Origin of the sequence: Virgibacillus sp. Bac332, from assembly GCF_003667785.1 — a bacterium.
Lineage (GTDB): Bacteria > Bacillota > Bacilli > Bacillales > Amphibacillaceae > Virgibacillus > Virgibacillus salarius.
Genome location: NZ_CP033046.1, coordinates 2248115 through 2305785 on the forward strand (window position 1 = coordinate 2248115; position 57671 = coordinate 2305785).

Sequence of the window (57671 nt, forward strand, 5' to 3'; positions counted from 1 at the left end):
AGTAAAGGCTATAAAGGAACAAACTGAAAAACTACTACATGGTCAAACAACAATCTTGTATAACTCTATGTTGGATCGTTTAACAAATGATCTACAGAAAATTATACCGGAAAAACTAAACTGTTTCTTCTTTTCAAATAGTGGAAGTGAAGCAGTAGAAGGTGCCATTAAATTAGCACGTCACGCTACTAAAAAACCAAATATTATCTGCTTTCAGGGGGGATATCATGGGCGTTCAATAGGAGCATTATCTTTAACAACAGCTAAATCTGTATATCGATCGGGATATCAGCCTCTTATGTCTGGTGTATTTGTTAGTCCGCATCCATACTCTAGACAATACAGAGAGGAAGACAATGAAGAAAGAACAAGATATTGTTTAGCCGAACTTGAGCATTTATTAAACACTCAAACTTCGCCAGATGAAACAGCGGCTATGATTATTGAGCCGATATTAGGAGAAGGTGGGTATGTAATGCCACCAGAGAGCTTTATTAACGGTATTAGGGATATTTGTAATAAGAACAATATAGTATTAATTTTTGATGAAATTCAAACGGGCTTTGGAAGAACAGGCGAATACTTTGCGTTTAAACATTTCAATATAGTACCAGATATTCTTGTGATTGCTAAAGGTATTGCATCAGGTCTTCCGCTAAGTGGGATAGCAGCCAATAAGGAAATAATGGATAAATGGATTCCAGGTTCACATGGTGGCACTTATGGACCTAATCCTATCTCTATGGCAGCAGCTATTGAGACGATCAACGTGTTAGAAGACGAAGAGTTAGTAAGTAATGCTAAGGAAATGGGAGACTTCTTGTTAGCAGAATTACAAGCATTAAAAAAGGAATATCCTATCATCGTTGATGTCCGTGGTAAAGGATTGATGATTGGATGTGAATTCGTTGATGACAATGGAAATCCTGGTACGGTAATAGCCGAAAAGGTAAGGCAAAATTGTCTTTCACGAGGATTAATATTACTAACCTGTGGTCCTTATAATCAAGTAATCAGATGGATACCTCCACTTACAATAAAAAAGACTGAACTCGAAAAAGCGTTAACTATTTTTACTTTAGCAATAAAAGATAGTTTAGGGAAATAGATGAAAATGAACTACGATGTGATTATTGTTGGAGGCGGAGTAATCGGGGCCAGTATTGCTTACTTTCTTACTAAATCAAAAAAATTTAATGTCTTGCTATGTGAAAAAGGAAAACCGCCAGGGGATGGGGCAACAAGTATATCTGGTGGATTACTAAGAGTACACCATACGAACAATGCTAATCAATATCTTTCTTTTAGAAGCTTACAATTGTATAAGGAGCTTACAGCAGCCAAACAAATGGATTTTGGTTATCATCCAATAGGTTTCTCATTAATGGTAGGTCCTCAATATGTTGAAAATTTAAAGATCAATGTTCAAAATATGGTCAATTTAGGATTACCGATTAAAGTTTATTCACCAAATGAATACAATTTAGAAGAACGGTTTATAAATGTCGAGAATATAGGTGCTGTCTCCTATGAACCTCTTGGTGGATATGGTAATCCAGCAAAAACTAGCTTAGCATTTATTAATGAAGGTCTAAAGCAAGGGCTTCATTTAATGGAAGGTACAGAGGTTCAAGATATCGTAGTAAATAAAAATAAAGTTGTTGGTGTTCAAACAAATTTATCTCAGATATTCGCTAAACGTGTGATAATCGCATCCAATTACTGGGGGGGAAAGCTAACCAAAAATCTTGGTATTGACTTACCTATCTATACCAAGCGCTTAGGAGTTGTTTTTGCACATACTGATACAGATAAAGTCTTATCACATTCCTATATAGATGATACTTCAGACACGTATATGCGCCCATTCCCTGACGGCCGAATTCTAATAGGAATAAAATCCTCTGAGTGTGATATTAGCGATATTCATTTTAAGAGGAAAATTCAAAATGAAGAAGCACTCGAAGCAATTGATAGAGCTTCTAAAAGGTTCCCTATTCTGCAGAAGGCCAAAGTTTTGGGTGGACGTATTGGTTTTGATAGCTATACTCCCGATCAATATCCTCTTATTGGTCCTACTGAATATGAAGGGCTGTATTTATCCGTTGGTTTTGGTGGAGGGGGATATAAAATAGCTCCTGCAGTAGGTGAAGCTATAGCTAAAGAAATTTTATATAACACAAAAACAAATGAGCTAAAGTATTACAGGATAAATCGATTTGAGAATGAAAAAAAGTACACCTATTTCCAAACAGAAAGCATGTATAAATATATGTAATTTATAAAGAAGGGGGAAGTTTTATATGGAATCGAGGAATAGTCATCCTTATTATATGTATGAAGAAATTATGTTACAGCCTGAATATTTAAAGAAACTGTTTTTATCATTAAAATTTCAAAATCACGGAAGTTTATTAGATACTTTAAAAAAGAGTAAGAGAATTTTTCTGATAGGATGCGGAACATCCTATCATGTAGCCTTGTCTAGTTTTAGCATAAGTCAAATAATGTTTAAAGAGAAAAATAAATTTAGATCTGTACCTGCGTTTGAATTAATGTCTCCTAATTACTCCCTTAATGAAGAGGATGTAGTAATCGCCTTTTCTCATTCGGGAGATACAAAAGCTACATTCGATTGTATTTTTTTAGCTAATAAAAATAACTGCAAGACGGTAGTAGTTACAGGTGATACAGCAAGTAGATGTGCAGATATATCAGATTTTGTACTGACTTATGGCTATAAAGACGATAAATCTCTTGCACATACAATCACCTATACCTTAAGTACTTTTTTAATGCTCATACTGATGGGGAAGCTAGCAAGAGAAATGGGAGATCTTGCAATTAATGACATAGTTAATTCAGTAGCTATTCAATTACCTTCTCTATTTACTAATGTATTGAATCGCAAAAATGAAATGAAGGAATTAGCAGATGACTTAAAAAGTGATTTCTTTGTGGTATGTGGGAATGAAAATACAATCGGAGTTGCTCATGAAACTACATTAAAGTTCGGTGAGGTTCACTATACTCCAACAACTAGTATGGATGTGGAACAGCTATTCCATGGACCGTTAGTTATGTGTAATAAAGATACAGCAATTATTGTAATCGCTAGTAACCCGAATATGAAAGAAAGGGTGTCTGATCTGTTTAAAGCTAGTAAATTAATTGGCAGTACATCGCTACTATTTACTTCTGAAAAAAATGATATAACTAATGCGGATTATGTATTTAATTTACCGAGCTGTCATGAATTATTAGTGCCATTACTATATGTTTTACCAATGCAGTTACTTAGTTATTATCTTGCAGTTGGGAAAAAGCTAAACCCTGATCATATTCGTAGAGATCAACTAGCATACAAAAAGGCGCGTGAAGCTTATGAGTGAAAAAGCAGTAGTTAAATCTGTTGATCCAATAAAAACATTAGATGACATGTTACCCAAAACTTCCAATAACAAAAATAAGCTTTTTAGAATAGGCATAAGTGCGAATTTAAGCGGTCATACCAGAGAATTGTATACAGGTGTAGCAATTGCTGTTAATGAATATCTCAAGAAGAAAGATAGGCTTTATGATATTGAGGTACTTTGGGAGAAAAGTTCTTTTGATAAAGATTCTACACTTAAGGCTGCAAATCAACTCGTAAATAGAGGGGCTGAAGCAGTAATTGGTCACTTAAGCGCAAACCAATCGCTTGTAGCTGCGACTATTTACTCTGATATAGACATTCCTTTCTTAGCCCCAGGTACTTCACATCCATTGCTTACGGAACAAGGCTTTGATAATATTCTTAGAGTTTGTGGAAGAGATGAAGAGATGGCTTATGAAATGGTTCATCTAGCAGATAAATTAACAGCTAATACTAGTTTAAAAATAGTATACCAAGAAAATAGTTACGGAAATCAACTATCAAAATTACTAAGAAAATCAATTTTAGAGAAAGGACTAAGCTTGAAAACGTCGATATTAATTAATGACAATATTGTATCAGAAATAGATGATAGAGATACTTTATTGTTTGCAGGTACGTACGAAGGTGCATTGTTATTAACTGAGAAATTAGCGAAAGCAAATTTTACAGGTACGGTTATATTTGGTGATGATATATTTGTAGCTGATTTTCCATATCTGACTAGTAAACATGATGGATTAAAACTCTTTACTATTTCTACTAAGAAGGACCTTTACGGAATTAATTATAAGAATTTTGAAAATAAATATAAAGAAATCGCATCTTTAAAGCCAGCTGCTTACTCCGTCACAAGCTATATTGCAACTAAGATTCTATTAAATAACATATCACTATTAAAGAAACACGGTTGTAAACGCTTCATAAATAGCCTTAAAGATGGAGTTGTAGTTGAAGGATTAGAAGAAGTTTCATTTTCGCCAAAAGGAGACTTGCTAGAATTTGAGTGGGATGTTTATGAAATGAAAGCTGGAGATTTTATAAAATTAAACGGGAGTGATCGATAATGCCATATTTATTTTCTTTTGGATTAACTTGTAACCTGGAGACAGCAAAGAAGGACTTAGGCAAATGGAATAGCTATTCTAAAGCAATATTAAAGGAGCATATATACACATTTACAGGATTCCATCCAGATTTTAATGGGGGGACCTCAACGGTAATACAAAAAGATGGAGGGGAAGTATTAGGAATAGCTTTCGAAATCAATGAAAATCAAATTAGTCTTCTTAGAAAAAATGATTATGGTTATATGTTGAAAGAAGTAGAAATTTATCTTGCTGATAAAAAAGTAAAAGCCTATATAATGGTGCCAAAAATTATCGAAGAACGAAGAGAGCCATCGCTAAGCTACTATGAAGGTGTAAAGGCTTCTTTAAATCAACATTATCCAAAGGAAATTGTTGATCGTTATCTAGAAAGAGCGTTAAAAAGAACAAAGAAAAAAGGAGTAAATATCCAAAGGCACCATCGTGATGACTATAAATATGAGTACGGCTCTTTATTAAGAAGAATATATCCGTGGGACAAAACCCGAAAATCACCATTTGGTTCAGGAATTATAATTGTACAACCTGGTGAGACAACAGAGCCTCACAATCATGATGAAGAAGAATCTTTTATTATTTTAGAAGGTGAAGGGGTTATTAATGTAGATGGGGAAACGGAAAAGGTATATCAAGAAGATGTTATTTATTTCGAGCCTTTTTCTGTCCATTCGCTTCATAATACTGGAGGTAAACCTCTAAAATTCTTAGCTGTTTGGTGGGGAGCTGTTGGAATTGAACAATATCAGTTAGAAAATAATCATTGGAAACATTAAAATGAGGAGGTTTTATGATGAGTGAAATATATGTTACGGCAACACCACCGACACCTAATGGCGACCTTCATATCGGGCATTTAGCTGGCCCCTATCTTGCGGCGGATGTTTACACCCGCTTCAAAAAAATAACAGGTAATAACGTTGCGTATATTACTTATGGTGATGATCACCAGAGCTATGTAGCGACAACAGCTAATAATAAGAAAATCGATCCAGAAGAAATGGTAGAGAAGAATAATAATATTGTTAGATCTACATTAAAATCGGCAAACATCGATGTGGATTTATACAAGAATCCATTGGGTAATAACAAACATATTAATTATGTATTAACATTTTTCCTAGAATTATATAATAAAGGGAAATTAAAAAAGAAAACGAAAGATATATTATACTGCGACAAATGTAAGTTGAATTTATATGAGTCATTTGTAAAAGGAAAGTGTCCCTATTGTAAAAGTGATTCATCTGGTAATTTATGCGAAGCTTGTGGTCAAATTAACGACCCTATTAATTTGGAGCAGCCCTTCTGCACAATTTGTAAATCTATTCCAACAATTAAACAATATACGGGTCTATTTTTCCCTATTAACGATTATAAAGATAAGTTGAATCATTTTTATTCATCAAGAACAACTTGGAGACCTCAGCTAATAGAATTTTGTAAACAGATAATAGCAAAAGATATTCCGGACTATCCAGTAACCTATCCTTCGAATTGGGGAATACCCGTTCCAATCGAGGGATTTAAAGACCAAGTAATAAATGTATGGTTTGAAATGTACCCTGGGATATTAGAAAGTATTGATTCACATTATCTACATCAATATGGTATTCGCAGAGAGAACAAACATAAACAGACGCTTGTACAATTCCTCGGATTTGATAACAGTTTTTTTAATTCCGTACTACATGTTGCAAGCGCATTTGCTATCGAAAAGGATGAGTTATTACCTGAGCACATCATTACGAATTACTTTTATTTACTAGATAAAGAGAAGTTCTCTACAAGTAAAGGACATGCAATATGGGGAGGAGAACTCTTAAAGGATGTTCCATCAGATAATCTTAGGTTTTATTTATCCTTAACTAATCCGGAGCATATGCAAACTAACTTTTCTTTCGATGATTTTTTACAGACTAATGATAAATTCACTAAAAAATGGGAAGACACAATAAATAGATATATAGAAATGATTAATCATGATTTTAAGGGAATCATACCCAAAAACGCTGCAATACATTATCAAAGCTCTAGCTTAATACAAAGAACAAAAAAGAATCTAGAAAAATTCTATGATTTGGAACAATTTAGTCTACGAAAAGCTTCCTTTGAATTAGAGGACTATATGAGTTCAATTATTGATTATTTAGAGGAAAAGGTTTTACCAATGAAAGCAAAAGACGATTTTTTATACACGCAACAGGTAGCTAATGTCACTTATCTATTAAAGGCTTTATCTGTTTTTTCTTATCCAATTATGCCGACCTTCTCCAAAAAATTAATGAGAAATTTAGGCGCAAGTAGTTCGAATTTGTTATGGGATACAATTTATGACATCAGTACTTGTGACGAAGTTGGAAATGAAAAAGAATTTTTTTACGCATTGAATATTAAAACCAGGAGAGGATCATGAAAAAGATAAAAGTTCTTAAATTTGGTGGTAATTCTTTGAAAACCATGGAAGACCGAAGAAATATTGCTGAAGTTATTACGAAAGAACAAGAGAAAGGATATAAATTAATTCTAGTTGTATCTGCAATTGGGCGATTAGGTGATCCATATGCAACGGATACTTTACTAAGATATATTAAACAGAATGAGTTATCACCAAGAGAAACAGCATTAATTTCTTCTTGTGGGGAAATCATATCAAGCATCGTACTGAGCTCGTATTTAAATTATCGGGGTTTAAAATCATCCGCATTGACAGGTGCGAATGCTGGAATAGTGACATCTAACGACTATTTAGATGCGGAAATCATATCTATAGACAAAAGAAACATGGAAGAACTAATTAATCAGGGAATTATTCCTATAATAGCTGGCTTCCAGGGGTACACTTATACTGGTGACACAACATTACTAAGCAGGGGAGGGAGCGATGTCACGGCTGCGGCGATAGCTCAAACCTTCCAAGCTTGCCAATTAGATATTTATACAGATGTGCCTGGGATAATGACTACAGATCCCAAAATAATAAATTCTGCTCAAACCCTAAAAACACTTAACTATGACCAGGCCTTGAAAATAGCTGCAAGTGGTGGAAAGGTTATCCATCCGGAAGCAATTAAATGGGCTAAAAAAAGCAACATACCAATTAAAATCAAAAAATTATCGAGTTCTCAAGGAACTGTAATTGCTGGAACAATAACGAATAGAAGCTTACCACCAGGTAGTATAATTTGCTTAACAACAAATGTCATGGATGATAAAAGAGGAAAAGTAACCATCATTGGTCACAGCTTAAACAAAAATAAAGATCTTCATAGATATATCCTATATTATAATATGAATATTCATTCATTCTCTTTCTTTTCTGATAAGATCGAGCTAATCATACCCATTCAGATCGTCAACAAATATGTCGAAGTATTTCATAAAAATTTCATAGAAAGTATTAAATGATGAGGAACTGTCCCAAAAGATAAATTTCTATTTAAAGGAACTGGAATATCCTATCTTTCAACGACAACAGTTTAGCCTCTGAGCAAATAAATCACTGTTGCACGAATTTACGATGGTTCTTCCATTTGGGGTCTTGGTTATTCCGGTTTCTTGTATCTGAATGAACCTTTTGGGGCAGTATTTTTTGTTAATTCTATTGTACAGTAGAAACACTTTAATATACTAATCTCCATAGAAAAAACGTTGCGTAAGATTCATATCCTTCCCAAGCAGAAGCTATTTGTTTAATCTCATCTATCGAAGGTTTCCTATCTAATGACCCAGCTAACTTTAATGCATTATGAAGTCCAACATCATTTATAGGAAATGCATTGGGATATCGCACACACCTTAGTAATACATAGTTTGCAGTCCATGGACCAATTCCTTTTATTGCAGTTAGTTGCTTTACTGCTAAATTTATGTCAGATAGTTGAACTAATTTTTCTCTTGATATCTGGTTATTGGCAATCAGCCGTGCTATACCACGGATATATTCACATTTTCTTCGAGACATACCAATCTTAAACAATTCATCCATACTTAATGAAGCTATTAGACGAGGGGAAGGAAATAGCCAATAGTCCTCTCCATTATGAATTAGTCTTTTTCCATAATTTTTAATAAATCTATCTTTTAGTGTAGAAGCGAAGCTCAAATTTATTTGCTGCCCTAAAATGGCCCAGACAAAGGCTTCAAAAATGTCCGGTATTCCTATATTTCTTAATCCATAAAATTTTGATATAGGCATTTTAAGATATTCATCCTGTTTTGCAATGGTATAAAATGGTTCTAAATGAATATCTAAATCGAACCAATCTCGGATGTAAAGCATTATTTGTCGCTCAAACTGTTTCGTGTAAGATTGACTGACATCTTCAGTTTCTATAACCAGTCTATTGTTATTACTGACATATATCTTTATAAAAAAAAGATTGCCATCTAAAACGATAAAGCGTGTTATGCTTTCTTGATCGGTACGGAATAAACCATCCTCTGTACTTTTTAAATAATCCAAGTTAATCCTAAAAGAGAAGTCTTCAGGAAGAGATAGAAGTTGTTTATAAACTGTCACGCTAAAACTCCTTTATCTATATTTTCTTATAACGATAGCATAATTGTCTGTAACTGTACTTTTGATTTCTTGCTTTTACATTCAAAATTACTTGTATAAAAATAATGAATAGCATACACTTTGTTTTACATTAATAATGAAAGGAAAAAACTGTAATGTGTCGAGTCTATTGGAGTTATTGGTATTTAAAAAATGCAAAAGGAATCATCGCTAGTACAGATCATGGAATAGCTTATGTTGGATCCCCGTATGAAACAGGTACAGATTTCCAAGATTGGGCTACCAAAGTTTTCAATCATTCTACATTGATAAATGATGAGGATAAATTGAGGAATTACAAATTACAATTAAAGGATTTTTTTACTGGTCGAAGAAAAGAATTTACTGTAAATTTTGATCTACGCGGTAGCCTATTTCAACAGCAGGTTTGGGAAATTTTAAAATGTATACCATTTGGTGAAACAGTGAGTTATTCAGATGTTGCCAGAAGATTAGGCAAACCCAACTCATACAGAGCTGTAGCTTCCGCGATTGCTACAAATCCAATATTAATTATGATACCTTGTCATCGTGTTGTAAGAAAAAATGGTAAAAGCACTGGTTATAGAGGAGGGTTAACGTTTAAGTATGAGTTGCTACAATTAGAAAAAGACATACTAAATAATAATCCATCTTAAATCATTTTTTAACGTACTTCCGAATTTTTCTATGTAACTATTATTTAATTTGGAGTGTGGAACATGACTACTAAAAAAACAATTAATCTTTATCAAGGAATAAGTTTATATATAGCTGCAATATTGGGATCTGGTGTATTATTTGTCTCAGGAATAACCGCTTCTATAGCAGGGCCTGCTTCTTTACTATCTTGGATTATTGTTATTATATTTAGTTTTCCATTAGCATATAGTTTTGCAAGTTTAGCTAGAGATTTCCCTGATGCTGGGGGGACAGCAACGTTTGTTCGAAAGTCATTTGGTTATCATTTAGGGAACATCGTCGGTTGGTTCTATTTTGTAACTGCCGCAATTGGTCAGTCTATCGTTGCATTAACTGGGGCTTTTTACTTAAGTAAGGCATTCAACTTCACCCCTTTAGGTGAGGTATATGCAGCGATACTAATTTTATTAATTGCAGGCTGCTTTAATTATTTTGGTCTGGAAGTAAGCGGAAAGGCTGCATTAATCATTAGCTCATGTCTATTGTTATTACTACTGACTACAATCATTGTAGCTTTACCAAGTGTAACTCTTAATAATTTCCAACCTTTCTTTACGGATGGATGGTATGCCATTGGCACTGCTATTACTGTTATTTTCTGGGCCTTCTTTGGCTGGGAGGCAATCTGCAACTTATCCTCTCATTTCAAACAACCTGATAAAAATATTGTAAAAAGCTCTGTAATTAGCGCATTGATTATAGGTTGTTTATTTTTACTACTTAGTTTTGTTACTATTGGCACAAATACATATGGTAGTGTTGAAAGCGATTTTTCGCCAATTGCTGTTATTATACAAGATAATCTAGGGATAGGGGCACAAGTATTAACTGCAGTACTTGCCTATTTAATATGTATTGGTACATCAAACGCATTTATCGCTAGTTTGGCGCAGCTAGGGTATTCCTTGAGCAGAGATAAAGCATTCCCAACCGTATTATCAAAGATACATCGTTCTGGTGTTCCACGACGCATGGTTATATTTGCAGTTGGGTTTGCAGTTATAGGCGTAATAATCACAGTTATATTTTCAGCAACATTTGATGATCTGCTTTTTATACCGACGTCACTTGGTTTAATCGTATATGCTTTAACAATGATTTCAGGTGTTAAACTTTTTAAGAAGTGGAGCAAGCCTTGGATTTGCTCACTTGTTTCATTTGTATTTATTTTATGTGTCATTCCTTTTTTTGAAGTATATCTGTTGGTACCTTTATTTGTATCGATAGCTTATTGTCTATATATGCTTACTAAAAGCTTTTATAGGAGTCAATAAGCTATAAATGAAATCTTTAATATATGTTAATAGAGCCAGTTAAAAAGAGATCCATAGACTAGGAGCATAACCTCCTTTTTACAAGGTAATCCTGCATAGGGTCTAGGGAGATGGTGAACTATAAAAACAGGGCATCGTATTAAGGAAAGTTGTATCAAAAATAATTTTGATGCAAGGATTACCGATTGACCGAAAAAGGATACAAAAGCGATAGTCATAGTAAGTAATTTTAGTTCGTTTTGCCATCTATCCCATAAATGTGGTTTACTTTGGTCAACAAATGAATAAGAATGTTTGTATGGCGTGGAATGAAGACTATATAATTTTTTTAAAGTTATTACATCTAACTTTAAAAGTTAAAATGTATTTATAAAATCATAAACGGTTTTGCTTATCTCCTTAAAATTAGACCAGTGTAAATAATGATGTCCTCTTAATACAACGAGCTTTTTAGTTGATAAATGGTTTATCTGCTTTTGATAAAAAGCTTCCATTGTTTTACCATTTGTCGTTATCCTATCACTGTATTTAGTAAATATTAGAACGGGTGTATCTGTAGGAAAAGACATATTAACTGTTTTATCAATATTATGATTTATTTCATTAACTTCAGCAATTATATTTTTGTTGCCTAAATTCCATGCCGATAAGATTTTAGTCTTTTCTAAGTTTTCAAGAGAATAAGTTCCATTTTCTGCTTCAGGAAGGTACTTCGCTGAATTCAAATATACTGCTAACCTAGTGGCTCCAGTCGATGCTAAAACACTTATATATCGAGGTATAGTAGGAATAGATTCATTAAAGTAATCTACTACTTGAGGCAAAGTGCAATCATTACATATTATTGCCTTAATTTCGTCGGGGTATTTATTGGCATAGTACAAGCTATAAATACCAGATATTGAATGAGGCATCAAAATATATGGACCTTTAATATTAGCTTTATACAGTGCGGTCCTTATTTCCTCTACAATGTTCTCAACAGTTCGCTTCTTATTAGTAGTTTCACTCCAACCGTACCCAAATGTCTCTACAACTACTATTCTATTATTCTTTGCCATTTCTTTTATTAAAGGTTCATAATCCAATGCTGGTGCAGCTGTACCAGCACCACTTAATAAAACAATCGTTTTTTCACCCTCTCCCTTAACATACACATGCATTTTATCACCGTTCACTTCAACTAATTGACCTAATGGCGGATATCGGTGTTGCTCAAGCTCCATCACAATCTGGTTTAATATTATCCAAAATAATAAGATCACAGCAATAATAAGAAAACTATTTCTAATGAACATCCAAAAGCTAATCTTTTTAATTGTCATTACTTATCCTTCCTTTTACATCATTAGCTTTCTCGTCTGACTACTTTATAATTTTATAGATTTTTTCTTAAATAATGCTTATAAATGGTAAAAAAATTTTAATCACTATATAGTAATTTCCCCAAAAAAATATAATTAGAAAGATATGTATAATTAGAGCAAAAGTTTTAGAGTGTATATAAATTTGAAATAAGAGTTCATTTGTACTAAAGGATGTATTATTTATGTGATAATAGCCCATAAAATGTCAAGGATGGCTAGTACATATGGCCTTTCTTTCGAATAAATTAGCATACAAGGTTGCTTACGATTGAGATATGGAGGAACTAATTATGTTTGAGGAGACGATGAGGAAAAATTCTTTAAGTAGATAAATTTACAGTACGAACAGAAGGAAAAATATTTAGAGTATATTCAGTTTATTCCATCCAGTATACCTTATATTTTCATAAAAAATTATTCTATAAATCGAACTGGTAAACTGTAAATACTTATCAATTTATTAAACGAATTATGATTGAAATAGTATATTTTACTAAACTAATTACAATTTATGAGTTTAAATGGTAACAATAACAATTAATGGTAATAAATCTCTATCCAATATTTTAAATTTACAAAAAAATAATTCTTTTTGCTCAGTTAATAATAATCGATAATTTGTATAATTGAAATATATGTAAAATATGACTAAAGTATCTTGTTTTTAGTCGAAAGAAGTAAAAAAGACTAGAAATTGCTAGTTAAAGTAACTGAAAAAATAAATTAAATGATACGATTTCTGATAAGTATGGTGACACAATTTTAGTGGATTGTATAAGGGAATATTTTTTTATAAGACTTTAGACACTATTAAAAATTTACTCAATTAATTTATATCTATTTAAAAATAGATATAATTACCTTGTTAGAAAAATTACATGAATTCTAGTGATATAAATTATTCGGGGTTCAAAGGTAAAACGGAGGGGGAGTAATTTGTCGACTTTAATTAATGTTATTAGAAATAAGGAATCAGAAACAGAAAAGGGTATCAGTTTCGTTAAAAAAAACGGAATTGAAAAGTTCGTGTCATATCATGATTTATTGGATAAAAGCATTAAAATTTTAGGCTATATACAGAGTAAAGGGATTAGCTACAAAGATGAACTTGTATTCCAGTTAAATGATAATGAAGATTTTGTTCATTCTTTTTGGGCAGGATTATTGGGAGGAATAATTCCTGTGCCACTTAGTACAGGCAAGAATGATGAACATAAATTAAAATTTTTTAAAGTATGGAATCAATTAAATAACCCATATCTAATTTGTGACCTTGAGCACTATGAAGTACTAGAAAAATATGCAAAGAATAATGATATTGATCTATCAGCACTTAAAAATAGAGTGATAGATATTCGAGATGTTTATCATTATGAGGAAGATGGACAAATTTATGAAAGTAATCAAGATGATATAGCTTTTTTACAGTTTTCCTCAGGATCGACTGGTGAACCAAAAGGAGTTATGTTAAAACATTATAATTTACTCGCTAATATGGAAGGGATTATTAATGGTACACGCATGACAAGCGAGGATAGCTTAATTACGTGGTTACCTATGTCCCATGATATGGGGTTAATTGGATGTCATTTAATACCTACATTATTAAACATTAATCAAGTCAATATTAATACAAATGATTTTATTAGAAGACCTAGAATGTGGTTAGAAAAAGCAAGTCAGCATAAATCAACACTGCTATTCTCTCCCAACTTTGGTTATAGGTACACATTAAAATACGCAAAAAGAGTCTCAGAAGATGTCGATTTATCCAATGTTAGAATTATCATTAATGGAGCCGAGCCAATCTCAGCAGATCTAATCCAGGAATTCTTCTCTAAGATGCGTAAATATGGTATGAAAGATACTGTAATGTGTCCTGCATATGGGCTTGCAGAGGCATGTCTTGGGGTTTCAGCAGCTTATCCAGAGGATGGCAACGTGATAACGTGGTGTATCGATAGAAGAGCAATTAAGATTGGGGAAGAAGTAGTTTACCTGCAAAACGATACTAGTAACTTTGCTGCAACGTTTGTTGATGTAGGTTACCCTCTGACAAATACAAGTATCCGAATAACTGATAATCGTCAAACTGTATTAGACGAGGATATGCTAGGAGCTGTCGAGATAAAGGGAAAAAATGTAACCAGCGGCTATTACAACATGGAAGCAAAAACAAACGAAGCATTATCTGCAGATGGCTGGTTGAATACAGGTGATATAGGATTTATAAAAAATGGACGATTAGTAATAGTGGGTCGCTACAAAGATGTGTTGTTTGTTAATGGTCAGAATTACTTTGCTAATGACTTAGAAAGAGTTATTCGTGAAGTCGCAGGAATCCCACTTAGTGAAGCTGAAGTAGCTGTTGGTGGTGCAAGAAATTTTAAAGAGCAAACAGAGCATATTGTAGCATTTATTAAATTTAAAAAGTCAGACGAGGAATTTATAGAAATAGAGAAAAATATAAAAAGAGAATTAAATTATCGATTAGGTGTCCAAATTTCCCATGTTATTCCATTAAAACAAATTCCGAAGACAACCAGCGGTAAAGTCCAAAGATTTAATCTGGTAAGGCGGTTTGAAGAAGGGAAGTTCCAATCTATAATAAAGCAAATCGATGAACATAAAAAGAAAGGTGAGCGTAATAGCGAGGATATTGATCAAATAGAAAATGGCATCGTCTCTATATGTAAGATGTACATAAGCGAAGTTGAAATTGGACTTGAAGATAACTTTTTTGAAATGGGTATCAGTTCACTGCAGTTAACTCAAGTAGCTTCAGAGCTACAGCAAAAATATGGAGACCATATTAAAGTTGCAGATTTCTATGCAAATCAAACCATTAAAGAACTAGCTGATTTTATTAAAAATGGAAAGAAACAAGTGAATGAGAAAAACAGCTCTAGGAAAAATATGAATCAGGCTGGTGATGATATTGCTATTATAGGTATTTCTTTAAAAGCATCTGGAGCAGAAGAGCAAGATGAATATTGGGAATACATTCGGAATGGGGGGGAAGGAGTACGGGATTTTCCTGAAAATAGAAAAGAAGATCTTACCGATTACTTATTATCAGTTGGGTATTCAGAAAATAAGATGGAATATCATCGTGGGGCTTACTTAAATAATATTGATACGTTCGATTATAAATATTTTAATATTCTGCCGGTTGAAGGTGTTGCAATGTCTCCGGTGCAAAGAATGTTTCTAGAATCTACAGTTAAAGTAGTTGAGGATGCTGGATATCATGCCGGAACATTGAAGGGGTCTAATACTGGAGTGTATGTAGGATATATGGGAGATATGGAAGGATTTAAGTATCAACAAATATTACAAGCATCGAAAGACATTCAAACACCTACAGGCTATCTTTCTTCTAATATAGCGGGAAGAGTGTCATATATGATGAATCTAAAAGGACCTAGTTTGATTGTTGATACTGCTTGCTCTTCTTCTTTAGTCGCATTAAATATTGCATGTAATGACATAAAAAGTGGGAATTGTGAGCAGGCAATAGTTGGTGGAATTAGGATTAAGACCATTCCCCTTAAGGACGGCCTGCGAGCTGGATTTGAGTCAGAAGATTATCGAACCAAACCATTTGACTCAGAGGGTAATGGAACTGGGGAAGGCGAAGGAGTTATTTCCATTATGGTAAAGCCACTACAAAGAGCAATTCATGATCAAGATCATATTTATGCTGTTTTAAAGGGGATGGCAGTAAATAGCGATGGTACTACTCTAGGTTTAGCAGCTCCAAATCCTGCTGCTCAAAAAGAAGTAATTATGAAAGCATTACGAAATGCAAAGGTTGAACCAAGCTCGATAACTTATGTCGAAGCACAAGGAACAGGAACGGATATTGGTGATTCAATCGAGTTTGAAGCCTTATCTAGTGCTTATAGTAGCGGGCATGGTGAAAGCCGGTTTTGTTCATTAGGTTCTGTTAGAGGAAATATTGGGCATTTATATGAAGCCTCAGGACTTTCAAGCTTAGTAAAATGTTGTCTTATGTTGAAAAATAAAAAATTACCTCCACTTGCTAACTTTAAAAAACCAAATACAAACATAAATTTAAACGATTCACCGTTTTATATTACGATTACTGAAACTGACTGGTTACCTCGCAATGGAGTGAGAAGATGTGGAATCCATAATTTTGGATTGTCTGGAACCAATTCACATGTAATTTTAGAAGAATACCGAGGTCACGAAGAACAAAGCCTAGAATCAAATGAAAGCCATATTTTCACGCTATCAGCCAAGAATAATACAACACTAAATCAGTTAGTCGAAAAATATATTAAATTTATGGAAAATAATAAGCACTTAAAACTTTCAAATGTATGCTATACATCTAATATAGGTAGAGAACATTTTGAATATAGAATAGCTATTGTCGCTGATTCATTGGACGATTTAATAAAAAAATTGAACCATTTTGAATGTAAAACAGATTTAGCTAATCATATTTATTTTGGAGTTCATAAACGGGTGAAAGAAGCTACTAAAACGACAAAAATTGATGAATTAACTAAAGAGAATATAATTGCTTTACGTGATAGTGGAAATAATATTGTGGCTAACACAACTATAGATAATCGAACAGGTAACTTATCTAGAATTGCCCAACTATATATTAGGGGAGCAGCGGAACTTCATTGGGAGCAGTTATATAGTTCGCAACAGACGAAGAAGGTTAGTCTGCCAACTTATGTATTTCAAAAATTGAAATGTTGGCCAAGTTTCTAAAGGGGGTATAAGAGTGGGTAGTTCTATGAATAAAATCCTGAATAGATTATTAGAAATAGTATCGGAAGTAACCAAGGTTGATAATCAAGAACTACAACCGGATGAGAATATTATTGAAATGGGATTCGATTCCATTATTTTTACTAGGGTAAATAGCCATATTAAACAACAATTTGGTATAGAAATCCCATTTTCTAGAATTTTTAATGACTTATCTGATTTAAATAAAATTGCTGCTTATATAAATGAAAAATCTAATATAGTAAACGAAGTAGAGACATCCTATTTACAAGCAACGGTAACAACTGAAGAAAATGCTAGCAACGAAGAATTAGAAGAAGAGTTAAACAGAACTGCTTCAGTACTTGAATCAAAGGAAATTATGCGTTATTACTCTACGTTTCCTTATGACTATATAGAAAAAAAGCTAAAAGTGAATTTAGAACAGTTTGGTATCGTAAATTGTCATGACATTAGAGTATTCATTTTGGATGATACAATGCAGTTGTTACCAAAAGGTACTATTGGAAATATCTTTATTGGCCCAAATAAGATTGAAATTTACAACACTAGTATTCTTGGTGAATTGACAGAAGAAGGAGAAATTCTAGTTCGAGGAGAGGGAAAAGATGATGCAAATAAAATTTATCCAATCTCTTCTGAACAGAAAAGAATGTATACACTACATAAAGTGGATGAGAATAGTTTAAATTACAATATTGCGAGTGTTGTCAAAATAGAAGGGGATTTGGATGTTGAAAAATTGGAAAATTCGCTTAATGTCATCATAAAAAGGCATGAATCATTACGCACGTACTTCGCTGAGGTCAATGGAGAAGTCGTACAAAGAATAGTCGATAAGATGCACATTTCCATTCCATATTCTATTCTGGAGGAAGATGTCGATCTATACGAATTAATAAATCGTGAGAGGGAGTGTTTTATAAAACCATTCGATTTAAATAGCTTGCCCTTAATTAGGATAAAACTAATTAAGGTGAAGACAAATTTCCATGTGATGTTATTAGATACTCATCATATTATCGCTGATGGTACAAGCTCTGCAATTTTCTTACATGAATTAATGACTCATTATAGTGGACAGGAACTAGATGATTTAACGCTACAATATAAGGATTATATCCTACAAAAAGAAAAAGGTAATAAAGATGTTGATAAGAGGAAACAAGAAACGTATTGGAAAAATGTGTTTGCTGATGGTATTCCAACTCTGGATATTCATAGTGACTATTCAAGACCGTACTTACAAACATTTAATGGAGATAATGTAAGCTTCATATTAAGCCATCATTTGAGTGAGAAGATTGATAGTTTCTGTAGAGTGAACCATGTTACTCCGTACATGTTCTTTTTTACATGTATTAATATTCTATTAGCGAAGTATTCCGGACAACAAGATATTGTAATTGGATCTACATTAGATAGAAGAAAAGATTTACAAACAGCAAACTTAATAGGGATGTTCGTCAATACAATTCCTATTAGAAATTATATTGATACAGAAGAAGCGTTTGTTGATGTACTGGATAAGGTGAAAACGAATGTACTTCAAGCAACGGACCATGCTGATTATCCTTTCGAAGAATTAGTAGATCTGCTCGATACTAGGAGAGATAAAAGCAGAAATCCTATCTTTGATGTACTCTATACATTTCAAAATAACCTGATTAGAGAACTAAATAGTCCCAGTATTAACATTAGAAGTGATGAAATCAAGACGAAAAGCTCAAAAGTTGATTTGTTTTTCGAGGTTAATCAAGAAAAAGAATATGCAATTAACATTGAATACAATACAGACATTTATAGTGAACAAACTATAAAAAGAATGGCTAAACACTTTAGCAGATTGACTGAAAACGTATTAGACAATACTAATAATCAGATTAGTGATATACCCATTATCACTCCAGAAGAGCGAGATTTAATTTTAAACAACTTTAATAATGTAAGTGTGTTGTATCCAAAGGAAAAAACTGTCCATCAGTTATTTGAAGAACAAGTAGAGAAATATCCGAATCATATTGCTGTTAAAGACAATAAGGAAGAACTAACTTACCGTGATTTGAATGTGAAGGCTAATCAACTGGCTAGGAAGTTACGAAATCTTGGTGTTCAAGCAGATTCAATCATAGCACTTATGGTTGATAAATCAATTGAACTTATCATTGGTATATTAGGAATTTTAAAAGCAGGTGGAGCATACTTACCAATTGATCCTAAGTTGCCTAAGGAAAGAAAAGAATATATGCTAACAGATTCTCAGACTAAACTAGTTGTTACAAATACATATATGTATGAAGGGATGGATGATGTTTCAGTTGTTAATTTATCGGATACGAGCATTTTCCAAGAAGGGGATGCTAGGAATTTAAAATATATAAACTACCCAAGTGATCTTGCCTATATTATTTATACTTCTGGCACTACCGGTAATCCTAAAGGAGTTATGATCGAACATAAAAATGTTGTAAGGTTGATGAAGAACGATGACTATCAATTTGATTTTTCAGAAAAGGACGTTTGGACCTTATTTCATTCACAGTCGTTTGACTTTTCCGTTTGGGAAATTTTTGGAGCCTTACTATATGGAGGAAAGCTGATTATTGTTTCTGATGAAGTTGCCATGGATACAACTAGGTTCCGGACATTATTAGAAAATGAAAAAGTTACCGTATTAAATCAAACACCAATAGCTTTCTATAACTTAATGAAAATTGAAATGGAAGAAACGAGGTCACAATTATCGTTAAGGTATATTATTTTCGGGGGAGAAGCGCTTAAACCAATAATGTTGAAAGACTGGATGGAGAAATATAAAACAGTAAAACTAATCAATATGTATGGAATTACGGAAACAACTGTTCACGTGACGTTTAAAGAATTAAAGGAAGAAGATCTTCAAAGTGGGATTAGCAATATAGGTAAGGCTATTCATACATTAATGACAGTTATTGTGGATGAAAATTTAAGGCTCCAACCAATTGGTGTTCCAGGAGAATTATGTGTCATTGGAGATGGTGTCGCAAGGGGATATCTAAATCAAGAAAAGTTAACGAGTATAAAATTTGTCGACAATTCTTATGTGGAGGAAAGTAAATTATATCATTCAGGTGATTTGGTAAGATTGCTTCCAAGTGGAGAGATGGAGTACTTAGGGAGAATGGATAACCAAGTTAAAATTAGAGGATATCGAATTGAGCTAGGTGAGATAGAGTATCGACTGATCAGCCACCCTGACATTAAAGAAGCTGTCGTGGTAGCACAAGAAGGTGAACCAGGTCAAAAATATTTATGTGCCTATATCGTGGCCAAGTGTTCTATGGATAAATCAGAAATAAAAGCTTATTTGAAGGAAAGCTTGCCAGACTATATGATTCCTGCTTACTTTATGGAGCTCATGAAGATTCCATTAACCAATAATGGTAAAGTGAACCGGAAGGCGTTACCTAAGCCAGATGTAATGGGGCTTATTTCGGAGGCGTATGAAGCCCCAAAAACTCCAACACAGAAAATACTGACTTCTATTTGGCAAAATGTGTTGGGAGTAGAATCCATTGGTATCCATGATAGCTTCTTTGACTTAGGTGGCCATTCATTAAAAGCAACAACTGTCATGAGTGAGGTACATAAGGTATTAGAGGTGTCAGTTCCATTAAAAGAACTTTTTAACAGACCAACGATTCAAGAGTTAAGCGACTACATTGATATCAAAGGGGTTGCTAATCCATACAAACAAATAGAGCCATGTGTAGAAAAGGAATACTATCAAACATCCTCTGCTCAAAAACGAATGTATTCGGTGCAACAATTGGAAAAAGAAAGTACCGCTTATAATATGCCTGGCGTCTTTATGCTAGAAGGAGAAATAGATATTGAACAAATGGAAGAAACGCTTCATCAATTAATAGCCAGACATGAAGTACTACGTACCTATTTTGTAACAGTCGATGGTGAGATTGTCCAAAAAATTAAGCCAACACTAGCGTTCCATCTTCCTGTACGGACAGTAGATGAAACTGATATTACTAGCTTATCTCAGAAATTGATTCGTCCATTCGTCTTAGAGGAAGCACCGTTATTCCGAGCGGAAATTTTAAAAGCTCACAGAACATATTATTTACTAATTGATATGCATCATATTATTTCCGATGGTGTATCCGTAGAAATTTTTATGAATGAATTTAAAAAATTGTATAACGGTGAGTCGATGGAACCATTGCGCATTCAATACAAAGATTATGCCGAATGGCAATATAAATATTTAAAAAATGATCATATGAAGGAGGAAGCTCGTTATTGGCAAGAACAATTTCAAGATAAGGTGCCAATGCTCCAGCAGCTATATGACTATGAACGGCCAGCCTTTCAAAGCTTTGAAGGAGATAGCTTAGCATTTACCATCAAGGAGGGAACAACAAAGAAGTTACAAGTATTGGTGAAGCAAGAAGATGTGACTCTTCAGATGATCTTACTGTCTGCCTTTAACATTCTATTAGCCAAATATAGTGGACAAGAGGATATCGTTGTCGGAGTACCAATTGCAGGAAGGCCGCATGCGGATCTGCAGAATATCATGGGGGTGTTTGTAAATACGTTAGCAATGCGAAATCAGCCAACAAATGATAAGACATTTAGTGAATTTCTAAAGGAAGTAAAACAAAACTCCTTACTTGCATATGATAATCAAAATTATCCGCTTGAAGAATTAATTGATGAGTTAAATATTAAACGAATAAAAGGCAGAAATCCATTATTCGATGTTCTTTTTGATATGACCAATCTCGATTTGAGTAAAGCTATCCAGATTAACAATTTATCACTTAAGCCCAAATTATTAACTAATAATATAGCAAAAATGGATTTATCTTTAGTTGCGTTAGAAAAAAAGCAACATATTGAAATGAGTATTGAATATTCCTCTCAACTATTTAAGAAAGAAACCGTTGCTAGAATAGCCGAGGATTTCCAGCGGATTATTGAGATCATTTCAACACAAGTAAATATTCAACTTGGAAATATTGAAATTCGTAGCGAAGAGGAGAGGCAATCCATTTTACAGGAAGATGAATTATTAAATGAGCTTAAAGATCAAGAATTCTCCTTTTAAAAATACACTTATGTCTACCTAAACTAATGGTTATAATCTTAAGTTCAATTAACTTTGATGAAGAACGGAGGGTATTCAATGTCTAGTGATCTCGACCGTTTGATGGAAAAAGAAGAACAATCAAAAAAATACTGGGAAACGATGAACCTTACTGATGAATGGAAGGCAGACTTTGCTCGGGATTTTGTTCATGTAAATAACTATCAAAAGTCTCAAATTTCATTTTCCTTAGATGATGCTATTACGGAAAAAGCGTTGGCAATTACCAAGCACAATGATTTTCCTCTATTTTCCATCTTTATGGCGTGCTTGCAAATAGAGCTTTATAAATATAATGGTAAAACTAAAAACATAATAGGAATTCCAATATTTGTCTCTCATAAAGAAAATCGTAGTGGAATAAATAATAAAGTGTTACCTTTCTTCACTAACTTTAACAGTAATGCAATCATTAAAAACCTGATTTTGCAGAATCGGAATAAGTTAATAGAAACATATCAACATAGCCACATTAACTTGGAAAATCTATTAAGAAACTCGAATATCAGTAATAGTGTGATGGAATTAACTCCAATCAGCTTAACTATGAATACCCTTCATCTAGATGAACACATCCAATACATACATAACTCCAACAACAATGAAATCACAATTAGCATTGAAAAGACGGGTAAAGGAATAGTGTTATCATTTGTCTATAATGCTACCCTTTTTACGAGCGAGACGATTCATCAATTTGGGAAGAGATTTTTAATTATCTTAACTGAGATGATGGTAGATTTAGCTAAGGAAGTCAAAGACGTTGAAATGATAACTAGTGAGGAAAAACATCAGATCTTAAAACAATTTAACCTTACTAAAACGAAATATCCTGCTGATAAAACTATACAAGTAATGTTTGAAGAAGAAGCTCAAAAGAATCCTAACAAAATAGCAGTGGTATATAAGCAGCAAAGCTTAACCTATCAGGAATTGAATGAAAAATCTAATCAAATGGCATGGCTATTGCAAGAGAGAGGGGTAAAAGTAAATTCAGTAGCTGCTATTATGGGCGAAAGATCAATTGAAATGATTATTGGAATACTAGGAATTTTGAAATCCGGTGGCGCGTATTTACCAATTGATCCTTCCTATCCAAAAGAAAGGATCAACTTCATGCTACAAGATGCAGAAGTGGATGTATTATTAATCCGGAATACGATAACACAGGAGTTAGAAGTAAATATTCCAGAGATAAATGTAAATGATCCTTCCATAGAAATGAAACCTAAAACAAATTTAGAAACAATCAGCCATATGGAAGATTTCGCATATATCATCTATACGTCCGGTTCTACAGGAAACCCTAAAGGAGTACCGATAAAACACAAAAGTGTTATCAATCTATGCACTTGGTTTGGCGATACCTATAATTTGAGAGAACGTCGACACGTCATGCATAATACAAGTATTTCTTTTGATGTTTCCGTTGAAGAAGTTTTTGGGGCTTTGCTAAATGGAGGAACGGTATACATTACCACTTATGAAGAATCGACAAATAGATATAAATTTAGACAATTTATCCAGAAACATGACATAAACATTGTCCAGTTAGTCCCGACTACTATACAGGAATTTATTGTAGGTGATCCTAAATTAGAAAGTGTTGATGTGCTTATTTCTGGTGGAGAAGCATTACCAAACACTCTAAAAAATGAAGTGATTGATCTTGGGTATGATATTTATAATTGTTACGGCCCTACAGAAACAACCGTTGATGCATTGACAACTTTGTGCGGGAAAGACAAATCAAATGTTATCGGGAAGCCCATAGCAAATACACAAGTGTATATTACGAATCGTGACGGTCAACTTCAACCAATTGGATTACCAGGAGAGTTATGCATAAGTGGTGAAGGATTATCAATTGGTTATCTAAACCGGTCTGAGTTGACTGAGGAAAAGTTTGTCGTGAATCTTTTTGAAACTAAATCAAAAATGTATAAAACAGGAGACTTAGTAAAATGGCTCCCTGATGGATCAATTGAATTTATTGAAAGACTAGATGATCAAGTGAAAATTAGGGGATTTAGAATAGAGCTAGGTGAAATTGAAAATAAGCTATCCGAACAACCATATATTCTTCAATCTGTAGTCTTAGCATGGGAAAATGATAATCAAGGAAAATATCTATGCGCGTATTTATTAGGTGAAGAATCAATAGATATAGCTGCCCTAAGAAATAACTTAAAAAAAGAACTACCTCATTATATGGTGCCTACTTACTTTATTCAGGTTGAAAGCATTCCGCTTACACCAAACGGCAAAGTGGACAGAAAAATATTGCCTGAGCCTGATACACTGGATTTATCAATACAAGAATATGTTGCACCTTCCAACGTGAAGGAAAAACGATTAGTGGAAGTATGTAGTGAAATATTAGGAGTTAAAAAAATAGGAATTCATGAAGACTTTTTTGATCTTGGTGGAGACTCTATCAAGGCAATAAGACTAATATCAAAATTGCAAAAATTTGGTTTTACACTAGAAGTGAAGGACATATTTGACAATAGTAATTTGAAAGCAATTAGCCTTAAGATGACGGAAGAACAAGTGGTAGTGGACCAAAAAACGGTCTCTGGTGATGTATTACTAACACCTATTCAACGTATGTTTTTTGAAAAGGACATAACAGATGTTCATCATTGGAATCAAGCTATTATGTTATATGGTAGAGACGGTTTTCGAGTAGAGTGGATTGAGAAAATTTTTGATAAAATAACTTGCCATCATGATGCCTTACGAATGGTCTACCGTAAACATAACGGAAAAGTGAAGCAGATTAATAGAGATATAGAGTCGAACCTCTTCTCAATAGATGTTCATGATTTACGAAAGTATGATCACTATGAGGGACTAATCTCGTTGAAGTGTAATGAACTTCAAAGTAGTATCGATTTAGAAAATGGCCCTCTCGTCAAGTTAGGTATATTTCAAACAAAGGAAGGGGATTATCTTTTAATAGCTATCCATCATTTAGTAATAGATGGGGTTTCATGGAGAATTCTCTTAGAAGACTTTACCGAAGGGTATAATCTTTTACTAAAAGGTAAAAAGGTTGACTTTCAACCGAAATCCAATTCGTATCAAGAGTGGGCAGATTTTTTACAAGAGAAACTTGAATATTTTCAGCAGGAGCTTCCATATTGGAATAAAATGGAACAACAGCATATAAAACCTCTCCCTACTGATTTCGAATCTCAGGAATTTGAGAATAAGCAAAAAAATGCGAGAGAAGTGCATGTTGAATTAAATCAATCGTATACGGAAGATTTATTAAAGCGTTCGAACCAAGCCTATAATACAGAAATAAATGATTTGCTATTAGCAGCTCTTACTCGTACCATTTATCAATGGACAAATGAGAAGAATATTCTTATTAATTTAGAAGGTCATGGAAGAGACGCTTTCGAAGGAAATATAGACATAAATAGAACGATAGGATGGTTTACAGCACAATATCCTTTATTATTAAAAATGGAAGACAAATCCACCTCGTCTTTAATCAAACATACAAAAGAATCCTTAAGAAAAGTTCCTAATAAAGGAATAGGCTATGGTATCTTAAAATATCTTTCACCATCAAAGCCTTGGAATAATCGAGAACCAGAAATTAGCTTCAATTATTTGGGACAATTTGACGAGCAATTAAATGATGAACTTTTTGAAATTTCCTCTTTATATTCAGGGGAAAACGTGAGTCCAAATAGTGATAGAATAAATGAAATCGACATAAATGGAATGATAACTAATCAGAAATTAAGTCTTTCTGTTTCCTATAATAGCTTGAGGTATCGTAGAGAAACAATAAGAAAATTTCTCGAAAGATTTAAGGAAAATCTAATCGAAATAATTCGCCATTGTTTGGAGAAAGACGTGATGGAATATACGGTATCCGATTATTCCGATGAAGATTTGACAACAGATGAATTAAAAAATTTAAAAGAAGCATATGAGGGAGCAAATAAAACTCAAATTACGAACATATACCCTCTTTCCCCAATGCAGGAAGGTATGCTATTTCATTCATTAGTAAAGAGTGAGTCATCTGCATATTTTGATCAAACCATTTTTACTGCTAAAGGCATAGTAGATATGGAACTTGTTCAAAAAAGCTTTCAAATACTCATTAATAAATACGATATTTTAAGAACGGTTATAGCCTATAAAGATGTGGAGAAACCACGTCAAGTCGTTTTAAAAGAAAGAAAGCCAAAGGTGTACTTCCATGATCTATCGAGTATGGATAATAAACAGTTAGATGACCGTATCGAAAAAATAATACTTGAGGATCGAAAGCAAGGTTTCAATCTAAGTAAAGATGTTCTTATGAGACTATTCATTTTGAAACAGGGTAATAAAGAATATAAAGTGATCTGGAGCTCTCATCATATTCTGATGGATGGATGGAGCACATGGATATTACTAAAGGACTTCTTTGATATTTATTCTATGTTAAAAAATAACAACATTTTAGAAATGGATAATCCAAAGCAATATGGTCATTACATTGATTGGCTGCAAAAACAAAATCGTAATCATGCTAAGCAATATTGGTACCAATATCTAGAGGGGTATGAAACCAATGTTAAAATACCATCGATTCGAACTCATCACTATGAATACATGGTGGAAGATTTGGATTTTGTTCTAAATAAAGACATAACAAAAGCGTTAACTAATATTGCTAAAAGCTCTAAAACAACCTTAAATACGATTATACAGGTAGTTTGGGGAATATTGCTGCAACAATACAATCAAACAAATGACGTTGTCTTTGGTTCTGTTGTATCAGGAAGAAATTATGATATAGAAAGCTTAGAAGAAATGGTAGGGTTATTTATTAATATGATTCCTGTCCGAATCACAAGTAATCCTAAACAAATATTTATTGACTTATTGAAGGAAACCCAAAATAAGGCATTGGAGTCTAGTAAATATGATTATTATCCACTAGCGGATATTCAATCGCTAACTGATATAAAGAGTGATCTAATTACTAGTAAAATAACTTTCCAAAATTATTATATTGATGAAGCATTAGTGAACTTTGATTTTGTTTCTGAATTAGGATTTACTGTTGAAGATATACATGGGTATGAACAAACGAATTATGATTTCAATATAAAAGTTATACCAAGTGAAGATACAAAAATAACTTTTTCATATAACAAAAATGTACATGATTCAGAAACGGTTATAAATCTTAAGAACCATTTCATCGAAATCATTCAATCCGTGATTCAAAACCAGGAAATCCCTGTATCCCAAATCAGTATGACAACTGATAAGGAACGGAAAGAGATTCTCCATGACTTTAATGACACATCGGTAACGTATCCAAAGGATAAGACAATATCTCGATTATGGGAGGAACAAGTAGAAAAACATCCCCACCATATCGCAGTGGAATACGAAGGCAAGCAGTTAACGTATCAAGCCTTAAATGAAAAGGCGAATCAACTCGCAAGGACCTTACGCCAAAATGGCATCACAGCCAATGCGATTGTCGGTATTATGATCGATGGTTCGCTAGAAATGATGGTCGGCATGATAGGCATTCTCAAGGCAGGCGGCGCCTACTTACCTATCGATCCAACACATCCAATCGATCGAATCAATTATATGATAGAAGATGCCAAACTGGACGTACTCGTGACGACTTCATCCTATGCAAATAAAACGGCTTTTGCAGGAATGATTGTCAATCTTGCAGACTCAAGCGCTTATCAAGCTGATTCTACCAATCTGGATATAAACCATGAATCTCGTGATCTAGCCTATGTTATGTATACATCTGGAACGACTGGAAAAGCAAAAGGTGTCATGGTAAGTCATGCGAATCTCATTAATTACACAGTTGCGATGATCCAAAAAATTAACCTTACATCGACAGATGAAACGGCTTTATTATCCTCCTATGCGTTTGATTTAGGCTATACAACCATTTATACGGCATTACTGAGCGGGATTACGTTACACATCGCTTCTGAGAGCACCTATAAGGATCCAAACAAATTAGTATCATTCATTGGGAAGCATTGTACGTATGTTAAAATGACCCCTTCGCTGTTTTCTGTGATGATGCAATCCGATGAATTAGATACCTTCCTGCAAACAGGAAAACTTCGTTTACTAATCCTAGGTGGAGAACCATTAAATCGGAACGATTTAACACATTTTTTTGCCAAGGATACAGAAAATAAGATTTGTTTTATGAATCACTATGGACCAACCGAAACCACGATCGGTTGTATGGCAACGGAAATCGATCGACAAGAAATAATAGAGCATGGAGTCATGAATATAATCGGAAAACCATTAGCAAATGTCAAAGCCTATATGTTGGACCCACAACAAAACCTTTGCCCAATCGGAGTAAAAGGGGAGCTGTATGTGAGTGGAGTGGGAGTAGCACAAGGATATTTGCATAATCGAGAATTAACCGAAGCGAAGTTTCTTGATAATCCTTTTGAGCCAGGAGAGCGGATGTATCGTACTGGAGATCTTGCCCGATTCTTGCCAGATGGGAGAATTGAATTTTTAGGACGAATCGATAACCAAGTGAAAATCCGAGGCTATCGTGCTGAGCTAGGCGAAATTGAGCATCAATTGCGAAAGCAACCACAGGTATCAGAAGCCACAGTATTCGTTAAAGATGAGGCAGACGAAAAATTATTAGTAGCCTATTTCGTAGGGGAACAGGAGCTCGACATCGCTTCTATTCGAGATGGAATGAAGGAAGGACTACCGCATTATATGATTCCAACTTATTTCGTCCAAGTAGAGAAGATGCCATTGACGAGGAATGGGAAACTGAATAAATATGCGTTACCAGAACCAGCTGAACAGCATCTTGTCACGAATGATTATGTAGCCCCACGAACCAGTACAGAACGAACTCTCGCAGCAATTTGGTCAGAGGTATTAGGCATAGACAAAGTCGGAATCCATGATAACTTTTTTGATTTAGGTGGACACTCATTAAAAGCGACAGCTTTAATTAGTAAAATTCATAAACAGTTTAAAGTAGAAATATCATTACGAGAGTTTTTGGAGAGTCCTACCATTAATCTTCTTAGTACATACATTGGAAATGGGAATAGAAGTGTATATGAATTAATCGAACCATATGAGGAAAGTGATTTTTATGAAACCTCTTCTGCCCAAAAAAGGATGTATATGCTACAACAATATGAAACAGGCACGTTGTACAACATGCCATTGATTTGTGAAATAGAAGGTAGTATCGACCCGGAAAAAATACAAAAGAGTCTTCAGCAGTTAGTATCTAGACATGATTCATTACGAACTTTCTTTGATACAGTCGAAGGTGAAATTGTTCAAAAAGTACTACCAAAAGCTAATTTTAAACTTGAAAGAAGATTTGTTGCGGAAACAGTAGTAAACAACTTATTAAAGGATTTTGTGAAAACCTTTCATTTAAGTAAAGCTCCTCTGTTTAGAGCAGAGCTAGTAGTGAGTAATAATAAGAATTATTTATTGACGGATATGCATCATATTATCAGTGATGGAATTTCTCTTCAGATATTAATCAATGAATTTATGGCACTATATAATGGAGAACGGTTGAATTCTCTAAAATTACAATATAAGGACTTTGCAGTTTGGCAGAATAAATTCTGGGACTCCATAGAGATGAAGCGGCAAGAGGAGTACTGGCTAGAACAATTTAATGGTGAAATTCCAATATTAAATCTACCATACGATTTTGAAAGACCACCTATTCAAAGTTTTGAAGGGAAAACCCTAACTTATTACATGGATGAAAAGCTAGCTCTAGCTGTTCGGAAGATGGCTAAAGATACAGGTAGTACGATGAATATGGTTCTACTAGCTGCATTTCATCTTTTATTAGCTAAGTATAGTGGACAGGATGACATTGTCATTGGTACTCCAATAGCAGGAAGACCACATGATGATTTAGAGAACATGATAGGAATGTTTGTCAATACGTTAGCATTAAGAAATAAGGCTTCTGGAAATATAAGCTTTGAACAATTCTTAAATGCAGTAAAGCAAAATGCGCTTCAAAGCTATGAGAATCAAAGTTATCAGTTTGAAGAATTAATTAAAAAGGTGCAGGTGGACAGAGATACTAGTAGACATTCAATCTTTGATGTCATGTTTAGTATGAATTATGCAGGATTTGATAAAGAGTTTATTTCAGAAGACTTTGTATTAACGCCTATTCACGTAGAAAGTAATATCTCAAAATTCGATTTAACGTTAACTGTCTATGATAATGAAACGATGCTTAAATATACCATGGAGTATTGTACTAAATTATTTAAAAAAGAAACTATTGATAGAATGGCATCACATTACAAAGAAATTCTAACTAAAGTTTGCACGCAACCAACGACAATATTATCTGAGATTAACATTCTAACGGAATATGAACAACATCAGCTCCTGCAGGAGTTTAACCAAACAAACGCGGATTATCCGAAAGATAAATCACTTCATACATTATTTGAGGAGCAGGCTGAGAAGAATCCTCATCATATTGCGGTTGTATGTGCGGACCAGAAGTTAACTTATCAGGAATTAAATAAAAAGGCGAACCAACTGGCAAGAGTTTTACGACAACAAGGGGTTCAGAATGAAGCCATTGTAGGTCTTATCATGGATCGGTCCATCGATATGATCATTGGAATCATGGGAATACTAAAGGCAGGAGGAGCCTATCTACCAATCGACCCAACCCATCCAACCGATCGTATTCAAACGATTCTATCCGACGCAAAGGTGTCCTTAGTTGTCACATCAAGTGGTCAAGCTCGTTCACTTTCTCTAGCTGTACAGGCTATCGATATTACGGTGGAAGATTTCTATCAAGGTCTATCCACAAATCTAGATCTTGCTATCGACTGTCATCAATTGGCGTATGTAATTTATACATCTGGTTCCACTGGAACTCCAAAAGGAGTGATGGTTGAGCATCAACAGGTGACTAACTTCATCAATGGTGTTATGCACGAAACCAATCTAGGAAGCTATGAACGGATTCTCTGTTTAACCACGGTATCTTTCGATATCTTTGGTTTAGAAACGTTTGTACCGCTAACGCAAGGATTAACGGTTGTGATGGCCAAGGAGGAAGAGACGAGAGAAGGCGAAAAGCTAGCGAAGGTAATGACGAAACATCAGGTTGATGTCATGCAGAGTACGCCGACGCGGGTCAAGATGTTGCTGGAGAATGATTCCTTTACGGACGCACTAATAGGAATAAAAGCGCTTCTTGTAGGTGGTGAAGAACTTTCGAAATCATTATGGGAGGAGTTGCAGGGATATCCTTTTACCGTATTTAACATGTATGGACCAACGGAAACGACAATCTGGTCAACTGTTAAGAAGCTGGAATCAACCGACCGTATTACAATCGGAAAGCCAATTCAAAACACCGAGCTGTATCTTATGGATTCAAATAGGAAGTTAGTGCCAATAGGAGTGCATGGTGAGCTTTGTATCGGTGGAGATGGTGTAGCACGAGGATACTTTAATCGCGAGGCATTAACGAAGGAACGATTTATCGACCATCCATTTAAACCGGGGGAACGCTTATATAGAACTGGGGATTTAGCGAGGTGGCTTCCCAATGGAGAATTGGAGTATTTAGGAAGAATGGACAACCAAGTTAAGGTTCGAGGCTATCGAATCGAACTTGGAGAGATTGAGAGTCGACTGATTAGTCACCCTGCCATTAAGGAAGCTGTCGTGGTGGCAAGAGAAGATGAAATGAATCAAAAATACCTATGTGCTTATATCGTGGCGAAGGATTTCGTGGATAAAGCAGAAGTGAGAACATATGTCAAGGAAGGTTTACCAGATTATATGGTTCCTGCATACTACATGGAACTGCAGACGATTCCATTAACGCATAATGGAAAGGTAAACCGGAAGGCGTTACCGAAGCCCGAAATGCAGTACATTACGAATGCATATGAAGCACCGCAAACTACTACACAGAAGAAGCTGGTAATCATTTGGCAACATGTCCTGAGAGTGGATACGATAGGTATCCATGACAATTTCTTTGATTTAGGTGGTCATTCGTTAAAAGCAACGATGGTTATGGGGGAGATACACAAAGCGTTAGAGATTTCCGTTCCATTAAAAGAAATCTTTAATAGACCGACAATTCAAGAGTTAAGTGACTACATTGAAACGGAAGGGCTGATCAACCCATATGAACAGATAGAGCCATGTGAAGAAAAGGAATACTATCAGACATCTTCTGCGCAAAAACGGATGTACACGGTACAGCAATTGGATCAAGAAAGTACGGCTTATAACATGCCCGCTATTTTTGAATTAGAGGGAGAAGTCAACAGGGAACGTATGGAAGCAACGTTTAGGCAATTAATCGAAAGGCATGAGGTACTACGTACCTCTTACAAAATGGTAGAAGGCGAGATAGCTCAGAAGATTATGTCCCATTTGGATTTCCATCTTCGTGTACGGACAGTGGATGAAACGGATAAGACGGTACTGGTCCAGAATTTTATACGCCCGTTTTCCTTAGAGGAGGCACCGTTATTCCGAGCGGAAATCATGAAAAGCCAAGGAACTAATTACCTACTTATTGATATGCATCATATTATCTCAGATGGTGTCTCGATGAGTATCTTGGTTCAGGAATTCGCGAAGCTCTATAATGGCGACAAATTGGACCCACTCCGTATTCAATACAAGGATTATGCGGAATGGGAACAACACTATTTACAATCTGGACAAATGAAGAAGCAAGCACGATATTGGAAGGAACAATTCCAGGATGAGGTGCCAGTCCTTCAATTGCCATATGATTTTGAACGTCCAGCGTTTCAACGATTCGAAGGAGATAGCATTTCGTTCACGATAGACGAAGCAACAACGAAACAGCTACAGGAACTAGCGAAACAAGAAGATGTAACGATGCATATGGTTTTATTGTCTGCCTTTACCATTCAACTAGCGAGATATAGTGGTCAAGAAGACATTGTTGTCGGGGTACCGATTGCCGGAAGGCCACATGCCGATCTTCAAAATATCATGGGGATGTTCGTTAATACGTTAGCGATGCGACATCGACCAAATAAGCATAAAACATTTAGTGAATTTTTGAAGGAAGTGAAAGAAAACTCATTGCAAGCTTATGACAATCAGAACTATCAGCTTGAAGAGTTAATAAAAGAAATCGATGTAAAACGAAATCCTGGTCGAAATCCTTTGTTCGATGTGCTGTTTGACATGACTAATATTGATATTAGTACAGATAGAATTGACTTGGATCACCTCCAGATAAAGCAAAAAGCGATAAGCAACACGATCTCTAAATTTGATTTATCATTAAAAGTCCTAGAGATAAGCAATACTATTCAAATGAGTTTTGAATATTCTATTGCACTGTTTAAAAAAGAATTCATGGAAAGAGCAATCAAAGATTTCAAAGTAATCCTTGAAGCGGTGTTGAATAGTGGAAATAGTAAAATAGAACACATCAATGTATTGAATCATGAGGAGAAGAGAAACATCGAAGAAATAGATAATGAAGTAAAAAAACTGAGAAGTACGACATTTACATTTTAGCAAGATACAAAATGATCTATCCATATTCGTACTCGTCTGTTTAGTTCGAATATGGATAAGTGGAAGGATGTGAGCTGTATGCTAAAAAGTGATGATGCTGTACACGTGAATGAACGATTAGAAAGATCAAATGAATATTGGAAGAGCCTAAACCTATTGGATATCGAACCAGGGACAATTCCACATGATTATTTTTCAAAAGCCAACTATCAAAAAAACGAACATACCATTACAATGGACAAAGCATTAATCAACAAAATAAATGGTATCACTAACGAAAATGATTTACTGCTGTATCTAGTTATGCTGACAGGGCTGAATATTCAATTATTTAAATATAATGGCAATGAAGAAAGCATAATTGGGATTCCAACATATATAGGAGAAGTAAAAGATAGTAAATCCATAAAAAATAGGCTGTTGCCACTGGTTAACTGTGTTGCAAATGAATCTTCTAATAAGCAACTACTTAAAGATACACAAGAAAGGTTATTTCAGGCATATGACAATCAGTATGCGGATCTAGAAATGCTACTAAAAAAAATGCAAAGCGGTATCAGTGTAATGGATATAACTCCGATTAGTATCAGTATGGATGCTTTGCATGGACAAGAGTCTATTGACTATATAATCAATTCCGATACAAACCAACTCTCTATATGTATTAATAAAATAGACTCCAAAGAATATTCTATAAGCTTTTATTATAATGCACAGCTTTATGATGAAAAATCTATCAGGTTATTCGGAGAACGATATATTAGAGTTCTTAATAGTATTGCAAATAATTTAGATCAATGTGTACAGGACATATCTCTTTTATCTGAAAGGGAAGAGTATCAGTTACTCTATGGATTTAATCATACACAGACACATTTTCCAAAAGATAAAACAGTGCCGGAGCTATTTGAAAATCAAGTCAAAAAAAATCCTTTTAACATTGCAGTACAATATAAAAACAATTCATTAACCTATCAAGAATTGAATGAAAATGCTAATCAACTAGCTAGATTTTTACGAAACAATGGTGTAAAAGCCGAATCAATTGTTGCAATTATGCTCCCACCTTCTATTGAGCTAATTATTGCTATTTTAGGTGTTTTAAAAGCAGGAGGAGCTTACTTACCTATAGATATAACCCTTCCAAAAAGTAGAAAAGAATACATGTTGAAGAATTCTAATACAGTAACTATTATTTCTACTGACCATCTGATGGAAGAAATCCATACAACTGTTGACTTCATGGATTTGCCTAAGTGGAGTTTTGATAGTAATAGTAAAGATAACTTGGAAATTACCGTTACTCCGAATAACTTAGCATATGTAATTTATACATCTGGAACTACTGGAAACCCTAAGGGGGTAATGATTGAACATAACTCTTTAATTAATTATATAAGCTATTGTCAACAAAAATATCTTACAAATGGTGCTGGAGACTTTCCATTGTTTACGTCCATTTCATTCGATTTAACCATCACATCGATCTACGTTCCTTTATTATCAGGTAATAAGGTTCACGTTTATCATAACGATGATCCATATGCATTTACGAAGATAGTAGAAGATAAGGTAGATATGATGAAATTAACGCCTGCACACTTAAGTGTAATTAACGATCTAGATATAGACCACATTGGTATTACAGCATTTGTGGTTGGTGGTGAAGAATTATCCTATCAATTGGCTGATCGTATTTTTCAAAAGTTTAATGGAAAGGTAGAAATTATTAATGAATATGGTCCAACAGAAGCAACAGTGGGATGCATTGAATATAGATATATAAGAAAAAGTAGAAAAGAAAAGTCTCTTCCTATCGGATACCCTATTCAAAATACGAGTGTATATATATTAGATGGGGATCTTAAGCCTGTACCAATCGGTATATCAGGTGATTTATGGATTGCTGGTGAAGGTGTAGCTCGTGGTTATTTAAATAGACCGGACTTAACTTCTAAAAAATTCGTCAAATCTCCTTTTCGATCAAATGAAAGAATGTACAAAACTGGGGATATTGCCCGTTGGCGAAATGACGGCATTATTGAATTTTATGGTAGAAAGGATAATCAAGTAAAAATTAGAGGTTATCGTATTGAAATTGGTGAAATTGAAAATAATTTAATTAGTCATCCAGAGATTAACGAAGTAGTCGTATTGGTTAAAGAAGATGAAGAAAATCAGAAATCACTTGTCGGTTATTATGTTGGTAGAAGTCAGCTTGACACGCAAGATATACGAGATTATTTAGAAGAGCTACTGCCATATTACATGATACCATCCTATCTGTTTCAGATAGAGCGTATGCCTTTAACAAGAAATGGAAAAGTAGATAGAAAGGCATTACGTGAACTAAATTTGCATATTGAAAGTGAATATGTAGCACCGCAAACGGAAGCGGAAGAAATATTTGTAAGGATATGGTCTGATGTATTAGGAATAGAAAAAATTGGTGTCCATGATAATTTCTTCGAATTAGGTGGAGATTCTATCAATGCTATTCGAATTATATCAAAATTACAAAAGCATCATTATCTACTAGATGTTAAAGATATTTTTCAATCTAGCACGATTAGAAAATTGATTGCGAAGGTATCTGTCCATGCATCTTCTGTAAATCAGGAAGAAGTGATTGGAGAAGCACCGCTAATTCCAATTCAAAAGATGTTTTTTGAACACAACTTTACAGATAGCCATCATTGGAATCAATCGGTGATGATTCATCGTAAAGAAGGCTTTCAGGAAGATATCGTCAGGGAAGTTTTAACGGCAATCACCAAGCATCATGATGCCCTACGAATGGTATACCAATTTGATCCGAACGGCGTAAAACAAATCATTCGAAAGAGTACGGAAGATAAGCTGTTCGATTTTCAAGTATTTAATTATCGTTTTGTAGAAGATCATCAGAGAGAAATAGAAGTATGTAGTCAAATGATTCAGCGTGGGCTAGATATTGAAAACGGCCCACTTGTTAACGTAGCATTATTTCAAACGAATGAAGGGGACCATTTACTTTTTGTGATTCACCATTTAGTGATAGACGGAGTTTCATGGAGAATTCTGTTAGAAGATTTCACAGAAGGCTACCATCAAGTTAGTCAAGAAAAAGAGATAGCCTTCCAGAAAAAGACTAATTCTTTCCAAGAATGGGGTATGTATCTTGAGCAGCAAGCGCAAGGGAATTTATTACAAGAAGAACTAGATTACTGGGCTAAAATTGATCAAGCAGATATCAAGTTATTACCGGTAGACTTTAACTATAGTGAAGAAAGCAATAAGTTAAAAAATAATAACTGTATTGAAATTTTATTAAGTCAAGAAGAAACCTTGAAATTATTGCAAAACACAAATAAAGCCTATAATACAGAGGTTAATGACATTTTATTGACTGCTTTAGGGTTGGCTATTCACGATTGGACCTCGGAAAACAAGTTGATGATTAATTTGGAAGGACACGGGAGGGAAATGCTTGAAGGGGATATAAATATTTCTAGAACGATAGGGTGGTTCACCACACACTATCCTGTTTTATTGGAAGTGGATAAAGAGAAAACATTGGATTATACCATAAAAAATATAAAAGAGACATTAAGACATATACCAAATAAAGGAATTGGTTATGGAATATGTAGGTATTTATTGGATGAGAAACGAGTAAACGGAAAGGCTACCCCTCAGATAAGCTTTAATTACCTTGGCCAATTTGATGAAAAAATAAAAAATGACGTCTTTTCGTTGTCGAACTTATCTGGTGGTGAACCAATCAGTCCCAATGCTGAAAATTTATTTGATATAGACATTAATGGATCAATTATAGAGCGCCAATTAGGGTTTACATTTACTTACAATAGTAAGAAATATTATGAAAGTACAATGAAGATGGTAGCCGCATCATATAAGAGCTACTTACTACAAATCATTGAACACTGTCAAAAACAAACCACCACAGAATTAACACCCTCAGATTATGCAGACCAGAGTTTGACGTTAGAAGAACTAGAGGAACTAACGAAATACTACCATTCTGCAACCATTCAAGATATTTACCCATTGACACCAATGCAGGAAGGAATGTTATTCCATTCTCTGTTAGATGAACATTCAACGACCTATTTTGAGCAAAAATCCTTTATAAGCAAGGGGAATGTCCATCTTGATATTCTCGAACAAAGCTTTATAAAACTAATCGAACGGTACGAAATTTTACGAAGTGTAATCGTCCATGAGAATGTTCAATCACCAAAACAAGTCATCTTGAAAACACGTAAGCCTATGATTCATTATGAAGACCTTAGTACGCTTAGCGAAAACGAAAGAACAGCCTATGTGGAAAAGTTTGAAGTTGCCGATAGGCAAAAAGGCTTTAGTCTTAGTCAAGATATTCTGATACGACTAGCTGTTTTAAAGCTGAATGCAGAAGAATATAAAATGATTTGGAGCTCTCATCATATTCTGATGGATGGCTGGTGTAACGGGTTAATTATGAAAGATTTTTTCACCATTTATAGCTATTTAAGCAATGGGACAGCGGTACAGTTACCAGACACCACGCCATATGTGGAATATATTAAGTGGCTACAGAAACAGCCAAAAAATAAGGCAAAGCAGTTCTGGCAACAGTATGTGGAAGGATATACGAATCAGGCGAAGTTACCTAGTAAAGAGAAACGAAGTGAAGCCTTTACGAAAGAGCGCTTAGAATTTACGATTGATCCAAAAATGACCGAAGCTTTAAAACGAATTAGTAAACACCATCAAGTAACCTTAAACAATGTCATCCAAACGGTATGGGGAATCCTACTCCAAAAGAATACAAACTTAGATGATGTCGTATTTGGCTCGGTCGTTTCCGGAAGGAATGCAGAAGTAGAAGGTATTGAGGAAATGGTAGGATTATTCATAAACACAGTACCAGTACGAGTGAAACAAGAAGTTAATCATACATTTATTGATGTTGTTAAACAAATGCAGAAAGATTCATTAGAATCGGCAAGATATGATTATTATCCACTGGCAGATATTCAATCTTTATCTGAGGTCAAACGGAATTTAGTCAATCACATAATTGTTTTTCAAAACTATTATGTTGATCATGAGCTAATGAGCTTCGATCATTCATTAGGCTTTGAATTAGAAAATATTACATATTATGAGGAAAACAACTATGAATTGGCAGCTATGGTTATACCGAGTGATACACTAACCGTTCGATTCTCTTATAACTCTAATGCTTACGATCAAGAAATGGTAAACAGATTAAAAAACCATTTCATCGAAATCATTCAATCCGTGATTCAAAACCAGGAAATCCCTGTATCCCAAATCAGTATGACAACTGATAAGGAACGGAAAGAGATTCTCCATGACTTTAATGACACATCGGTAACGTATCCAAAGGATAAGACAATATCTCAATTATGGGAGGAACAAGTAGAAAAACATCCCCACCATATCGCAGTGGAATACGAAGGCAAGCAGTTAACGTATCAAGCCTTAAATGAAAAGGCGAATCAACTCGCAAGGACCTTACGCCAAAATGGCATCACAGCCAATGCGATTGTCGGTATGATGATCGATGGTTCGCTAGAAATGATGGTCGGCATGATAGGCATTCTCAAGGCAGGCGGCGCCTACTTACCTATCGATCCAACACATCCAATCGATCGAATCAATTATATGATAGAAGATGCCAAACTGGACGTACTCGTGACGACTTCATCCTATGCAAATAAAACGGCTTTTGCAGGAATGATTGTCAATCTTGCAGACTCAAGCGCTTATCAAGCTGATTCTACCAATCTGGATATAAACCATGAATCTCGTGATCTAGCCTATGTTATGTATACATCTGGAACGACTGGAAAAGCAAAAGGTGTCATGGTAAGTCATGCGAATCTCATTAATTACACAGTTGCGATGATCCAAAAAATTAACCTTACATCGACAGATGAAACGGCTTTATTATCCTCCTATGCGTTTGATTTAGGCTATACAACCATTTATACGGCATTACTGAGCGGGATTACGTTACACATCGCTTCTGAAAGCACCTATAAGGATCCAAACAAATTAGTATCATTCATTGGGAAGCATTGTACGTATGTTAAAATGACCCCTTCGCTGTTTTCTGTGATGATGCAATCCGATGAATTAGATACCTTCCTGCAAACAGGAAAACTTCGTTTACTAATCCTAGGTGGAGAATCATTAAATCGGAACGATTTAACACATTTTTTTGCCAAGGATACAGAAAATAAGATTTGTTTTATGAATCACTATGGACCAACCGAAACCACGATCGGTTGTATGGCAACGGAAATCGATCGACAAGAAATGATAGAGCATGGAGTCATGAATATAATCGGAAAACCATTAGCAAATGTCAAAGCCTATATGTTGGACCCACAACAAAACCTTTGCCCAATCGGAGTAAAAGGGGAGCTGTATGTGAGTGGGGCAGGAGTAGCACAAGGATATTTGTATAATCCAGAATTAACCGAAGCGAAGTTTCTTGATAATCCTTTTGAGCCAGGAGAGCGGATGTATCGTACTGGAGATCTTGCCCGATTCTTGCCAGATGGGAGAATTGAATTTTTAGGACGAATCGATAACCAAGTGAAAATCCGAGGCTATCGTGTTGAGCTAGGCGAAATTGAGCATCAATTGCGAAAGCAACCACAGGTATCAGAAGCCACAGTATTCGTTAAAAATGAGGCAGACGAAAAATTATTAGTAGCCTATTTCGTAGGGGAACAGGAGCTCGACATCGCTTCTATTCGAGATGGAATGAAGGAAGGACTACCGCATTATATGATTCCAACTTATTTCGTCCAAGTAGAGAAGATGCCATTGACGAGGAATGGGAAACTGAATAAATATGCGTTACCAGAACCAGCTGAACAGCATCTTGTCACGAATGATTATGTAGCCCCACGAACCAGTACAGAACGAACTCTCGCAGTAATTTGGTCAGAGGTATTAGGCATAGACAAAGTCGGAATCCATGATAACTTTTTTGATTTAGGTGGAGATTCCATTAAAGCAATCAGAATAGTCTCCGGTGTACAAAAACATGGCTTTAAATTAGCTATGAATGAATTATTTAAAAATGGAACGATTCATTCCATTCGTGAGCAGCTTATCTCTTTTGAAAGTAAAGTAAGTCAAGAAGAAGTGATTGGAGAAGCACCGCTAATTCCAATTCAAAAGATGTTTTTTGAACACAACTTTACAGATAGCCATCATTGGAATCAATCGGTGATGATTCATCGTAAAGAAGGCTTTCAGGAAGATATCGTCAGGGAAGTTTTAACGGCAATCACCAAGCATCATGATGCCCTACGAATGGTATACCAATTTGATCCGGACGGCGTAAAACAAATCATTCGAAAGAGTACGGAAGATAAGCTGTTCGATTTTCAAGTATTTAATTATCGTTCTGTAGAAGACCATCAGAGAGAAATAGAAGTATGTAGTCAAATGATTCAGCGTGGGCTAGATATTGAAAACGGCCCACTTGTTAACGTAGCATTATTTCAAACGAATGAAGGGGACCATTTACTTTTTGTGATTCACCATTTAGTGATAGACGGAGTTTCATGGAGAATTCTATTAGAAGATTTCACAGAAGGCTACCATCAAGTTAGTCAAGAAAAAGAGATAGCCTTCCAGAAAAAGACTAATTCTTTTCGAGATTGGGGTATTTATTTAACAGAACAGCTACATGGAGATGTTCTATTAGAAGAGCTAGAATATTGGAAGCAAATCGGTAGGGCTAAAGGAACGGGGTTACCAGTAGATAAAAAGGATCAGGGGTACTCCAATAAAGCAAAATATTATTGTGATGTGTACATTGAAATAAGTAAAGAGTACACGGAGGATTTACTAAAGAAAACAAATAAAGCCTATAATACAGAGATTAATGACATCTTATTGACTGCTTTAGGGTTGGCTATTCACGATTGGACAGCTGAAAACCAAATTCTTTTAATGCTAGAAGGACATGGGAGAGAAACGCTTGAAGGCGATATAGATATTTCAAGGACAATAGGCTGGTTTACTACGCATTACCCTGTACTACTGGAGTTAGATAAGTCGAATCAAATAGCTGTTGTGATTAAACATGTAAAAGAAATATTAAGACATGTACCTAATAAAGGCATTGGTTATGGAATACTAGAATATTTGGAAAAAGACCGTGATGAGACCTTTAATCACATAAATTCTTCAATAAAGTTTAATTATCTCGGTCAGTTTGATGAAAATACGAAAAATGGATTCTTTAATATGTCCACTTTCTCACATGGAGATTCCATTAGTTTAGAAAGTGAAAGACTATTTGACATTGATATTTCAGGAATGGTCTCCAGTCATCAACTAGAATTTAGATTTTCATACAATAGTAAGAAATATCATGAAAGTACAATGAAGATGGTAGCCGCATCATATAAGAGCTACTTACTACAAATCATTGAACACTGTCAAAAACAAACCACCACAGAATTAACACCCTCAGATTATGCAGATCAGAGTTTGACGTTAGAAGAACTAGCGGAACTAACGAAATACTACCATTCTGCAACCATTCAAGATATTTACCCATTGACACCAATGCAGGAAGGAATGTTATTCCATTCTCTGTTAGATGAACATTCAACGACCTATTTTGAGCAAAAATCCTTTATATGCAAGGGGAATGTCCATCTTGATATTCTCGAACAAAGCTTTATAAAACTAATCGAACGGTACGAAATTTTACGAAGTGTAATCGTCCATGAGAATGTTCAATCACCAAAACAAGTCATCTTGAAAACACGTAAGCCTATGATTCATTATGAAGACCTTAGTACGCTTAGCGAAAACGAAAGAACAGCCTATGTGGAAAAGTTTGAAGTTGCCGATAGGCAAAAAGGCTTTAGTCTTAGTCAAGATATTCTGATACGACTAGCTGTTTTAAAGCTGAATGCAGAGGAATATAAAATGATTTGGAGCTCCCATCATATTCTGATGGATGGCTGGTGTAACGGGTTAATTATGAAAGATTTTTTCACCATTTATAGCTATTTAAGCAATGGGACAGCGGTACAGTTACCAGACACCACGCCATATGTGGAATATATTAAGTGGCTACAGAAACAGCCAAAAAATAAGGCAAAGCAGTTCTGGCAACAGTATGTGGAAGGATATACGAATCAGGCGAAGTTACCTGGTAAAGAGAAACGAAGTGAAGCCTTTACGAAAGAGCGCTTAGAATTTACGATTGATCCAAAAATGACCGAAGCTTTAAAACGAATTAGTAAACATCATCAAGTAACCTTAAACAACGTCATCCAAACGGCATGGGGAATCCTACTCCAAAAGAATACAAACTTAGATGATGTCGTATTTGGCTCGGTCGTTTCCGGAAGGAATGCAGAAGTAGAAGGTATTGAGGAAATGGTAGGATTATTCATAAACACAGTACCAGTACGGGTAAAACAAGAAGTTAATCATACATTTATTGATGTTGTTAAACAAATGCAGAAAGATTCATTAGAATCGGCAAGATATGATTATTATCCACTGGCAGATATTCAATCTTTATCTGAGGTGAATCAAGAATTAGTTCATCATATCATTATTTTCCAAAATTACTATTCCGATGATCAAGTCTATGATGTAGTAGAAGATGTAGGCTTTAAAATTAGTGAATCAAACGTCTATGAACAAACGAATTATGATTTTGACGTAATGGTTTTACCTAAAGATGTATTAGAAATTACGTTTTCTTATAATAAAGAGCTGTATGATAAAACAAGTGTTATCAAATTTAAAAATCAATTCACTAAAATTCTACAAACTATTATCGAGACAGTTGAAGTAGAAGTTGCAGATATCAATATTTTAACCGAATTAGACAGTCAGAAACTCCTGCAGGAGTTTAACCAAACAAACGCGGATTATCCGAAAGATAAATCACTTCATACATTATTTGAGGAGCAGGCTGAGAAGAATCCTCATCATATTGCGGTTGTATGTGCGGGCCAGAAGTTAACTTATCAGGAATTAAATAAAAAGGCGAACCAACTGGCAAGAGTTTTACGACAACAAGGGGTTCAGAATGAAGCCATTGTAGGTCTCATCATGGATCGGTCCATCGATATGATCATTGGAATCATGGGAATACTAAAGGCAGGAGGAGCCTATCTACCAATCGACCCAACTCATCCAACCGATCGTATCCAAACGATTCTATCCGACGCAAAGGTGTCCTTAGTTGTCACATCAAGTGGTCAAGCTCGTTCACTTTCTCTAGCTGTACAGGCTATCGATATTACGGTAGAAGATTTCTATCAAGGTCTATCCACAAATCTAGATCTTGCTATCGACTGTCATCAATTGGCGTATGTAATTTATACATCTGGTTCCACTGGAACTCCAAAAGGAGTGATGGTTGAGCATCAACAGGTGACTAACTTCATCTATGGTGTTATGCACGAAACCAATCTAGGAAGCTATGAACGGATTCTCTGTTTAACCACGGTATCTTTCGATATCTTTGGTTTAGAAACGTTTGTACCGCTAACGCAAGGATTAACGGTTGTGATGGCCAAGGAGGAAGAGACGAGAGAAGGCGAAAAGCTAGCGAAGGTAATGACGAAACATCAGGTTGATGTCATGCAGAGTACGCCGACGCGGGTCAAGATGTTGCTGGAGAATGATTCCTTTACGGACGCACTAATGGGAATAAAAGCGCTTCTTGTAGGTGGTGAAGAACTTTCGAAATCATTATGGGAGGAGTTACAGGGATATCCTTTTACCGTATTTAACATGTATGGACCAACGGAAACGACAATCTGGTCAACTGTTAAGAAGCTGGAATCAACCGACCGTATTACAATCGGAAAACCAATTCAAAACACCGAGCTGTATCTTATGGATTCAAATAGGAAGTTAGTGCCAATAGGAGTGCATGGTGAGCTTTGTATCGGTGGAGATGGTGTAGCACGAGGATACTTTAATCGCGAGGCATTAACGAAGGAACGATTTATCGACCATCCATTTAAACCGGGGGAACGCTTATATAGAACTGGGGATTTAGCGAGGTGGCTTCCCAATGGAGAATTGGAGTATTTAGGAAGAATGGACAACCAAGTCAAGGTTCGAGGCTATCGAATCGAACTTGGAGAGATTGAGAGTCGACTGATTAGTCACCCTGCCATTAAGGAAGCTGTCGTGGTGGCAAGAGAAGATGAAATGAATCAAAAATACCTATGTGCTTATATCGTGGCGAAGGATTTCGTGGATAAAGCAGAAGTGAGAACATATGTCAAGGAAGGTTTACCAGATTATATGGTTCCTGTATACTACATGGAACTGCAGACGATTCCATTAACGCATAATGGAAAGGTAAACCGGAAGGCGTTACCGAAGCCCGAAATGCAGTACATTACGAATGCATATGAAGCACCGCAAACTACTACACAGAAGAAGCTGGTAATCATTTGGCAACATGTCCTGGGAGTGGATGCGATAGGTATCCATGACAATTTCTTTGATTTAGGTGGTCATTCATTAAAAGCAACGATGGTTATGGGGGAGATACACAAAGCGTTAGAGATTTCCGTTCCATTAAAAGAAATCTTTAATAGACCGACAATTCAAGAGTTAAGTGACTACATTGAAACGGAAGGGCTGATCAACCCATATGAACAGATAGAGCCATGTGAAGAAAAGGAATACTATCAGACATCTTCTGCGCAAAAACGGATGTACACGGTACAGCAATTGGATCAAGAAAGTACGGCTTATAACATGCCCGCTATTTTTGAATTAGAGGGAGAAGTCAACAGGGAACGTATGGAAGCAACGTTTAGGCAATTAATCGAAAGGCATGAGGTACTACGTACCTCTTACAAAATGGTAGAAGGCGAGATAGCTCAGAAGATTATGTCCCATTTGGATTTCCATCTTCGTGTACGGACAGTGGATGAAACGGATAAGACGGTACTGGTCCAGAATTTTATACGCCCGTTCTCCTTAGAGGAGGCACCGTTATTCCGAGCGGAAATCATGAAAAGCCAAGGAACTAATTACCTACTTATTGATATGCATCATATTATCTCAGATGGTGTCTCGATGAGTATCTTGGTTCAGGAATTCGCGAAGCTCTATAATGGCGACAAATTGGACCCACTCCGTATTCAATACAAGGATTATGCGGAATGGGAACAACACTATTTACAATCTGGACAAATGAAGAAGCAAGCACGATATTGGAAGGAACAATTCCAGGATGAGGTGCCAGTCCTTCAATTGCCATATGATTTTGAACGTCCAGCGTTTCAACGATTCGAAGGAGATAGCATTTCGTTCACGATAGACGAAGCAACAACGAAACAGCTACAGGAACTAGCGAAACAAGAAGATGTAACGATGCATATGGTTTTATTGTCTGCCTTTACCATTCAACTAGCGAGATATAGTGGTCAAGAAGACATTGTTGTCGGGGTACCGATTGCCGGAAGGCCACATGCCGATCTTCAAAATATCATGGGGATGTTCGTTAATACGTTAGCGATGCGACATCGACCAAATAAGCATAAAACATTTAGTGAATTTTTGAAGGAAGTGAAAGAAAACTCATTGCAAGCTTATGACAATCAGAACTATCAGCTTGAAGAACTGATAGAGCAAGTGAATATAAAGAGAGATGTTAGTAGGAATTTTCTGTTTGACGTTGTATTTAACTTGAATAATATCGAGTATGATGACCTTGAAATAAATGTAAATAATCTAAGATTAAAACAAATAAACACTGAAAATGAATTAGCAAGGGTAGATTTAAGTCTAACTGGGTATGAAACCTCAAAGACCATTGCATTAAAGCTAGTTTATGCAACAAAACTATTTAAGAGAGAAACGATACAGAGAATCGTAGAAGATTTCCTATTCATTTTACGAGAGTATTCACAAAACATTCATACAGCTATTAAAGATGTTCAATTAATAAATAGCGAAGAAGAAGCGTATATTCTCAACGAAAAAAAAGAATTAGATAGTTTAAGAGACCTAGAGTTTGATTTTTAAAATAATGTAATAAATTTCCAGATAGAGTTAAGTGTTGTTTACCTTAGCTCTAGCATTCAGCAAATGGAGGGGTGACATGAGTAAAGAGGTTCATAACAGTCAGTTATCTGAGCTTGATCAATATTGGAAAAACTTACATATAAAAGGTACAGATAGAACTACATTAAGACACGATATGACAACAGGAGACTCGTACCAGAAACAAACGGTATCTTTACCAATTGATCATCAGCTCATGAAAAGAATGATGTCCATTACAAAAAATAATGATATGTTAACGTATGTTACTTTTTTAATGGGATTATTGATTGAACTATATAAATATACCGGGAGTGATGAAATTTTAGTCGGTGTTCCGGTTTATTACTCTAGAGAGAAAAGACCACAAAATATAAAAAATAAACTTATGCCATTCAAACGTTCTTTGAATGGTGGATATAAAATAAAAAACTTCCTTGTAGAAACGCAACGAGGATTATTGGATCACTATGATAATCAGTTTGTAAACTTGGAACAGGTATTTAGGCAGTTAGGTGTATCAGAATCGATTTCCACACTAGTTCCAATAAGCATTACTTACAATAAATTACATGCAAAAGAGGATATTCATTTTATCTGTGAATCAATTCATAATGAACTAACACTATGTATTGAAAAGGATGATCAGAATTATTTTGAGGCTAAATTGATTTATAATGCTGCTTTGTTTAAAAGGGAAACTGTTGAATCATTTGGAATGAACTATTTTCAAGTGTTATCGGATTTACTCGATAAGCTTGATATGACTATTAAAGATATAGACATGATCACAGAAAAGCAGAAAAAGCTAGTAGTAGAAGAATTTAATAATACGGAAGTTCAATTTAAAAATGCAAATTTAACACTCCCAGAGCTTTTTCAGAAACAAGTAGAACAAACACCAGAGCAGATCGCGGTAATCTTTGAAGGAAGAGAAGTGACGTTCCGAAAACTAAATAAGATGGCTAATTCATTAGCACATTCCCTAATGAAACAACAAGTAAAAAATAATCATGTTGTAGGAATTATACTAGATAGATCTATTGAGATGGTCGCTGGAATATTAGGGGTTTTAAAATCCGGTGCAGCGTACCTACCTATCGACCCAAATAATCCAAAAGATAGAATAGAATATATATTAACCGATGCTAAAGTTGACCTAGTAATTACGAAACCTTCTCTAATTACTGAAGTAGATTTTAATGGGAAGGTTATTGATGTCAGTAAAAAGCAGGTTTTTACAGAAGAGACAACTAATCCAGATGTTACTAATCTTCTAAATGATTTAGCTTATGTCATCTATACATCGGGTACGACAGGAAATCCAAAGGGGGTAATGGTTGAGCACCATAGTTTAACTCAGACAATGCTGTGGGAGAAGAAGGAATATGATTATAACCATGAGAATGTTGTTCTTCCTTTAGTAAATTATGCTTTTGATGGCTTTATCATAGCATTTTTTACGCCACTTATTGCAGGGGGACAAGTCGTATTAGTGAATAACGAAGAAATGTCGAATCCTTTCAAAATTAGTGAACTGATTAGAAGTTATAAGATAACAGATTACTTAAGTGTACCATCGATATATTTATCAGTACTAGACTTTATTTCATCGAAGGACGCTATTTATTTGAAACAAGTTACATTAGTTGGAGAAGAAATGCCTGTTAATGCGATTGACTATACCAATAAACTTCATTTTGGAATCGAAATTATAAACAGATATGGTCCATCAGAAAATACTGTAGATACAACGATTATGAGAAATGTAGAAAACAGTGAAAAAATACTCATTGGTAAACCAATTGCTAATTCGAAAGTTTATATCTTAGATAAAGACCATAAACTACTTCCTATAGGTGTGCCTGGCGAAATTTGTATTGGTGGAAGTAGGTTAGCAAGAGGTTATGTAAAAAGACCAGAATTAACGAAAGAGCGGTTTATCGATAATCCTTTTGATCCTGGGAAACGAATGTATAAAACAGGGGATATGGCAGCCTGGATGCCGGACGGTTCTATTCAATTTTTAGGTAGAGAGGATGATCAAGTAAAGGTAAGGGGAATTCGAATTGAGTTAAAAGAAATTGAACACAAGCTACTTCAACATGTACAAATTAAAGAAGCCGTTGTCCTTGTTGAAAAAAAAGATAATCAAGATCAGTATTTGTCTGCTTATATCGTAGGATTAAACATCCATGTACCTGAGATTAGGAGCTTTTTAAGAGATAAATTACCACAATATATGGTACCGACTTATATTACACCGATAGAAAAAATACCATTAACAAATAATGGGAAAATTAATCGGAATGCCCTTGCAAAACGGAGTAGTGAAGCGAACATGGAGAGTATTTATGTTGCCCCGAGAGATGGTATGGAAGCTACCTTAACTAAAATTTGGTGTGAAGTATTAGGGATTAATCAGGTAGGAATAGATGATAACTTTTTTGAGTTAGGTGGTCACTCCTTAAAAGCTAATGTTCTCATAAGTAAAATTCACCAAGAATTAAATATGGAAATAACGTTTAAAGAAGTCTTTTTGCATCCTACAATTAGAGAGATTCGACGGCTTATGGAAGATGTTAAACAGGAACAACGATATGAAATGATTCCGGTTTGTGAGGAAAGGGAATATTATGAAACATCGTCTGCTCAAAAACGAATGTATATGGTAGAACAACTTGAAAAAGGGACTGCTTATAATATGCCAATGGTGCTAGAGGTGGAAGGGCCACTTCACCTTGAAAGAGTCTGTCAGGCCTTTGAAAAATTAATTGCCAGACATGATTCTTTACGGACGCACTTTGAAGAGGTGAATGGCGAAATTGTTCAAAAAATTGCCTCGCATGTCGCCTTTGAAATGGAAACGAATCGCCCGACGGGCGAAACGATAGAGGATATAGTACAGAACTTTGTCAGACCGTTTCAGTTACAGGAAGCACCGTTATTCCGAGCGAAGCTCGTAGAGACAAAGAAAAAACGATATCTATTAGTCGATATGCATCATATTATAAGTGATGGGGTATCCATTCAGCTGTTGATGACAGAATTTATGGAATTGTATCAGGGAAATGATCTGGAGCCATTACGAATTCAATATAAGGATTTTGCTCATTGGCAAAATAGACAGCTTATGTTAGACACTGTGAAACAACAAGAAGCCTATTGGCTGCATCAATTTGCTGGAGAGATTCCAGTGCTGAACCTGCCGTATGATATGAAGCGGCCACTGGTCCAAAGCTTTGAAGGGGATCGTGTCCCACTTTTCATCGATGAAGAGCTAACACACGCATTACGGAAATTGGCAAACGAAACCGGAAGTACGATGCATATGGTCTTACTTTCCGCATACTACCTACTTCTTTCGAAGTATAGTGGGCAAGAAGATATTGTTATCGGAACACCGGTAGCTGGCAGATCACATGCTGATCTACAATCGATCATTGGGATGTTTGTCAATACGCTCGCCCTTCGTAATCGTGTAGATGGGAATAAGCGTTATGTTGATTTCTTAAAAGCCGTGAAAGAAAATGTACTTCTCGCCTATGAGAATCAAAGCTATCAATTTGAAGAATTGATTGAACGATTACACATAAACCGAGATGCAAGTCGAAATCCATTATTTGATGTGATGTTTAATATGAATCCTGTTGATGACACCATAGTGTTTCCACTAGAAGATGACTTCCAGTTGAAACAAGTTCAACACGAAAGTAATATCGCTAAGTTTGACGTGACACTACATGTCACGGAGTATACTAACACCATCCAAGGTAGTTTAGAGTATAGTACTGCGTTATTTACATCTGAAACGATGGAACGAATGGCAAGGCACTACTTAGAAATTGTGAAAGGGATTTGTCAACAACGGGAAGCGAAGCTTGCCGAGCTAGACATGATGACGGAAGAAGAAAAGCAACAAATTATAATGCAATTTAATGATACGAAGACAGACTACCCACGAGAAAAAACGATGGCTGAATTATTTGAAGAACAAGTGGCGAAAAAGCCAAATGAACTAGCAGTTGGTTTTGAGAATCAATGCATGACGTATCAAGAATTAAATGAAAAAGCTAATCAGCTGGCTCGGGTCCTACGTCAAAAAGGTGTTCAAGCAGAGACGGTAGTAGGGTTGATGACAGACAATACCATCGAGATGATTATTGGAATTTTAGGCATCTTAAAATCTGGAGGAGCGTATCTTCCACTGGATAAAACTTACCCGATGAAGCGAATCGAATATATGTTGAAAGACAGTAATGCTCAGCTGGTGTTGACAGAGAATGACGCAGAGAAATTGGGCGCATTTTCCGGAGAGCGGTTGGATATAACGAATGAGAGCTTGTATGTCGGAAATACGAGCAATTTATCTATTGAACACCATCCAACAAACTTAGCATATATCATGTATTCGTCAGGGAGTACAGGAGAACCAAAGGGAATTCTAATCGAACAGCGAAATGTCGTCCGTCTCGTTAAGCATACAAGCTATATCCAATTTAATGAAGGCGATCGAATCCTCCAGACAGGATCACTCGTGTTTGATGCCTCAACATTTGAGATATGGGGAAGTCTATTAAATGGACAGAGTCTGTATTTAACGAAGAAAGAGACCATCCTTTCGGTAGAAAAATTAGAAAACGCCATCGAGAAGCATTCCATCACTTTAATGTGGCTAACGGTTGCGTTGTTTAATCAATTAGCACAGGAGAAGCCAGATATGTTTCGCCATCTACGATGCCTCCTCGTTGGGGGAGACGTCCTATCTACAAAGCATATTCAACTAGTTCGTAGTCATTGTCCAAACATACAGATCATTAATGGTTATGGCCCAACCGAAAATACGACTTTTTCTACGACATTACCAATCGAAAAGGATTACGAATCGAGTATCCCGATCGGTAGACCAATTAGTAATTCCAGCGCGTATATTGTTGGGAAACATGGTGAGTTAAATCCAATCGGAGTCTACGGTGAGCTATGGCTTAGTGGGGATGGAGTTGCCAGAGGATATTTAAATAGACCAGCTCTTACCAAGGAAAAGTTCATCGAGAATCCATTTGTACGTGGTGAAAGACTATATAAGAGTGGGGACATTGCCAGATGGTTGCCGGATGGCACAATCGAATTTTTGGGTCGAGTTGATCACCAGCTTAAGATTCGTGGATTCCGAATTGAAATTGAGGAGATTGAACGGAAGCTATTACGTCACCACGCAGTGAAAGAGGCGGTTGTTTTAGTGAAAGAAAACGAGCAGCTAGACAAGTATCTTATTGCGTATCTGACCGCCCATAAATTAGAAAAAAGTAATTTAAAAGAATACTTACAAGATAGTTTGCCAGATTATATGATTCCATCCTATATAAAAGAAGTATCGACCATTCCCCTCACCGCTAATGGAAAAGTAGATCGAAGATCGCTACCAGAAGTCACGAATCAAGATCTCATTCAAGGGGAGTACAAGGCGCCAGAGAATAAAGAAGAGGAGAAGCTTGTCAAGATTTGGCAAGAAGTCTTAGGCATAAATGAAATAGGAACGGAGGATAATTTCTTTGAACTTGGTGGGAATTCACTTAAAGCTAGTTTAGTAATGAATAAAGTCCATAAGGAACTAGGAAAAGATTTACCATTAAAAATCTTTTTTGAACATGCAACGATAAGAAGTATCGCTCGCTATATAAGGAGAAGTGGGAATAAGGTATATGAACAAATTGAAAAGGTAGATATGAAAGAATACTATCAAACATCTTCAGTTCAAAAGAGAATGTACACTCTACAACAATTTGAAAAAGACAGTATCGCCTATAATATGCCTGCTGTTTATGAATTGGATGGTACCATAAACAAAGAAAGATTAAATAAGACCTTTAAAAAGCTGTTTAATCGTCATGAATCATTGCGAACATCTTTTCAAATGATTGATGGAGAAGTTGTTCAAAAAATTAATGATGACATTGCATTTAACTTGAACTTTATAAAAAAGTCTAATATATATCTAGAAACGATAATCAATGATTTGATTCAACCATTTGATCTAGAAGAAGCACCTTTATTCAGAGGAATGTTACTTGAAAATGGAGAGAAGAGCTATCTATTCATTGATTTGCACCACATTATAGCAGATGGAATATCGATGAATATTCTAATTAAAGATTTTATCCGTTTATATAATGGAAGCAATCTTTCTCCATTGCAAATTCAATATAAAGATTTTGCAGAGTGGCATAATAAGATATTAAAATCTAACGAAATAAAACAACAAGAAAACTATTGGAAAGGTCAATTCCGAGGTCATCTCCCTGTACTAAACTTACCTTATGATTTTGAAAGACCACAGGTCAAAAGCTTTGAAGGAAACCAGATCAGTTTTTCATTGGATAAGCAAAGAATGAATATCCTGAAAAAAATATCTAACCAATCGGACAGCACTTTGTTTATGGTTATTCTATCTTCCTTCTATATTTTATTAGCAAAGTATAGTGAACAAGAAGATATTATAGTTGGGACAACAACAGCTGGTAGATTGTATGCAAACCTAGAAGATGTAATGGGGATGTTTGTTAACACGATTGCCTTAAGAAATAGACCTGAGCGTGAAAAAGCTTTTAAAGATTTTTTGATGGAGGTTAAGGCAAATTCAGTAGCTGCTTTTGAAAATCAAACGTATCAATTTGAAGCATTGTTAGAATCTGAAAATATTGAAAAAGATATAAGTAGAAATCCATTATTTGATGTCATGTTTTCTATGAATAATCAAGAGACAGATGCCATAGAGAATCTAATGCTAGATGGCTTTGTTATGGAACCATTAAAGATCAACGCAGGTATCACTAAGTTTGATTTAAGTTTAGCTGTAACTGAAAGAGAAGCTGGATTAACCTGCTCATTTGAGTATTGTACAAAGTTATTTAAGCAAGAAACCATTGAAAAAATGATCAATCATTTTAAAGAGATTGTGAAGTGTATTTGTGAAAATCCTAATATGAAAATCTCAGACATGGAAATGATTAGTCCAGCAGAGAAGGAAAAAATTCTTACAGATGTAAATAATACGAAGACAAATTATCCTAAAAATAAATCCTATGTAATGTTATTGGAAAAAAAAATAACAGAGAATGCAAATGGTATTGCTGCCGTATATAAAGATAAACAAATCACTTATGGTGAGTTAAATCAAAAAGCTAATGCTTTAGCACAAGTATTAAGAAATGAAGGGATACAGGATAATTCCATTATTCCAATAATGGTTGATCGTTCGATAGAAATGCTCATAGGTATCTTGGGAATATTAAAGGCTGGTGCAGCATTTATGCCAATCGATACTAAATTTCCTAAAGAAAGAATTAATTACATGTTAGAAGATATTAAAGCAAGCCTATTTTTAACAGTGAAAGGTTCTGATATACCAACTAGTGTTAATCCAATTTATTTGGATGATGAACGTGTATATTGCAATGTGGATTTGGATTTCCAGGTTGCTTATAGTCCTGATAAATTAGCATATGTGATGTATACATCAGGTTCGACTGGTAAACCAAAGGGGGTTCAAATAACACAAAGAAGTATTGTCAATTTATGTATGTGGTTTGGTAAACAGTATGGTTTGTATCAAAATAAAAATGTATTGCAAAATACAAGCATTTCTTTTGATGTATCCGTGGAAGAAATTTTCCCAACATTGTTATACGGGGGTACGTTGTTCATCACAACAGAAAAAGAATCTCTTTCTCGAGAGCATTTTAGAGATTTCATTCGAAGAAACAAGATAAACATCGTCCAATTAGTACCTACTATGATGAGAGAATTTATTGCTGGTGGGGAGAAACTTGAAAGCATCCAAGTATTGATTTCTGGTGGAGAAGCATTACCACAAGCTTTACAAGCAGAAATCATGGATATTGGTTATAATTTATATAATTGCTATGGCCCAACGGAATATACTGTTGATGCTATTACAACGAAATGTGTGGAATCTGAGAATGTCGTTATTGGTAAACCAATAGCAAATACAAATGCTTATATTTTGGATAGAGATGGTCATTTACAACCAATCGGATTACCAGGAGAACTCTGTATAGGTGGAGATGGTTTAGCATTAGGCTATCTAAATAGACCAGAATTAACTTCTGAAAAATTTGTAGAAAATCCATTTATACAAGGGGAAAAAATTTATAAAACAGGCGATCGAGCTAAATTATTATCAGATGGAACCATTGAATTTCTTGGTAGGATCGACAATCAGGTTAAAATTAGAGGCGTTCGAGTTGAACTCGGTGAAATCGAAGAACGAATACAGGAGCATCCTGAGGTTAAGGAGGCAGTTGTTATAGCTAAGGTCAATCATCATGATCATTACTTAGTTGCTTATATCATAGGAAGCATTGCTTCTTTAGAAATAAAACAGTATTTAAAAAAGACGCTCCCTTATAATATGGTGCCAACTCATATTATGAAATTAGAGGAACTGCCCTTGACCAATAATGGAAAGGTAAATAGAAATGCTTTACCAGAACCAAATCTAGAAATGATGAGCCAGGTTGAGCGTGCTCAACCAAAAACAAAACTGCAGAAAAATTTAATGGACATATGGTCTAATGTGTTAAACAAAGAAATTTATAGTATTTATGTGAACTTTTTTGAAATAGGCGGACATTCCCTAAAAGCAATCATCGTTTCGAATGAAATTGAGAAAAACATAAATGTGGCAGTATCTATAATAGATATATTTAAGTATCCGTCAATTCAGGAATTAAGTGATTTCTTAGAAGGAAAGCAAGAAAAACGATATGAAATGATTCCGGTTTGTGAGGAAAGGGAATATTATGAAACATCGTCTGCTCAAAAACGAATGTATATGGTAGAACAACTTGAAAAAGGGACTGCTTATAATATGCCAATGGTGCTAGAGGTGGAAGGGCCACTTCACCTTGAAAGAGTCTGTCAGGCCTTTGAAAAATTAATTGCCAGACATGATTCTTTACGGACGCACTTTGAAGAGGTGAATGGCGAAATTGTTCAAAAAATTACCTCGCATGTCGCCTTTGAAATGGAAACGAATCGCCCGACGGGCGAAACGATAGAGGATATAGTACAGAACTTTGTCAGACCGTTTCAGTTACAGGAAGCACCGTTATTCCGAGCGAAGCTCGTAGAGACAAAGAAAAAACGATATCTATTAGTCGATATGCATCATATTATAAGTGATGGGGTATCCATTCAGCTGTTGATGACAGAATTTATGGAATTGTATCAGGGAAATGATCTGGAGCCATTACGAATTCAATATAAGGATTTTGCTCATTGGCAAAATAGACAGCTTATGTTAGACACTGTGAAACAACAAGAAGCCTATTGGCTGCATCAATTTGCTGGAGAGATTCCAGTGCTGAACCTGCCGTATGATATGAAGCGGCCACTGGTCCAAAGCTTTGAAGGGGATCGTGTCCCACTTTTCATCGATGAAGAGCTAACACACGCATTACGGAAATTGGCAAACGAAACCGGAAGTACAATGCATATGGTCTTACTTTCCGCATACTACCTACTTCTTTCGAAGTATAGTGGGCAAGAAGATATTGTTATCGGAACACCGGTAGCTGGCAGATCACATGCTGATCTACAATCGATCATTGGGATGTTTGTCAATACGCTCGCCCTTCGTAATCGTGTAGATGGGAATAAGCGTTATGTTGATTTCTTAAAAGCCGTGAAAGAAAATGTACTTCTCGCCTATGAGAATCAAAGCTATCAATTTGAAGAATTGATTGAACGATTACACATAAACCGAGATGCAAGTCGAAATCCATTATTTGATGTGATGTTTAATATGAATCCTGTTGATGACACCATAGTGTTTCCACTAGAAGATGACTTCCAGTTGAAACAAGTTCAACACGAAAGTAATATCGCTAAGTTTGACGTGACACTACATGTCACGGAGTATACTAACACCATCCAAGGTAGTTTAGAGTATAGTACTGCGTTATTTACATCTGAAACGATGGAACGAATGGCAAGGCACTACTTAGAAATTGTGAAAGGGATTTGTCAACAACGGGAAGCGAAGCTTGCCGAGCTAGACATGATGACGGAAGAAGAAAAGCAACAAATTATAATGCAATTTAATGATACGAAGACAGACTACCCACGAGAAAAAACGATGGCTGAATTATTTGAAGAACAAGTGGCGAAAAAGCCAAATGAACTAGCAGTTGGTTTTGAGAATCAATGCATGACGTATCAAGAATTAAATGAAAAAGCTAATCAGCTGGCTCGGGTCCTACGTCAAAAAGGTGTTCAAGCAGAGACGGTAGTAGGGTTGATGACAGACAATACCATCGAGATGATTATTGGAATTTTAGGCATCTTAAAATCTGGAGGAGCGTATCTTCCACTGGATAAAACTTACCCGATGAAGCGAATCGAATATATGTTGAAAGACAGTAATGCTCAGCTGGTGTTGACAGAGAATGACGCAGAGAAATTGGGCGCATTTTCCGGAGAGCGGTTGGATATAACGAATGAGAGCTTGTATGTCGGAAATACGAGCAATTTATCTATTGAACACCATCCAACAAACTTAGCATATATCATGTATTCGTCAGGGAGTACAGGAGAACCAAAGGGAATTCTAATCGAACAGCGAAATGTCGTCCGTCTCGTTA

Annotated in this window: 16 protein-coding genes (2 of these 16 running past the window's edge); 14 read left to right on the forward strand and 2 right to left on the reverse strand. The window is 35.2% G+C overall.

What is annotated here, in order from left to right; genetic code table 11:
• The 7 genes in view from D9782_RS10805 to D9782_RS10835 are tightly spaced (at most 25 nt apart) and all read left to right on the forward strand, a layout consistent with a single transcriptional unit that may run on beyond the window.
• Positions 1 to 1108 carry the 3' portion of an aspartate aminotransferase family protein gene (locus tag D9782_RS10805; RefSeq protein ID WP_121604748.1) on the forward strand. It extends 170 nt beyond the left edge of the window, so 1108 of the gene's 1278 nt are visible here — the last part of the coding sequence; its start codon lies off the left edge, out of view; its stop codon occupies positions 1106 to 1108.
• A 6-nt stretch (positions 1109 to 1114) separates the two neighbouring features.
• Entirely contained in the window at positions 1115 to 2278 is a 1164-nt protein-coding gene (locus D9782_RS10810; protein WP_161629296.1) for an NAD(P)/FAD-dependent oxidoreductase, read from the forward strand.
• Between the two features lie 25 nt (positions 2279 to 2303).
• Positions 2304 to 3392: an SIS domain-containing protein gene (locus D9782_RS10815; RefSeq protein WP_026682877.1), complete on the forward strand. Its 1089-nt coding sequence runs from the start codon at positions 2304 to 2306 to the stop codon at positions 3390 to 3392.
• Positions 3385 to 4482 (forward strand): ABC transporter substrate-binding protein, encoded by a 1098-nt coding sequence (locus D9782_RS10820; protein ID WP_026682876.1) that lies wholly within the window; start codon positions 3385 to 3387, stop codon positions 4480 to 4482. The genes D9782_RS10815 and D9782_RS10820 overlap by 8 nt, the downstream gene beginning before the upstream one ends.
• Positions 4482 to 5297, forward strand: a complete 816-nt coding sequence (locus tag D9782_RS10825; RefSeq protein ID WP_051388458.1) for a cupin domain-containing protein — start codon at positions 4482 to 4484, stop codon at positions 5295 to 5297. The genes D9782_RS10820 and D9782_RS10825 overlap by 1 nt, the downstream gene beginning before the upstream one ends.
• A gap of 17 nt (positions 5298 to 5314) precedes the next feature.
• Positions 5315 to 6937: a class I tRNA ligase family protein gene (locus D9782_RS10830; protein ID WP_162986378.1), complete on the forward strand. Its 1623-nt coding sequence runs from the start codon at positions 5315 to 5317 to the stop codon at positions 6935 to 6937.
• Positions 6934 to 7929: an aspartate kinase gene (locus D9782_RS10835; protein WP_121604750.1), complete on the forward strand. Its 996-nt coding sequence runs from the start codon at positions 6934 to 6936 to the stop codon at positions 7927 to 7929. Before D9782_RS10830 ends, D9782_RS10835 begins: the two co-directional genes overlap by 4 nt.
• Before the next feature lie 214 nt (positions 7930 to 8143).
• On the opposite strand, the gene D9782_RS10840 is transcribed toward D9782_RS10835, so the two are convergent.
• Positions 8144 to 9043, reverse strand: a complete 900-nt coding sequence (locus D9782_RS10840) for a DNA-3-methyladenine glycosylase 2 (RefSeq protein ID WP_121604751.1) — start codon at positions 9041 to 9043, stop codon at positions 8144 to 8146.
• 155 nt (positions 9044 to 9198) lie between these two features.
• Between D9782_RS10840 and D9782_RS10845 the strand changes: the two genes are divergently transcribed.
• Together D9782_RS10845 and D9782_RS10850 are read left to right on the forward strand one after the other, a co-directional pair.
• Positions 9199 to 9720, forward strand: a complete 522-nt coding sequence (locus D9782_RS10845; protein WP_121604752.1) for a methylated-DNA--[protein]-cysteine S-methyltransferase — start codon at positions 9199 to 9201, stop codon at positions 9718 to 9720.
• A gap of 63 nt (positions 9721 to 9783) precedes the next feature.
• Entirely contained in the window at positions 9784 to 11037 is a 1254-nt protein-coding gene (locus D9782_RS10850; protein WP_034679745.1) for an APC family permease, read from the forward strand.
• A gap of 356 nt (positions 11038 to 11393) precedes the next feature.
• Here the strand turns inward: D9782_RS10850 and D9782_RS10855 are convergent, their stop codons facing one another.
• Positions 11394 to 12362: an alpha/beta fold hydrolase gene (locus tag D9782_RS10855; protein WP_226983629.1), complete on the reverse strand. Its 969-nt coding sequence runs from the start codon at positions 12360 to 12362 to the stop codon at positions 11394 to 11396.
• Between the two features lie 978 nt (positions 12363 to 13340).
• Between D9782_RS10855 and D9782_RS10860 the strand changes: the two genes are divergently transcribed.
• The 5 genes from D9782_RS10860 to D9782_RS10880 form a co-directional block, all read left to right on the forward strand.
• Positions 13341 to 17159 carry a beta-ketoacyl synthase N-terminal-like domain-containing protein gene (locus D9782_RS10860; protein WP_121604753.1) on the forward strand — a complete coding sequence of 1273 codons (3819 nt, stop codon included), beginning with the start codon at positions 13341 to 13343 and terminating at the stop codon, positions 17157 to 17159.
• 13 nt (positions 17160 to 17172) lie between these two features.
• Entirely contained in the window at positions 17173 to 22287 is a 5115-nt protein-coding gene (locus D9782_RS10865) for a non-ribosomal peptide synthetase (protein WP_121604754.1), read from the forward strand.
• Between the two features lie 78 nt (positions 22288 to 22365).
• A complete protein-coding gene (locus D9782_RS10870; RefSeq protein ID WP_162986379.1) occupies positions 22366 to 33921 on the forward strand; it encodes an amino acid adenylation domain-containing protein in 11556 nt (3851 codons plus the stop codon).
• 51 nt (positions 33922 to 33972) lie between these two features.
• On the forward strand, positions 33973 to 46989 hold the full coding sequence (locus D9782_RS10875; protein ID WP_240455720.1) for a non-ribosomal peptide synthetase: 13017 nt from the start codon (positions 33973 to 33975) through the stop codon (positions 46987 to 46989).
• Positions 46990 to 47065: 76 nt separating this feature from the next.
• Positions 47066 to 57671, forward strand: the 5' portion of a protein-coding gene (locus D9782_RS10880; RefSeq protein WP_121604757.1) for a non-ribosomal peptide synthetase. 1949 nt of this gene lie beyond the right edge of the window; the window shows 10606 of its 12555 coding nt (coding positions 1-10606); the start codon lies at positions 47066 to 47068; its stop codon lies off the right edge, out of view.

Coding starts and splice junctions, on each gene's coding strand:
- D9782_RS10810 (WP_161629296.1), top strand. CDS start 1,115: ATGAACTACGATGTGATTATTGTTGGAGGCGGAGTAATCGGGGCCAGT.
- D9782_RS10855 (WP_226983629.1), bottom strand. CDS start 12,362: ATGACAATTAAAAAGATTAGCTTTTGGATGTTCATTAGAAATAGTTTT.
- D9782_RS10830 (WP_162986378.1), top strand. CDS start 5,315: ATGAGTGAAATATATGTTACGGCAACACCACCGACACCTAATGGCGAC.
- D9782_RS10850 (WP_034679745.1), top strand. CDS start 9,784: ATGACTACTAAAAAAACAATTAATCTTTATCAAGGAATAAGTTTATAT.
- D9782_RS10870 (WP_162986379.1), top strand. CDS start 22,366: ATGTCTAGTGATCTCGACCGTTTGATGGAAAAAGAAGAACAATCAAAA.
- D9782_RS10845 (WP_121604752.1), top strand. CDS start 9,199: ATGTGTCGAGTCTATTGGAGTTATTGGTATTTAAAAAATGCAAAAGGA.
- D9782_RS10820 (WP_026682876.1), top strand. CDS start 3,385: ATGAGTGAAAAAGCAGTAGTTAAATCTGTTGATCCAATAAAAACATTA.
- D9782_RS10835 (WP_121604750.1), top strand. CDS start 6,934: ATGAAAAAGATAAAAGTTCTTAAATTTGGTGGTAATTCTTTGAAAACC.
- D9782_RS10825 (WP_051388458.1), top strand. CDS start 4,482: ATGCCATATTTATTTTCTTTTGGATTAACTTGTAACCTGGAGACAGCA.
- D9782_RS10875 (WP_240455720.1), top strand. CDS start 33,973: ATGGATAAGTGGAAGGATGTGAGCTGTATGCTAAAAAGTGATGATGCT.
- D9782_RS10815 (WP_026682877.1), top strand. CDS start 2,304: ATGGAATCGAGGAATAGTCATCCTTATTATATGTATGAAGAAATTATG.